Source organism: Streptomyces sp. NPDC002092, assembly GCF_053593775.1.
In genome coordinates this window covers 1-53,029 of record NZ_JBSFDG010000035.1, presented here as the reverse complement: position 1 = coordinate 53,029, position 53,029 = coordinate 1, and the positions used below count along the sequence as shown (strand labels likewise).

General features: G+C 71.3%; 53 protein-coding genes and 4 pseudogenes. 29 read left to right on the top strand and 28 right to left on the bottom strand.

Going from position 1 to position 53,029, the window contains the following annotated elements; genetic code table 11:
• Positions 1-653: maltotransferase domain-containing protein (locus ACWCRD_RS43330; protein ID WP_450971176.1), on the bottom strand; the 653-nt coding region annotated here is incomplete at its 3' end.
• Positions 654-741: 88 nt separating this feature from the next.
• Positions 742-1,041 (bottom strand): DUF5133 domain-containing protein, encoded by a 300-nt coding sequence (locus ACWCRD_RS43325; RefSeq protein ID WP_450971175.1) that lies wholly within the window; start codon positions 1,039-1,041, stop codon positions 742-744.
• A 319-nt stretch (positions 1,042-1,360) separates the two neighbouring features.
• Between ACWCRD_RS43325 and ACWCRD_RS43320 the strand changes: the two genes are divergently transcribed.
• Entirely contained in the window at positions 1,361-1,873 is a 513-nt protein-coding gene (locus tag ACWCRD_RS43320; RefSeq protein WP_450971174.1) for a pep a2, read from the top strand.
• Positions 1,870-4,014, top strand: a complete 2,145-nt coding sequence (glgX, locus tag ACWCRD_RS43315) for a glycogen debranching protein GlgX (RefSeq protein ID WP_450971173.1) — start codon at positions 1,870-1,872, stop codon at positions 4,012-4,014. Before ACWCRD_RS43320 ends, glgX begins: the two co-directional genes overlap by 4 nt.
• 24 nt (positions 4,015-4,038) lie before the next feature.
• Here the strand turns inward: glgX and ACWCRD_RS43310 are convergent, their stop codons facing one another.
• Complete coding sequence (locus ACWCRD_RS43310; RefSeq protein ID WP_450971172.1) at positions 4,039-4,842, bottom strand: VOC family protein; 804 nt, start codon at positions 4,840-4,842, stop codon at positions 4,039-4,041.
• 167 nt (positions 4,843-5,009) lie between these two features.
• Between ACWCRD_RS43310 and ACWCRD_RS43305 the strand changes: the two genes are divergently transcribed.
• On the top strand, positions 5,010-5,345 hold the full coding sequence (locus ACWCRD_RS43305; protein WP_450971171.1) for an ANTAR domain-containing protein: 336 nt from the start codon (positions 5,010-5,012) through the stop codon (positions 5,343-5,345).
• Between the two features lie 37 nt (positions 5,346-5,382).
• On the opposite strand, the gene ACWCRD_RS43300 is transcribed toward ACWCRD_RS43305, so the two are convergent.
• Complete coding sequence (locus ACWCRD_RS43300) at positions 5,383-6,177, bottom strand: SigB/SigF/SigG family RNA polymerase sigma factor (RefSeq protein ID WP_450971170.1); 795 nt, start codon at positions 6,175-6,177, stop codon at positions 5,383-5,385.
• A 236-nt stretch (positions 6,178-6,413) separates the two neighbouring features.
• Between ACWCRD_RS43300 and ACWCRD_RS43295 the strand changes: the two genes are divergently transcribed.
• The 4 genes from ACWCRD_RS43295 to ACWCRD_RS43280 all read left to right on the top strand — a co-directional run bounded on the left by ACWCRD_RS43295 (position 6,414) and on the right by ACWCRD_RS43280 (position 9,262).
• Positions 6,414-6,866, top strand: a complete 453-nt coding sequence (locus ACWCRD_RS43295; RefSeq protein ID WP_450971169.1) for a MarR family winged helix-turn-helix transcriptional regulator — start codon at positions 6,414-6,416, stop codon at positions 6,864-6,866.
• Positions 6,863-7,723 (top strand): ATP-binding cassette domain-containing protein, encoded by an 861-nt coding sequence (locus ACWCRD_RS43290; RefSeq protein WP_450971168.1) that lies wholly within the window; start codon positions 6,863-6,865, stop codon positions 7,721-7,723. The genes ACWCRD_RS43295 and ACWCRD_RS43290 overlap by 4 nt, the downstream gene beginning before the upstream one ends.
• Positions 7,683-8,543, top strand: a complete 861-nt coding sequence (locus ACWCRD_RS43285; RefSeq protein WP_450971167.1) for an ABC transporter permease — start codon at positions 7,683-7,685, stop codon at positions 8,541-8,543. Before ACWCRD_RS43290 ends, ACWCRD_RS43285 begins: the two co-directional genes overlap by 41 nt.
• A gap of 194 nt (positions 8,544-8,737) precedes the next feature.
• Positions 8,738-9,262: a hypothetical protein gene (locus ACWCRD_RS43280; protein ID WP_450971180.1), complete on the top strand. Its 525-nt coding sequence runs from the start codon at positions 8,738-8,740 to the stop codon at positions 9,260-9,262.
• Positions 9,263-9,286: 24 nt separating this feature from the next.
• Here the strand turns inward: ACWCRD_RS43280 and hemC are convergent, their stop codons facing one another.
• Positions 9,287-10,222, bottom strand: coding sequence for a hydroxymethylbilane synthase (gene hemC, locus ACWCRD_RS43275; RefSeq protein WP_450971166.1), 936 nt, complete (start codon positions 10,220-10,222; stop codon positions 9,287-9,289).
• Positions 10,223-10,284: 62 nt separating this feature from the next.
• Positions 10,285-11,484: an MFS transporter gene (locus tag ACWCRD_RS43270; protein WP_450971165.1), complete on the bottom strand. Its 1,200-nt coding sequence runs from the start codon at positions 11,482-11,484 to the stop codon at positions 10,285-10,287.
• Between the two features lie 120 nt (positions 11,485-11,604).
• On the opposite strand from ACWCRD_RS43270, the gene ACWCRD_RS43265 reads away from it, so the two are divergent.
• From ACWCRD_RS43265 to ACWCRD_RS43255, 3 genes are all read left to right on the top strand, one after another.
• Positions 11,605-12,594, top strand: coding sequence for a DUF5937 family protein (locus ACWCRD_RS43265; protein ID WP_450971164.1), 990 nt, complete (start codon positions 11,605-11,607; stop codon positions 12,592-12,594).
• A 119-nt stretch (positions 12,595-12,713) separates the two neighbouring features.
• Positions 12,714-13,604 (top strand): SDR family oxidoreductase, encoded by an 891-nt coding sequence (locus ACWCRD_RS43260; RefSeq protein ID WP_450971163.1) that lies wholly within the window; start codon positions 12,714-12,716, stop codon positions 13,602-13,604.
• Positions 13,605-13,679: 75 nt separating this feature from the next.
• The gene (locus tag ACWCRD_RS43255; protein ID WP_450971162.1) at positions 13,680-13,856 is read left to right on the top strand and encodes a hypothetical protein; all 177 of its coding nucleotides are present in this window, start codon (positions 13,680-13,682) and stop codon (positions 13,854-13,856) included.
• Positions 13,857-13,865: 9 nt separating this feature from the next.
• Here the strand turns inward: ACWCRD_RS43255 and ACWCRD_RS43250 are convergent, their stop codons facing one another.
• From ACWCRD_RS43250 to ACWCRD_RS43235, 4 genes are all read right to left on the bottom strand, one after another.
• Positions 13,866-14,597: a GAF domain-containing protein gene (locus ACWCRD_RS43250; RefSeq protein ID WP_450971161.1), complete on the bottom strand. Its 732-nt coding sequence runs from the start codon at positions 14,595-14,597 to the stop codon at positions 13,866-13,868.
• Positions 14,597-15,430, bottom strand: coding sequence for a GAF and ANTAR domain-containing protein (locus ACWCRD_RS43245; protein ID WP_450971160.1), 834 nt, complete (start codon positions 15,428-15,430; stop codon positions 14,597-14,599). Before ACWCRD_RS43245 ends, ACWCRD_RS43250 begins: the two co-directional genes overlap by 1 nt.
• A 175-nt stretch (positions 15,431-15,605) precedes the next feature.
• Complete coding sequence (locus ACWCRD_RS43240) at positions 15,606-16,733, bottom strand: FUSC family protein (protein ID WP_450971159.1); 1,128 nt, start codon at positions 16,731-16,733, stop codon at positions 15,606-15,608.
• 23 nt (positions 16,734-16,756) lie between these two features.
• Positions 16,757-16,990 (bottom strand): DUF6480 family protein, encoded by a 234-nt coding sequence (locus ACWCRD_RS43235; protein WP_450971158.1) that lies wholly within the window; start codon positions 16,988-16,990, stop codon positions 16,757-16,759.
• Between the two features lie 145 nt (positions 16,991-17,135).
• On the opposite strand from ACWCRD_RS43235, the gene ACWCRD_RS43230 reads away from it, so the two are divergent.
• The 4 genes from ACWCRD_RS43230 to ACWCRD_RS43215 all read left to right on the top strand — a co-directional run bounded on the left by ACWCRD_RS43230 (position 17,136) and on the right by ACWCRD_RS43215 (position 21,111).
• Complete coding sequence (locus tag ACWCRD_RS43230; protein ID WP_450971157.1) at positions 17,136-19,307, top strand: SpoIIE family protein phosphatase; 2,172 nt, start codon at positions 17,136-17,138, stop codon at positions 19,305-19,307.
• Positions 19,308-19,409: 102 nt separating this feature from the next.
• On the top strand, positions 19,410-20,111 hold the full coding sequence (locus ACWCRD_RS43225; protein ID WP_450971156.1) for a nucleotidyltransferase family protein: 702 nt from the start codon (positions 19,410-19,412) through the stop codon (positions 20,109-20,111).
• Positions 20,108-20,389: a hypothetical protein gene (locus tag ACWCRD_RS43220; protein ID WP_450971155.1), complete on the top strand. Its 282-nt coding sequence runs from the start codon at positions 20,108-20,110 to the stop codon at positions 20,387-20,389. The genes ACWCRD_RS43225 and ACWCRD_RS43220 overlap by 4 nt, the downstream gene beginning before the upstream one ends.
• Complete coding sequence (locus tag ACWCRD_RS43215; RefSeq protein ID WP_450971154.1) at positions 20,386-21,111, top strand: metallophosphoesterase family protein; 726 nt, start codon at positions 20,386-20,388, stop codon at positions 21,109-21,111. Before ACWCRD_RS43220 ends, ACWCRD_RS43215 begins: the two co-directional genes overlap by 4 nt.
• Before the next feature lie 55 nt (positions 21,112-21,166).
• Here the strand turns inward: ACWCRD_RS43215 and ACWCRD_RS43210 are convergent, their stop codons facing one another.
• Positions 21,167-22,693 carry an FAD-dependent oxidoreductase gene (locus ACWCRD_RS43210; RefSeq protein ID WP_450971153.1) on the bottom strand — a complete coding sequence of 509 codons (1,527 nt, stop codon included), beginning with the start codon at positions 22,691-22,693 and terminating at the stop codon, positions 21,167-21,169.
• A gap of 156 nt (positions 22,694-22,849) precedes the next feature.
• On the opposite strand from ACWCRD_RS43210, the gene ACWCRD_RS43205 reads away from it, so the two are divergent.
• Together ACWCRD_RS43205 and ACWCRD_RS43200 are read left to right on the top strand one after the other, a co-directional pair.
• A complete protein-coding gene (locus ACWCRD_RS43205) occupies positions 22,850-23,326 on the top strand; it encodes an SRPBCC family protein (RefSeq protein ID WP_450971152.1) in 477 nt (158 codons plus the stop codon).
• Between the two features lie 63 nt (positions 23,327-23,389).
• On the top strand, positions 23,390-23,869 hold the full coding sequence (locus tag ACWCRD_RS43200) for a flavin reductase family protein (protein ID WP_450971151.1): 480 nt from the start codon (positions 23,390-23,392) through the stop codon (positions 23,867-23,869).
• A 54-nt stretch (positions 23,870-23,923) separates the two neighbouring features.
• Here the strand turns inward: ACWCRD_RS43200 and ligD (ACWCRD_RS43195) are convergent, their stop codons facing one another.
• From ligD (ACWCRD_RS43195) to ACWCRD_RS43185, 3 genes and pseudogenes are all read right to left on the bottom strand, one after another.
• The gene (gene ligD / locus ACWCRD_RS43195; RefSeq protein WP_450971150.1) at positions 23,924-24,904 is read right to left on the bottom strand and encodes a non-homologous end-joining DNA ligase; all 981 of its coding nucleotides are present in this window, start codon (positions 24,902-24,904) and stop codon (positions 23,924-23,926) included.
• Positions 24,905-25,001: 97 nt separating this feature from the next.
• Positions 25,002-25,903, bottom strand: a pseudogene (locus tag ACWCRD_RS43190) (SDR family NAD(P)-dependent oxidoreductase).
• 55 nt (positions 25,904-25,958) lie between these two features.
• Positions 25,959-26,708, bottom strand: coding sequence for an SDR family oxidoreductase (locus tag ACWCRD_RS43185; RefSeq protein ID WP_450971149.1), 750 nt, complete (start codon positions 26,706-26,708; stop codon positions 25,959-25,961).
• Positions 26,709-26,825: 117 nt separating this feature from the next.
• Here ACWCRD_RS43185 and ACWCRD_RS43180 point away from each other — a divergent pair, with 117 nt between their 5' ends.
• On the top strand, positions 26,826-27,518 hold the full coding sequence (locus ACWCRD_RS43180) for a TetR/AcrR family transcriptional regulator (RefSeq protein ID WP_450971148.1): 693 nt from the start codon (positions 26,826-26,828) through the stop codon (positions 27,516-27,518).
• Between the two features lie 18 nt (positions 27,519-27,536).
• On the opposite strand, the gene ACWCRD_RS43175 is transcribed toward ACWCRD_RS43180, so the two are convergent.
• Positions 27,537-28,220 (bottom strand): response regulator transcription factor, encoded by a 684-nt coding sequence (locus ACWCRD_RS43175; protein WP_450971147.1) that lies wholly within the window; start codon positions 28,218-28,220, stop codon positions 27,537-27,539.
• 58 nt (positions 28,221-28,278) lie between these two features.
• Positions 28,279-28,557 (bottom strand): hypothetical protein, encoded by a 279-nt coding sequence (locus ACWCRD_RS43170; protein ID WP_450971146.1) that lies wholly within the window; start codon positions 28,555-28,557, stop codon positions 28,279-28,281.
• Between the two features lie 570 nt (positions 28,558-29,127).
• Here ACWCRD_RS43170 and ACWCRD_RS43165 point away from each other — a divergent pair.
• Positions 29,128-29,449, top strand: a pseudogene (locus tag ACWCRD_RS43165) (NAD(P)/FAD-dependent oxidoreductase); the annotation flags it as partial.
• A gap of 3 nt (positions 29,450-29,452) precedes the next feature.
• Here ACWCRD_RS43165 and ACWCRD_RS43160 read toward each other — a convergent pair.
• A complete protein-coding gene (locus ACWCRD_RS43160) occupies positions 29,453-30,223 on the bottom strand; it encodes a DUF3152 domain-containing protein (protein ID WP_450971145.1) in 771 nt (256 codons plus the stop codon).
• 227 nt (positions 30,224-30,450) lie between these two features.
• Here ACWCRD_RS43160 and ACWCRD_RS43155 point away from each other — a divergent pair, with 227 nt between their 5' ends.
• From ACWCRD_RS43155 to ACWCRD_RS43125, 7 genes are all read left to right on the top strand, one after another.
• Positions 30,451-31,131: a response regulator transcription factor gene (locus tag ACWCRD_RS43155; protein ID WP_450971144.1), complete on the top strand. Its 681-nt coding sequence runs from the start codon at positions 30,451-30,453 to the stop codon at positions 31,129-31,131.
• Positions 31,132-31,175: 44 nt separating this feature from the next.
• Positions 31,176-32,666: a sensor histidine kinase gene (locus ACWCRD_RS43150; RefSeq protein ID WP_450971179.1), complete on the top strand. Its 1,491-nt coding sequence runs from the start codon at positions 31,176-31,178 to the stop codon at positions 32,664-32,666.
• Positions 32,663-33,178: a GerMN domain-containing protein gene (locus ACWCRD_RS43145; protein ID WP_450971143.1), complete on the top strand. Its 516-nt coding sequence runs from the start codon at positions 32,663-32,665 to the stop codon at positions 33,176-33,178. The genes ACWCRD_RS43150 and ACWCRD_RS43145 overlap by 4 nt, the downstream gene beginning before the upstream one ends.
• Before the next feature lie 88 nt (positions 33,179-33,266).
• Positions 33,267-33,797: a MarR family winged helix-turn-helix transcriptional regulator gene (locus ACWCRD_RS43140; RefSeq protein WP_450971142.1), complete on the top strand. Its 531-nt coding sequence runs from the start codon at positions 33,267-33,269 to the stop codon at positions 33,795-33,797.
• Positions 33,798-34,038: 241 nt separating this feature from the next.
• Entirely contained in the window at positions 34,039-34,416 is a 378-nt protein-coding gene (locus tag ACWCRD_RS43135) for a DoxX family protein (protein ID WP_450971141.1), read from the top strand.
• Complete coding sequence (locus ACWCRD_RS43130) at positions 34,417-34,884, top strand: peroxiredoxin (RefSeq protein ID WP_450971140.1); 468 nt, start codon at positions 34,417-34,419, stop codon at positions 34,882-34,884.
• Positions 34,885-34,961: 77 nt separating this feature from the next.
• Positions 34,962-37,295 carry a SpoIIE family protein phosphatase gene (locus ACWCRD_RS43125; protein ID WP_450971139.1) on the top strand — a complete coding sequence of 778 codons (2,334 nt, stop codon included), beginning with the start codon at positions 34,962-34,964 and terminating at the stop codon, positions 37,293-37,295.
• Here ACWCRD_RS43125 and ACWCRD_RS43120 read toward each other — a convergent pair whose 3' ends face one another.
• The 4 genes and pseudogenes from ACWCRD_RS43120 to ACWCRD_RS43105 all read right to left on the bottom strand — a co-directional run bounded on the left by ACWCRD_RS43120 (position 37,296) and on the right by ACWCRD_RS43105 (position 40,031).
• Positions 37,296-37,730, bottom strand: coding sequence for a cupin domain-containing protein (locus ACWCRD_RS43120; RefSeq protein WP_450971138.1), 435 nt, complete (start codon positions 37,728-37,730; stop codon positions 37,296-37,298).
• Between the two features lie 129 nt (positions 37,731-37,859).
• Positions 37,860-38,870: a non-homologous end-joining DNA ligase gene (ligD, locus tag ACWCRD_RS43115; protein WP_450971178.1), complete on the bottom strand. Its 1,011-nt coding sequence runs from the start codon at positions 38,868-38,870 to the stop codon at positions 37,860-37,862.
• Between the two features lie 6 nt (positions 38,871-38,876).
• Positions 38,877-39,488 carry a DNA polymerase ligase N-terminal domain-containing protein gene (locus tag ACWCRD_RS43110; RefSeq protein ID WP_450971137.1) on the bottom strand — a complete coding sequence of 204 codons (612 nt, stop codon included), beginning with the start codon at positions 39,486-39,488 and terminating at the stop codon, positions 38,877-38,879.
• 55 nt (positions 39,489-39,543) lie between these two features.
• Positions 39,544-40,031: pseudogene (locus tag ACWCRD_RS43105) on the bottom strand (aldo/keto reductase).
• Positions 40,032-40,127: 96 nt separating this feature from the next.
• Between ACWCRD_RS43105 and ACWCRD_RS43100 the strand changes: the two are divergent.
• Complete coding sequence (locus tag ACWCRD_RS43100; RefSeq protein ID WP_450971136.1) at positions 40,128-41,192, top strand: LacI family DNA-binding transcriptional regulator; 1,065 nt, start codon at positions 40,128-40,130, stop codon at positions 41,190-41,192.
• On the opposite strand, the gene ACWCRD_RS43095 is transcribed toward ACWCRD_RS43100, so the two are convergent.
• Genes ACWCRD_RS43095 through ACWCRD_RS43080 form a run of 4 tightly spaced genes read right to left on the bottom strand, consistent with a single transcriptional unit; the run spans position 41,155 to position 45,756 of the window.
• Positions 41,155-42,531 (bottom strand): glycoside hydrolase family 32 protein, encoded by a 1,377-nt coding sequence (locus ACWCRD_RS43095; RefSeq protein WP_450971135.1) that lies wholly within the window; start codon positions 42,529-42,531, stop codon positions 41,155-41,157. The two genes, ACWCRD_RS43100 and ACWCRD_RS43095, sit on opposite strands and share 38 nt — an antisense overlap.
• Entirely contained in the window at positions 42,528-43,382 is an 855-nt protein-coding gene (locus ACWCRD_RS43090; RefSeq protein WP_450971134.1) for a carbohydrate ABC transporter permease, read from the bottom strand. The genes ACWCRD_RS43095 and ACWCRD_RS43090 overlap by 4 nt, the downstream gene beginning before the upstream one ends.
• Positions 43,383-43,396: 14 nt before the next feature.
• Entirely contained in the window at positions 43,397-44,350 is a 954-nt protein-coding gene (locus ACWCRD_RS43085) for a carbohydrate ABC transporter permease (RefSeq protein WP_450971133.1), read from the bottom strand.
• On the bottom strand, positions 44,347-45,756 hold the full coding sequence (locus ACWCRD_RS43080) for an extracellular solute-binding protein (protein WP_450971132.1): 1,410 nt from the start codon (positions 45,754-45,756) through the stop codon (positions 44,347-44,349). The genes ACWCRD_RS43085 and ACWCRD_RS43080 overlap by 4 nt, the downstream gene beginning before the upstream one ends.
• A 169-nt stretch (positions 45,757-45,925) precedes the next feature.
• Between ACWCRD_RS43080 and ACWCRD_RS43075 the strand changes: the two genes are divergently transcribed.
• The 3 genes from ACWCRD_RS43075 (at position 45,926) to ACWCRD_RS43065 (ending at position 49,427) form a co-directional block, all read left to right on the top strand.
• Positions 45,926-47,473 carry a glycoside hydrolase family 32 protein gene (locus tag ACWCRD_RS43075; protein ID WP_450971131.1) on the top strand — a complete coding sequence of 516 codons (1,548 nt, stop codon included), beginning with the start codon at positions 45,926-45,928 and terminating at the stop codon, positions 47,471-47,473.
• 84 nt (positions 47,474-47,557) lie between these two features.
• On the top strand, positions 47,558-48,109 hold the full coding sequence (locus tag ACWCRD_RS43070) for a HEAT repeat domain-containing protein (protein WP_450971130.1): 552 nt from the start codon (positions 47,558-47,560) through the stop codon (positions 48,107-48,109).
• 343 nt (positions 48,110-48,452) lie between these two features.
• Positions 48,453-49,427 (top strand): TauD/TfdA dioxygenase family protein, encoded by a 975-nt coding sequence (locus ACWCRD_RS43065; protein ID WP_450971129.1) that lies wholly within the window; start codon positions 48,453-48,455, stop codon positions 49,425-49,427.
• Between the two features lie 9 nt (positions 49,428-49,436).
• Here the strand turns inward: ACWCRD_RS43065 and ACWCRD_RS43060 are convergent, their stop codons facing one another.
• The 3 genes and pseudogenes from ACWCRD_RS43060 to ACWCRD_RS43050 form a co-directional block, all read right to left on the bottom strand.
• Positions 49,437-50,507: an LLM class flavin-dependent oxidoreductase gene (locus ACWCRD_RS43060; RefSeq protein ID WP_450971177.1), complete on the bottom strand. Its 1,071-nt coding sequence runs from the start codon at positions 50,505-50,507 to the stop codon at positions 49,437-49,439.
• Between the two features lie 99 nt (positions 50,508-50,606).
• Positions 50,607-52,112 (bottom strand): metallophosphoesterase family protein, encoded by a 1,506-nt coding sequence (locus ACWCRD_RS43055; protein ID WP_450971128.1) that lies wholly within the window; start codon positions 52,110-52,112, stop codon positions 50,607-50,609.
• 286 nt (positions 52,113-52,398) lie between these two features.
• Positions 52,399-52,938, bottom strand: a pseudogene (locus tag ACWCRD_RS43050) (MHYT domain-containing protein); the annotation flags it as partial.
• Positions 52,939-53,029: the final 91 nt, after the last annotated feature.

Genomic DNA, 53,029 nt, shown 5'->3' with positions numbered 1-53,029 from the left:
TGGGGCTGGTCCTGGGTGCCTTCGGAGCGGGGGAAGAACTCGTACCAGGCGCCGTGCAGGGCGCGTTCGCGTTCCACCAGCAGCGGCAGGGTCTGGGAGGCGGTGACGAACTCCCGCAGCGGATGGCGGGCCAGCACCGCGTCCACCTCCGGCGTCAACGCCGCCGCCAGACGGGTCGCGACCGGCAGCGAGTCGTCGCGCAAGGTCTCCGCCGCGGCCAGCACCGCGGCACGCCCCGGACCCTCGGGCACACCCGCGGCCAGCTTCTCGTGCAGGTCGCCGCCCTCCTCCAGCACCAGTCCGGTGTCGATGCCGGCCGGGATCTTGATGCGGGCGGTGCGCCGCCACGTGGCCACCGGGTCGCTCCAGGCCTCCACCCGGTACGTCCAGTGCCCTTCGCAGGTGGGTGTGACCTCGGCGCCCCAGCGGTCGGAGCCGGGGGCCAGTTCCCGCATCGGCGTCCACGGGCCGTGCTGGCCCTCCGGATCCGTCAGGACGACATTGGCGGCGACCGCGTCATGGCCCTCCCGGAACACGGTCGCGGTGACCTCGAACGTCTCCCCGACGACCGCCTTGGCCGGGCGCTTTCCGCACTCCACCGCCGGGTGGACGTCCCGCACCGGGATGCGGCCGATGGCCGGAATCGAACTCATGGGTCTCACCTCCGCCGTGCTGGAGACCGGGCCTTCTGCCCGGTCGAGGGATACAAACTGCGACACATGCGTTGAGCCGCAGGGGGATCTACCTCCCTGCGGCGAAATGCTGTTGTGCCTGCGGGGGCCCGCGCCGCTCGGCCGCACCCGTTCGGGGCCGATCGTTCTGCTCCCGGAGATAGGCGCCCAGGGTGGACCCCAGATAGCGCTCGGCGGCGTCCGCGGCCTCGCGGGCACAGCGCTTGCCCATCAGCACGCACAAGGTGTAGCCCGAGTCCTCGAAGGTGGCGCGCACCGCGCGGTCGGCGGGGGACGCGAGCATGACGCGTTCCCAGGCCCGGTACCGCCGCAGTTGCCGGGCCACTTCGGCTTTGGCCGGTAGCAGCATGACGCCTTCACTTTCTCCGGGGCTCGATCGCACGTCTCCCGACCGTCGGGCGGCGGCCGCGCGCGTGGGCACGCACGGCTCCGTTACGGGTCTCGAGGTCTTCACACATGGTGCACGGACGGCGACTCAGCGTCTTGTTGGATCTTCAACCATGTCTGGCGGGCGCCCCCCACCTCGGGTTCGCTCGTGTTGCACGAATGGTCTAGTTCGCCCACTCTTGAGGTGACTCAGAAGCGATCAACGCTCACGCTTCGCGTTCGGGGCTCGTCCCACAGGGGCGAGAAGGAGCGGGAGCTTCGCGGGTGAGGAGCCAACGAAGATGAAGACCGCAGTGCCCTGCTACTACCACCTCGATGTGGAAGTCAGCCCCGAACGGGTCGGACAGGTACGGCGCATCCTGGCCGCGCATCTCCGGCTCTGGGACCTCGAGACACTGGTCGAGCCCGTCTGCAGCGGCGCCGAACTGCTGCTGCAGGCCATCGACGAGCACGCCACGGACAAGAACACATCGGTCGAGATGTGGTGGAACGGACAGCATCTGATCACCGCCGTGGGGGAGAACGACTGCGACCTGCGTCCCGACCAGGACCTGCGGACCTGTCTGCAGCGGATCGCCGCGATGAGCGACGGCTGGGGCTGCTGCGCCACGGACACCGGCAGCAAGGTCATCTGGTTCTCGCAGCGGGCCCGGGCCGGCGAACGGGTGCCCCTGGTGCCCCTGGCGCCCGCGCCGAGCCTGCGAGAGGTGCTCCAGGTGCCTCGCGCGATGCCGGCCCTGGCTCTCGCCGGGCGGGTGCGCGAGGCGGACGGCATCCTGGAGGATGCCCGGTGACGGCGAAGCGCCGCCGCAAGCCAGGGGTGCCCGTCTGGAGCGGGCACCCCTACCCATTGGGTGCCTCCTACGACGGGAACGGCACCAACTTCGCGCTCTTCAGCGAGGTGGCCCAACGCGTCGAGCTCGTCCTCGTCGACGACGGCGGCGAACGCCGCGTCCCGGTGACCGAGGTCGACGGCTTCGTCTGGCACTGCTACCTGCCGGACATCGGGCCGGGACAGCGCTACGGCTACCGGGTGCACGGCCCGTGGCATCCGCAGCTGGGCCACCGCTGCAACCCGGCGAAACTCCTCCTCGACCCGTACACCAGGGCCGTCGACGGGCAGGTGGACAACCACGCCTCCCTCTTCGAGCGCGCCCCGCACGGCCGGTCCCGGTCGGACAGTGCCGGGCACACCATGCTCGGCGTGGTCACCGACCCGGCCTTCGACTGGGGTGACGACCGGCCGCCGCGCCAGCCGTACGCCGACAGTGTGATCTACGAGGCCCATGTACGGGGTCTGACCCGCACCCACCCGGACGTCCCGCCCGAACTCCGCGGCACCTACGCCGGACTCGCGCACCCCGCGGTCGTCGAGCACCTGACGAAGCTGGGCGTGACCGCGGTGGAGCTGATGCCGGTGCACCAGTACGTCCAGGACGGAGTGCTGCAGGGCCGCGGCCTGTCCAACTACTGGGGCTACAACACGATCGGCTTCTTCGCCCCGCACAACGCCTACGCCGCCCACGGCACCCGCGGCGGACAGGTCACCGAGTTCAAGTCGATGGTGAAGGCGCTGCACGCGGCGGGCCTCGAAGTCATCCTCGACGTCGTCTACAACCACACCGCCGAGGGCAACGAGAAGGGCCCCACGCTCTCCTTCCGCGGGATCGACAACGCCTCGTACTACCGTCTGGTGGACGGCGACTGGGGCCATTACTACGACACCACCGGCACGGGCAACAGCTTGCTGATGCGCCACCCCTACGTACTCCAACTGATCATGGACTCGCTGCGGTACTGGGTCACCGACATGCACGTCGACGGCTTCCGCTTCGACCTCGCGGCCACGCTGGCCCGGCAGTTCCACGAGGTGGACCGGCTGTCGGCGTTCTTCGACCTGATCCAGCAGGACCCGGTGATCAGCCGCGTCAAGCTGATCGCGGAGCCGTGGGACGTGGGGGAGGGCGGTTACCAGGTGGGGAACTTCCCGCCGCTGTGGTCGGAGTGGAACGGCAAGTACCGCGACGCCGTACGGGACTTCTGGCGCGGCGGTGAGCACACGCTCGGCGAGTTCGCCTCCCGGCTGACCGGCTCCGCGGACCTGTACGCGCACAGCCGGCGCCGCCCCCGGGCCAGCGTCAACTTCGTCACCGCCCACGACGGATTCACCCTGCGTGACCTGGTCTCGTACAACGACAAGCACAACGAGGCCAACGGGGAGGGCAACCGGGACGGGGAAAGCGCCAACCGGTCCTGGAACTGCGGCGTCGAGGGCGACACCGACGATCCGGGGGTGCTGGAGCTGCGCGCCCGCCAGCAGCGCAACTTCCTGGCCACCCTGCTGCTCTCGCAGGGCATCCCGATGATCGGTCACGGCGACGAACTCGGCCGCACCCAGCGCGGCAACAACAACGCCTACTGCCAGGACAACGAGGTCTCCTGGGTCGACTGGGAGCTGACCGAGGCGCAGCGGGACCTCGCCGAGTTCACCCGGTATGTCATCGCACTGCGTGCCGCCCACCCGGTGCTGCGCCGCCGCCGGTTCTTCCGCGGCGAGACCGCGACCCGGCCGCGCCGGCCGCTGCCGGACCTGGTGTGGCTGGCGCCGGACGCGCAGGAGATGACGGACGAGGACTGGCAGCGCTCCGATGCGCATTCCGTCGCCGTGTTCCTCAATGGTGACGCCATCGCCGAACCCGATCCGTGCGGCCGTCCCGTCGTGGACGACTCGTTCCTGCTCCTGCTGAACAGCTACTGGGAACCGGTGGAGTTCCGGCTGCCGGACGTCACGTACGGCGAACGCTGGACGACCGTGATCGACACCGCCGTCCCGCAGGGCGGACCCGACGAGACCGAGCACAAGGCCGGCTCCCGTATGTCCGTCGAGGCACGCAGTCTGGTCCTGCTCACCCGCCCCTCCCGCACGGCCCGCTGAGCCCTGGACGGCACTCGGCCGCGCTCAGCGCTCGCGGCGCGAGGTGACCGTGAACTGCGCGCCGTCGGCGTCGCGCAGCACGGCCTCGTCGCTGCCCTTCGACAGGACGCTGCCGCCGTGCACCTCGGCGGCCCGTACACAGGCCGCCACGTCCTCGACCGCGAAGTGGATCTGCCAGTGGGGCCGGATGGTGGGGTCGGGCGCCGCCCCCAGCGCCCCGGACTCGATGCGCGCCACGACGGCGCCCTGGCTGCGCAGCACCACCTCGCCGCCCTCGTACTGGACCTCGCAGCAGCCGGGCCGCTCGGATGCCCAGTCAAGGACCTCGCCATAGAAGATCGCGGCGTCGAAGGCGTCGCGAGTGTGCAGTCTGATGAAGGTCGGGGCCGCGTGCCGCCACTTCTCCCAGTCGGCGACCAGCATCCCCTCCCAGATCCCGAAGGTCGCCCCGTCCCGGTCGGCCAGCAGGGCCGCCCGTCCCGGCGGGAACGAGATCGGGCCGACCGCGGCCGTCCCGCCCCGCTCCTGGGCTCGCGCCGCGGCCTCGTCCGCACTGGGCACGGCGAAGTACGGCGTCCACGCCACCGCCATCTGCCACATGTCGGCGACGGCGGCGATCCCGGCCACGGGCGTGCCGTCCACCAGGGCCATCCGGAAGCGGTCGCCGAGCTTGGCGGAGCGCCACTCCCAGCCCAGCACGGCCCCGTAGAAGTCCTCGGTGGCGTCGACGTCGCGACTGGTCAGGCTCACCCAGCACGGCGCCCCGAACACGGAGGCCGAGGTGACGATGCGCGTCACGCCGCGCGGGCGTGAGGAGTCGTGGTTCATGGCAGTTGCGTCCTGGTCTCGTCGATCGGCAGCCACCGGTCTGGTACCAGTGTCCAACCGGAACCGCACGATGCGCCTGCCGAGTACCCCGTGAGGGGGGCCGAAACGGGGTGTCGTGGCGGTCCGCCACCGGTGGCAGCGGGCCGGGTGAGTGCCACTATGGAGAAGTGGCACAGGTACCGCATGAACCTGCGGACGAGACGGATCGCATCTTCGCGCTGCAGGAAGAAGTCGATCAGCTGAAGGAAGCCATCGTCTCGCACGCCGTCGTGGACCAGGCGATCGGGATGATGGTCGCGCTGGCCCGGGTGACGCCGGACCAGGGATGGGCAGTGCTGAAGGACGTCTCCCAGCACACGAACATCAAGCTCCGCAATGTCGCGGAACTCATTCTCATCTGGGGACGCCACGGGGGCCTGCCCCCGCAGCTCAAGGCCGAACTCGAGGACGCCCTGGACCGCTACGGCCCCACACAGATCCCCGAGGCCCCGCCGGAGTGGTGAGGCGAGGGGGCCCGCGTGCGGCCGAACGGCGCAACGCTCAGCGGCTCTCCGTGAGGAGCTCCGAACGGAGCTGATCGAAGCAGCCGCTGAGCAGCCGGGAGACATGCATCTGCGAGATGCCGAGCTGCTGGGCGATGCGGCTTTGTGTCATGCCTCCGAAGAAGCGGAGATACAGGATGGTGCGCTCGCGCTCCGGGAGCGCCTGCAGACAGGGCCTGACCGCCACGCGGTCGACGACGATGTCGTAGGCCGGGTCGGGGCCGCCGATCGCGTCCGTCAGGGCGTACCCGTCGGTGCCCGGCATCTCGGCGTCCAGCGACAGCGCGGTGAAGCACTCCAGGGCTTCCATCCCGGTGCGCACCTCGCCCTCGCTCAGGTGGGCGTGCCGGGCGATCTCGGCGACGGTCGGTCTGCGCCCGGGGGTCGTCTGGGACAGTTCCTTCGCGGCCTGCCGCACCCTGTTGCGCAGGTCCTGGACCCGGCGCGGCACATGCAGCGTCCACATGTGGTCGCGGAAGTGCCGCTTGATCTCGCCGGTGATGGTCGGCACCGCGTACGCCTCGAAGGCGTGGCCGCGGGCGGGGTCGTAGTGGTCGACGGCCTTGACCAGTCCGAGGGCCGCGACCTGGTACAGGTCCTCCAGGGATTCTCCGCGCCCCTTGAACCGGACGGCGATCCGCTCGGCCATCGGCAGCCAGGCCTGGACCAGTTGGTCCCGCAGCTGTCTGCGTTGCGGCCCTTCGGACAGCCGTGCGAGCCGGGCGAAGGCCTCGGCGGTGTCTGGGGCGTCGTCGTGCGGATGGGGTTTCGTGCTGGCGCTGGCGACACGCATGGTGCGCACCTCCGTGAGGCGGTGCATGGGGGACGGGCGCCGTGGGAGATGCGGCTCGGACCTGCGGAGACATCCTGGGCCCGACCGGCTCCCACGGACGTGCCTCCTGTCCGAAGCACTACGTACTGATGCCCGGAATCTGTTCATCACAAACAAATGCGGACATTTTGGGCGGCCGCCGTGCACTTGACCGTCCCTTGGGTTCATTACCTCTGCTACAGAGATAATCTGCTGATGTGGAAACCGAAACCTTCCCGGACGAGCTGATCGACGCCCTCATCGGCGTCCAGCGGCTCGTCCGGCGCCGCCTGCGCCCGCAGATCGCCCCGCAGCTGCGCGGCGCCGAGGTCGAACTGCTGCGCCTGGTCGTCACCCGCCCCGGCATCGGTATATCCGACGCCGCCAAGGAGCTGTACCTGAAGGGCAATTCGGTCTCGACGCTGGTCAACCAGCTCTCCCGGCAGGGCTATCTGCTCCGCGAGACCGACCCCGCCGACCGGCGCGCCGCCCGGCTGATGCCGACGCCCGCGGCCGAGGCCCGGCTCGCCGAATGGCGCAAACGGCGCGCCGAACTCGTACGCGGCGGGCTGTCCCGTCTCGACGACACGGACCGCGAGGCACTGCACACGGTGATCCCCGCCCTGCGCAGGCTGGCCGACACCCTGCACGAGGAGGCCGAAGAGACATGACGCGGAACGCCGACACCGGGCAGGCCGAGGCCGTCACCTGCACCGGACTCGCCTACGCCTTCGGTGAGACGAACGCGGTCGACGGACTGGAACTGTCGGTGGGCGAGGGCGAGGTCTTCGGCCTGCTCGGCCCCAACGGCGCCGGAAAGACGACCGCCATCCGCTGCATCACCACCCTGCTGCCGGTCCCCGCCGGAATGGTCTGCGTGTTCGGCCACGACGCGGCAAAGGACCGGATGGCCGTACGGCGTCTGCTGGGCTACGTTCCGCAGCAGTTGTCCGCCGACGCCGGACTCACCGGCCGTGAGAACGTCGCCCTGTTCGCCCGTGTCTTCGACGTGGCCCGTGCCGAACGCGCCGAGCGCGTCGGCCAGGCTCTGGCGGCCGTCGGTCTCACCGATGCCGCCGACCGGCTGGCCGGCACCTACTCCGGCGGCATGGTCCGCCGACTCGAACTCGCGCAGGCGCTGGTCAGCGCTCCCCGGCTGCTGATCCTCGACGAGCCGACCATCGGCCTGGACCCGATAGCCCGTACCGGAGTGTGGGACCACATCAACGCCGTGCGCGCCGCCACCGGCATGACCGTGCTGGTGACCACCCACTACATGGACGAGGCCGACCAGTACTGCGACCGGGTCGCCCTGATGCACCGAGGCCGCATCCGGGCCCTCGGCACCCCGGAGGAGCTCAGGGAAGGGCTCGGGGAGCGCCGGCGCGCCGCGGGTGCGGCGGCCACCGACCCGCTGCCCACCCTGGAGGACGTCTTCCGTGACGTCGCGGGCAGCGGACTCGACGACCAGGCAGGAGGTTTCCGCGATGTCCGAAGCACCCGCCGCACCGCGCACCGCGTCGGCTGACCCCACCCGCGCAACCGGCATCGACCTGTTGCTGAAGCCGCCCCGGCCGCGCGCGGGCTGGCGGCTGCTGCCCGCCCGCGTGTTCGCGATGTGCGCCGTCGAACTGCAGAAGCTGCGCCACGACCGCACCGAGCTGTACACCCGAGCCGTGCAGCCCGCCCTGTGGCTGCTGATCTTCGGTCAGACCTTCACCCGCATCAAGGCGATCCCCACCGGCGGCATCCCCTACGTGGACTACCTGGCACCCGGCATCATCGCCCAGTCCGCGATGTTCATCGCCATCTTCTACGGCATCCAGATCATCTGGGAGCGCGACGCCGGCATCCTGAACAAGCTGCTGGTCACGCCGACCCCCCGCTCGGCCCTGATCACCGGCAAGGCGTTCGCGGCCGGAGTGAAGTCCCTGATCCAGGCCGTCGTCGTCATCCTCATCGCAGCGGTGCTCGGAGTGGCGCTGACCTGGAACCCGCTGAAGCTGCTCGGCGTCGCAGCGATCGTGGTCCTCGGATCCGCGTTCTTCTCGTGCCTCTCGATGAGCATCGCCGGCATCGTCCTCAACCGCGACCGCCTCATGGGCTTCGGGCAGGCCATCACGATGCCGCTGTTCTTCGGCTCCAACGCCCTGTACCCCGTGTCCGTCATGCCCGGCTGGCTCCAGGCCGTCAGCAAGGTCAACCCGCTGAGCTACCAGGTGGACGCCCTGCGCGGCCTTCTCCTCGGCACCCATGCGCATGTGGCCCTCGACTTCGCGGTGCTGCTCGTGGCCGGGGCGCTCGGCATCGCCGCGGCCTCCTCGCTCCTCGGCCGGCTGGCCCGCTGACGACTGCCCGCGGAACGTGATGTGCCCCACGCACCCGTACACGTCCGTGGGGCGTGTTCCGACCGTTGTTCCTGCGCACGGCTTGATCAGTGATCAAAGGGGGTGAATGCGCTGGCCACAGCGCATTCTGCTCATTTGACAGTGCCCTGAGCGCACAGATAGGAAGCAGCTCTCTGAGGTCGATGAGGTGGACTGTGTACGAGCCGAACGTGGTCGGGGACTGGCAGGAGTACGACGAGCATGCCGGCCTGCGTGTCCGCGTCCACCGTCTGGAAGCCGCGGAGCCCCCACGCGGACGTGACGACGCGGCGGCCGGGCTGACGTACTTCAGCCTCCGGGTCACCGTCGAGAACCGCGGCAGCCGCTCCTTCGGCATCCACCTCGAGGACGGCCAGATCGACGTGCGCCTGGGCCCCGACGGGGAGGCCGCGTTCATCGACTGGCGCAACTCGCAGTTCATCGAGGGCTTCGACGTCTACCCGCTGCGCCGGGCCACCGCCGTGCTGTACGCGGCCGGCCCGGACACCTGCCTGAGCCAGGTCGACGTGCAGATCCAGCTGCGGGTCGAGGAGGAGTGGACCGACCGCCGGCTGTGGACGGGCGGCATCGGCCTGCACGAGGAGTCCGTCGGCGCCCACACGTGCGGAAGCCGGGACGGCGGCCTGGCGCACCAGGTCAGCAACTTCCTCCGCGACCAGGCCGAAGAGGGCACCGCCTGACCCCGGCCCCGTGCCGGAGCCCGCTCAGTGCGGGATGCCGTCGATGATCTCGCGGGCACCCTGACGCAGCAGCGCCACGGCCACCGACGTGCCCAGGGTGGCCGGGTCGAGCCGTCCGGCCCATTCGTGGGCGTTCAGTCGGGTCTTGCCGTCCGGGGTGAACACACACGCCCGCAACGACAGTTCGCCACTGGCCTCCACGCGCGCGTACCCGGCGATCGGGCTGTTGCAGTGGCCCTGCAGGACGTGCAGGAACATCCGCTCCGCGGTGGCCTCCTGGTGCGTGTGCGGGTCGCCGAGCGCACTGACCGCGTCGATGAGCTCGCGGTCGCCCTCACGGCACTGCAGGGCCAGGATGCCCGCGCCGATGGACGGCATCACCGTGTCCGGCGACAGCACCTCGCTGATCACGTCCTGGCGTCCGATGCGTTCGAGACCGGCCGCCGCCAGCAGCAGCGCGTCCGCCTCGCCGGCCGCCAGCTTCGCCAGCCGGCGGTTGGCGTTGCCGCGGAACGGCACGCACTCCAGGTGGGGGTGGGTGGCGGACAGCTGGGCCACCCGGCGCACCGCGGAGGTGCCGATGCGGGTGCCGGCCGGCAGCTCGTCCAGGGTGAGGCCGCCCGGGTGCACCAGGGCGTCACGGATGTCGTCCCGCTTCAGGAAAGCGGCGAACGTCGTGCCGGCCGGCAGCGGCCGGTCGGCGGGCACGTCCTTGAGGCAGTGCACGGCGAGATCGGCCTCGCCCGCCAGCAGCGCGGCATCCACCTCCTTGGTGAACGCCCCCTTGCCCTCCACCTGGGACAGGACGCCCATCCACTTGTCACCGGTCGTCTTCACCGGCACGACCTCGGTGCGCACGCCGGGATGCAGGACCGTCAACTCGGCGCGCACACGCTCCACTTGGGCCAGCGCCATGGGCGAGTCGCGGGAGACGATGCGGATCATTTCGGGGACGGACATGCGGCCACGATAGACCGTCGCCAGAGGCTCTTTCACCGCTACCGCCCCATTGGGGACCCGAATCACTCCGCAGGGACGACGGGCGCGCGCACAGCGGCCGACGACGCCCCGGGCTCCGTCCGGACCAGCAACGCGAGCGCCCCCGCGGTCAGTAGCCCGCCGGCCAGAAAGGCCCCGCGCACTCCGAGGACGGGCAGGAGAACGCCACCCAGCAGCGACCCGACGGCCACGCCCACGTTGAACGCGGCCGAGTTGACCGCCAGCGCCGACTCGGTACGGCCCGGCGCCACCCGCAGCACCTGGCTCTGCGTTGCCATGAAAACGGGCGCGACCGAGGCGCCGAGCAGCATGAACAACGCGACCGCCGCCATTTGACTGCTCCCGGCCGCACACAGGCCGAGCAGCGCCGCCGCCTGAGTCGCCACCGGCACGGTGAGCGTGGCGCGCGGGAAACGGTCGAGGAGCGGCCCGACGAGCGCGACACCGGCCAGGGCGGCCGCCCCGAACGCGAACAGCACGCCGCCCACCGAGTCCTTGCCGAATCCACTGACTTCGTAGAGGAAGGCGACGACATAGGTGAAGCCCGCGAACACCCCGGTCACCGACAGGGCGGTGGTCGCGACGACGACGAGAAACCTGCGCCGGTCCGGATCGGCACCGTAGGCCGCATGGCTCTCCTGGGGGCGGGAGGCCGGCAGCAGGGCGGCGATGACGACGAGTGACACCAGCGCGAGGGCAGCGAGCACGACGAACGGCGCCCGCCAGCCGCCGTGACCGCCCAGCCAGGTCCCGGCCGGCACGCCGAGCACCGTGGCCAGCGAACCCCCGACCGACAGCAGCCCCATGACCCGGCCGCGCCGTTCGGGCGGGAACAGACCGACCGCGACCGGCCCCATCACCACCCAGAACGATGCCTGCGCCGACGCGGTCACCACCCGCGCCGCCAGCAGCAGCCCGTAGGAGACACTCCCCAGCGCCGAAACCCAGCTGGCCGCGGCCAACAGCCCCAGGAGCCCCGTGAGCAGGTACCGGCGCGGCACGGAGCGGGTGATGCGCGCGGCCGGCAAAGACACCACGGCCACCGTCAGGCCGTATCCGGTGACCAGCGTGCCCACCGCGCCGAGCGGCACCCGAAGATCGGCCGCCATGAGCGACAGCAGCCCCACGGGAAGGTTCTCAGCGGTGTTGAAGGTGAACGCCGCCAGCATCAGCGCCGCGACGACGGCGGCCCGGCGCCGCGCCGCGGGACGTACGCCGCCCATCCAGGTCTCCTCCGGGGTGTCGGGAAACAGCCCGGCAAGCGTGCCCGGGGCGGCGGAGACCTTCTACTGTTTCGATCCGGACCGAATCGGATCCGCCGGGAACCGCTCACGGAGGCCGTCTTGCCGCTGACCCTGCACCTGGGCGCCGAGGATCTGACCCGCTGCCGGTTCGCGATCTCGCCGATGTGCCAGACCCACGAGGCCCTGCGCATGCTGCGCCGACCCGCCCGGCACGGCTACCACCACGCCTGGCTGCGCCGTCTTCGCCGTACGCTCGCCGGGCTCGACCTGTCGCCCCTGTGGCTGTTCGTGCCCCGCGCCGGCGGCTACACCCCGGACTTCCTGGGCGCACCTCCCGACGAGCCGTATCCCTCCATCGACGACGAACTGGCCCGGATGCGGGCCACCGACCCGGCGCTCGCCCACGCGGAGATGGTCCGCTCGCTCGCCGGCACACCGGGCCTCGCCGAGTCACCGCAGGGCCGCGCCGCACTCGACGACCCCGCCCGGGCCGTGCGCCGCCTTGCCGACCTCACCGAACTCGCCTGGCACGCCCTGATCGCTCCCGACTGGCCGCGCCACCGTGCCGTGCTGGCGGCCGACATCGCCCATCGCTCACGGCAGGCGGCGGACGGCGGCCTCGACGCGCTGCTCGCCGGCCTGCACCCCGGCATCGGCTGGGCCGGACACCGGCTCACCCTGCACATGTACGGCGACCACGCGGACGCCCAACGCCCCGACGGACGAGGCATCCTGCTGATGCCCAGCGTGTTCGTCTGGCCGGACGTGGTGAGCGGCTTCGCCCGGCCCTGGCAGCCCACGGTCATCTACCCGGCCCGAGGCATGGGCCGCCTGCACGCCACCCCGGCCCCGCATCCGCCCGCCGCCCTCGCCCGCCTCCTCGGTCACCGGCGCGCCGCGCTGCTGGCCGACTTGACGGTTCCGGCCTCCACCACGGAGCTCGCCGCGCGACACGGCCTGGCTCCCTCCACCGTGTCGTCCCACCTGGCGGCCCTGCGCACGGCGGGACTGCTCGATGCGCGACGACAGGGCTACTACGTGCTGTACGAGCGAACGGTGCTGGGGGACCGCCTGGCGGCAGGGGCGTAGGGCGATCCTGCCGGGTCCGGCGACGGCGCCCGAGCCATCCCGACCACCTCGGGCTTTTCGGCCGTAGCGCGACGGGAACCCGGTGGCCGTCCGGACCCGCCCAAGGTCAGGAGGCCGACGTGCCCGATTCGCAGCACACGCAGCAGGATCCGACGACCCAGCACCCGCGCCCCGAGTTCCCGGCGCAGGACCAGCCGCACCCGGGGTGGACCGGGCCCATGGACCCGCCGCCCGACCACGGGGAGAAGACCTATCGCGGCGCCGGCCGCCTGAAGGACCGCAGGACCGTCATCACCGGCGGCGACTCCGGCATCGGGCGTGCGGTCGCGCTGGCCTTCGCACGCGAGGGCGCCGATGTGCTCTTCACCTACTTGGAGGACGAGGCGGACGACGCACGCGAGACCTCCCGACTAGTCGAGGACGCCGGGCGCAAGGCGGTGGCCGTCGCCTGCGACATCCGGGAGGAGGACAACTGCCGGGCCCTGATCGAGCGGGCCGTCACGGAGTTCGGGCGCATCGACGTCCTGGTGAACAACGCGGCTTACCAGATGTCGCAGCCCGACGGCATCGAGGCGATCACGACCGAGCAGTTCGACCGGGTCATGCGCACCAACGTCTACGGCATGTTCTGGCTGACCAAGTTCGCCCTGCCGCACATGCCGAAGGGCGGCAGTGTCATCAACTCCACGTCGGTGCAGGCCTACAAGCCCAGCCCGCATCTGCTGGACTACGCGACGACCAAGGGCGCGATCGTGACCTTCACGCAGGGGCTGGCCCAGATGCTCGCCGAGCGCGGCATCCGCGTCAACGCCGTCGCGCCGGGCCCGGTGTGGACGCCTCTGATTCCCGCGACCCTGCCCGACACGGTGGAGTTCGGCAAACAGAGCCCGTTGGGGCGCCCGGCCCAGCCCGCCGAACTGGCCCCCGCCTACGTCTACCTGGCCTCCCAGGAGGCCGGCTTCGTCACGGCGGAGATCCTCAACGCGACCGGAGGCACCCCACTGCCCTAGCGGCCCCGTATGCGGTGCATGGGAGGCGCCGAGGCGGGAACCCGCCCGGCCGTCCGGAACGAGGGAGTGGGAAACATGCATCAGGAAGCGCATCGGCCGCCGCAGCGCATGTCCGCTGTCCGGGCCCATGACGGCAGCGGACACGACGCATCGGTGGTGGAGCGGTGGTCGCCGGTGGTGCGCAGCGTCATGACGGTGGCAGCCGCCGTCGTGGTCGTGGCCGCGCTGTGGGCGACGGCCGTGTCCCGCTGAGACGCTCTGTCAGCGAGGGTCGCTGAGCACGTCCGTCAAGGGCAGCGTGCGCTGTACGAGACCGTGGGCGACCTCGGTGAGCCGACGGCCGTTGCGGGTCGCCCAACTCCCCAGGGCGGAGCGGGCGTCGGGCAGGGAGAGGCCGCCGGACTCGGCGAGCATGCCGGTGGCGATGTCGACGGTGGCCTTGGCGGCAACGGCCCGTTGGACGCTGCTGCTGACATCGGTGGGACGCAGCGGATGCGGGCTCCAGTTGACGAGGGCGACCGTGGTCACATCGGCCAGTGCCTGAGCCAGGTGCAGATCGAGCGCGGACAGTCCGCCCGGGGTGGTCAGAAGAAGGTTCAGGGCCCCCACCGTCTGGTGATGCACGCGCATCGGCAGCGCATGCGCGGCCCGGAACCCGTGCTCTCGGGCGTACGGGGCGACATGCGGCCAGCGGTGGGCGCTCTCGCCGAGGTCCGGAGCGTCGATACGCTCGCTCTTGCGATAACAGTCCACACAGGGGCCTTCGTCGATCTGGAGCTGGAAGAAGTCCCTGAGAGCCGCACGCTGGTCGGTGACGGCCATCAGTCGCAGCTCGCCCCGCACTCCGGCGATCATGACCCCGACCGCGTCGGCGCCCACGAGATCCAGGCAGTTGAGAACCAGCCGATCGAGGAGCACGACGGGATCGACGTCGTCGGCAAGCGAGTCGGCCAGCCCCACGAGCGCCTCGGCGAGCTGCTGTTCCCGGTTCATCACCGATCGCCCTCCCGTCCCTCGTCACCGGCGTCCCGCCGGCCGGCGTCCTCGCCGCCGCCCTCGGTCTCGGACCCGAGCCGAAGCGTGCGTACGAGGACATCACGCGCCACCTCGGTCACCGTCCGACCTTGGGCGAATGCCCGCGCACGCATCCGGTCCAGAGCCTGTTCGGCGCCCAGATTCAGCTGCACCATCACCATGCCGACCGCTTGGTAGACCTCACTGTGGTCGGACTCGGAAGCCTCCATCCACGACGCTACTCCCTCTTCGCTCGCTCGTTCGCCCGAGTCGTGTCCTGCAGAAAGGTTCACGAGGGCGAAGGTGACGGCATCCCGCGCCCACAGCGCGACCCGCAGGTCGCGCGACGACAGCGCGCCGGGCGTGCGGCGATACAGGTCGAGCGTGCCGATCGTCGCCCCCTCCAGTCCGAGCGGCAGCGAGAACACCGCCTGCACGCCCAGCCCGACGGCCTCGTGGGCGAAGACGGGCCAGCGCACGGCGTCCGGCTCCTCGGTCAGGTCGTCCGCCAGCACCGCCGCGGCGCGTTCGATCGCGGACTGGCAAGGGCCGTCCCCGAGCGTGTACTGCGTCTCCGCCAGCCGGGCCGCCGTCGAGTCGCTGGCACACCACATGGCACGCACCGTCGGGCCGCTCGCGATCGACACCGATGCGCCGGTGACGGGCAGAAGCTCCACGCAGGCCCGGCACAGCGCCTGGGGGACGTCGTCGGGCCTGAGGCCCTTGGCCGCGGCCGCCAGCAGCTCGGTGACCCGTGCGCGTTCCTCGGTCTCGGACGGCTCACTGTCACCGCCGGCTCCGTCAACAGGCATGATCCACCAGTACTCCAACCGATGGCACCGGTGAGAACCAACACTGCCCGGGTGTCACCGGGACGTACTCGGCCCGCGGGGCTGAGGCACACACCCTCGCCGTACAGTGCCCGGGTCTCGATGTCGTGCCCAACGAGTGCCCTTGCCCCCTTGCGCAAAACGGCACGCCGCCGCTTCAGACGTGGCCCGGGGGAGCCTTCTGCCGTGCCGACGCCTCCAGGTTTCCGGCCAGCCGCTGGGCCTGCAGGAGGAGGGCGCCGTAGGCCGAGGCTTCCTCGGGCTCGCCGCGGACCAGGTCCGGCAGCTGCCGGCGCAGGCCGTCCATCGCGGCGCGCATCTCCCGGACGGCCTGCCGCAGAGTGTCTTCCCGGCCCTGGCCTGCTCCGCCGTCCGCGGAGAGCCGCACGATCCGGGCCGCCTGGGCCAGGAAGGCGGCGTAGCCGCGGATCAGGGGCAGCCGGGACCAGTGCGCCTGCCGGTCCCGGGCGGCCGCCTCGTGCAGTGTGCGGGTGAGTTCCGTCGTGTGCACGGCGGCGTGGTCCAGCACGGCCGTAGCGTCCTCGTAGTCCTTGCTCGGCCGTGACGAGGCGAGGGTGCGGCGGCGTACGTTGCCCCACAGGCTCTCCCGGCTCCAGCCGACGGCCGACCGGCACTGCGTGACGAGGTGCTGAAGGTGCAGGGCCTGCCGATGCCACGCCTGCGTCTCGTCGACGCCCCACTGCCCGTCGACGAGACGGCCGCCCGCCGTTTCGAGGAGCCTGCCCGTCTCCTGTGCGGCCTCATGGATCATGGCGTGCGCATCGCGCAGGTAGACGGGTGGCCGGATCAGTGCGTTGACGGTGATGCCGACCGCCGCTCCGAACACGGCCTCGCCGATCCGGGCGGCGCACCCGGTCAGGCTGACCTGGGTGTCGGTGAGGACGAAGAGTGCGCCGGTGGCCGTGTACATCCCCTGCCGTCCGAGCCGCGACCACGAACTGAGGAGCACCACCAGGGGGAGGACGAGACCCATGGCGCCCATCCTGTTGTGCATCAGCAGCACCAGCAGCGTGGCCATGACGGTTCCCGAGGCGATCGCCGCCAGCTGCTGCAGGGCATGGGCGACGGACTGGTAGACCGTCGACTCGACGAGCAGGATCGCGACCCAGGGCGCCACGAAGGCCATGGGGGCGTGCAGCCACCAGCCCACCACCGCCCAGGACGCCCAGGCGGCGAAGGCGGCCTTCAGTGCCTGCGCGGCGAGGTCCCGTTCTCTGCACGGTTGTTTCCATGCGCGTTGTACGGCCCGTGCTGCGTCCCGCATCTTCCTGGACAACGTGAGAACGATCAAAGGATGAGGGCGAGGGCGAAGGCGAGGAAGAACGCGGCCACGAGCACGGTCACCACCAGGATCATCGCCAGCGGCCCCTTGGACCAGCCCTTGGTGGGGTTGTGCACTTCGCGCGGACCGGACTCGGGCAGGCTGCTCTCCGCAGGAGGCGTCTCACCCGGGGGCACACCGCCTCCGGGTTCCAGCCCCGTCGTACGTTCGGGCTCGCAATCAGGGTTTGTGAAAGTCACGGCATCCGAGTCCCCCGGCACTGATCGGATATCACCAGAACGGGATGATCGGGCTCTCCGTGCCCGACCCCGCACCCGCCGCCCGCCGTCCCCTGCTTTGGGCGGATCCACCTGGGAACTCGTCGGATGTTCGACAGGAGGTGCTGTGACCCAGAGCGAAGCTACGGCGGATGTCGCACCCGAGTCGGTCGACACGGCGCTGCTGGACGTGGTCCGGGACTGCGGGGCGTCCAGGGGCCTGCTGTACGTCCTGCCTCGCAACAGTGACGCCCTGTGGCTGGTGGCCTTGACGGGGGCGCCGCGTGAAATGGCCGTTCCGTGGACCCGGGTGGGCGTGGCGGACTCCATTCCGGTGGCGGACGCCGTGCGGTCCGGTCGCCTGGTGTGGATCAGCGACATGGAGGACATGGCCCGACGCTACCCGCGCACCTCACTCGTTCTGCCGTACGCCTTCGCACTGGCGGCCGCGCCCCTCGGCGCCCGGGGTTCGGTCGTGGGCGGGCTGGTACTGCTGTGGCCGGCCGCTCATCCGCCGCGGCTCAGTGGCGTCGAGCGCGCGGTCATCGATGCCGGCTGCCGGCGACTGGGCCGGCTGCTGCACGACGCGGCGGATCGCGACGCCCTGCCCCCGCCGGGTGAACCGCGGATCCTGCCCCACCCCTCCCGCGCCCGTGCTCTGCGCGCCGAGGGCAGCGAACAGGCGGCGTTCATCGCCCGGCTGCCGGGCGGTGCCTGCGCCCTGGACGACACCGGCCGGTTCACCTTCGTCACCCCCGAGGCGGCACGCCTGCTGGGCGCCGACGCCGAGAGCCTGCTGGGCGCCCTGCCCTGGGAAGCGCTGCCCTGGATGGACGTCCCCGAGATCGAGGACTCCTACCGTTCGACGCTGGTGAGCGAACGGCCCACCGCCTTCACCGCAGTGCGCCCCCCGGACACCCGGCTGGCCTTCGCGCTCTACCCGGACGCGTCCGGCATCAGCGTGCGGATCACCCGCAGCGACCCCCGCGACGAGCTGTCGCCGAGCCCGGCGAGCTCCCGGAGTGCCCCCGCCCACCCGGCCGGTACGGCCGAACCCGCCGCACGCGGACCGAGCCGGGCCGGCTCGCTGTACCACCTGATGCACATGGCCGCCACGCTCACCGAGGCCCTCGGCGTCCAGGACGTGGTGGACCAGGCCGCCGACCAGCTCATGCCCGCGCTCGGCGCCACGGCCATGGCCGTCATGGCTCCACGGGGCGGCAGACTGAGGATCCTCGGCCACCGCGGCTACGACGCCGAACTCATGGCACGCTTCGACCACATGCCCCTGAACGCCGACACGCCCGCCGTGCGCGTGATGGAGACCGGCAGTCCACACTTCTTCCGGGACTTCGACGAACTGAGGCGGTCGTATCCCGAAGCCGTCCATTTCGACGACAAGACGTCCTGGGCGTTTCTCCCTCTGATCGCCTCCGGCCGGGCCGTCGGCTCGCTCGTCCTCGCCTACGACCGCCCCCGGCACTTCCCGCCCACCGAGCGGGCGGTGATCACCGCGCTGGCCGGCCTCGTCGGCCAGGCCCTCGAACGGGGCCGCCTCTACGACACCCAGTTCGCCGTGGCCCATCAGCTCCAGGCCGCGCTGCTGCCCCGGCATCTGCCCTCCCTGCCCGGGCAGCGGGTCACCGCCCGCTATCGGCCGGCCGGCCACGGCGTGCAGGTGGGCGGTGACTTCTACGACCTGATCCGTCTGAACGACACCACCGTCGCCGCTGCGATCGGTGATGTCCAGGGACACGACATCGACGCGGCGGCCCTGATGGGCCAGGTCCGCACCGCCGTGCACAGCCAGGCGGCGGCAGGGGCCTCCCCGGGGGACGTCCTCGGGCGGACCAACCGTCTTCTCGTCGGCCTGGACCCCGGCCGGTTCGCCAGTTGCCTCTACGCCCACCTGGATCTCGGCCGCCACGGCCTGTGCCTGGCCAGTGCCGGCCACCCGCCTGCCGTGCTGCGCCATGCCGACGGCCGCACCGAGGTCCTCAGTCCGCCGCCCGGCCTGCTCCTCGGCATCGACGACCGGGCCGACTACCTGGCCGCCGAGTTCCCCCTGCACCCCGGCTGCGTCCTCGTCCTGTACACGGACGGACTCATCGAACGGCCCGGCGTCGATCTGGACGACGCCATCAGCACGCTCGCCGAACTCATCGCACGCACCGATCCCGAAGACCCCGACGCCATGGCCGACACCCTCGTCCGTCACGCCCCCGACCCCGCCGACGACGTGGCCCTGCTCATCGTCCGTCTCAACGGGGCCACGCCCGACCAGGCCGGGGACGACTGAAACCGTGTCGCCCCGGCGGCCCGGGGGTACCCGGACGTACACACGGGCGGGTGCGGACAGCTCCGCTCGTGCCCGACGCCGGGAATCGCGAAGGGAGCGCCCATGGTGCACGACGCGCACGGCGCGGCCCGCGCCGACGACTCGGGCCCCACCGGCCTGCGCCTCGCCCCGGGGGAGTCTTCGCCCGCCCCGGGGCCGGAAGACGACCTGCCGCGTGACCGTACCCAGGCGATCCTGGAGGCGACCAAACAGGTTGCCGCTCTCCTCAAGCAGAAGGAGCACAGATTCGCCCTGGCCGGAAGCGTGGCGGCCTACGCCCACGGCGTCAGTGGAAGGCTGCAGCACGACGTCGACTTCTGCGTCCTTCGCGAGGACGCCGAGGCAGTGGCGGCCACGTTGCGCGAGGGGGGTCTCACCGTCCACCATGCTCCGGAGGACTGGCTGCTGAAGGCGCGCTGCCTCGGCCAGAGCGTCGACATCATCTTCGAAATGTCCGACCACCCCGTCACCCCCGAACTGCTCGAACGCGCCCGGGAGTTGCCCGTCGACTCGGTCCGCATGCCGGTGCTGTCGCCGACGGACATGCTGGTGAGCCTGCTCAAGGCCTTCTCGGAGCACCACTGCGACTTCGGGGCCGTGCTTCCGATCGCCCGCTCCCTGCGGGAGAAGGTCGACTGGCAGGAGGTACGGCGAACCTGCGGCGACCGGCCCATGCCCGCGGCCTTCCTGTTCCTCCTGGAGCGCCTGGACGTCATCGATGCCGAGCCGGGGCAGCGAGCCGAATCCTCGAAGGAACAGCCATGAGCGAGCACACGGTCCAGTCCTCCTCCGGTGCCCCGGCCGGCCTCGACTACCGGGTCGCCCACCTGACCGAACGGTTCGCGGCCGGTCTGCCCGGCGAACTGGGTGTACGGGCCGAACTGCGCGGCGAGGCCGTCCTGCTCACCGGCACGGTCCCCTCGGCCCGGTGCCGTGAGGACATCATGCGCATCGCCCGCGAGGCCTTCCCGGACGTGCCGGTGCACTGCGACATCGTCACGGCGCGAACGACCCCGCCCGACGATGCGGAGGACCTCGCATGACCCGGGTGGCAGCCGTCGGGGACATCCACCTGGGCGCGGAGAGCCACGGTGTGCTCCGCCCCGCGTTCGAGACGCTGCCCGAGTGCGCGGATCTTCTGCTGCTGGCCGGCGACCTCACCCGCCACGGCACACCGGAGGAGGCTCTGGTCGTCGCCAAGGAGGTCGAGGACCTGGCGGTGCCGGTCGTCGCGGTCCTCGGCAACCACGACCATCACGGCGGATGCCCGGACCAGGTGGCGGCCGTCCTCGAGGATTCCGGCGTACGGGTCCTGGAAGGGCGGTCCACCGTGGTGACCAGCGGCAACACCCGTGTCGGGATCGCGGGGACCAAAGGGTTCGGGGGCGGGTTCGCGGGCAGATGCGCGGGAGAGTTCGGTGAGCCCGTCATGAAGGAGTTCGTCAGGTACTCCCGCAGGTGCGCCGAAGGCCTGCGGACCGGACTGCGGGAACTGGCCCGGGCGGAGTGCGACGTGCGGATCGCACTGACCCATTTCTCGCCCGTACCGGACACCCTGGCAGGTGAGCCGCTGGAGATCTATCCGTTCCTCGGCAGCTATCTGCTGGCCGAGGCGATCGACGACGAGGGCGCCGACCTCGCCGTCCACGGACATGCCCATTCCGGCACCGAACACGGGATGACCAGCGGCGGAGTGCAGGTGCGGAACGTGGCACAGCCGGTCATCGGGCGGGCGTTTCACGTCTACAACCTTCCGGCGCGGTAAGCGATCCGGTCGGCGGACCACGCGTGAGCCGCTGGGCATACGGCAGGCGGTCGTCTCAGATGTCGCGCTGCTTCAACGGCCGTACGGCCGGGCCCTGCAAAATCTGTCCGTCCGGGGCGAAGCGGGAGCCGTGGCAGGGGCATTCCCAGGCCTGTTCCGCGCGGTTGAACGCCACGAGGCAGCCCATGTGGGTGCAGCGGGCCGACACCGCCTGCAGTTCACCCTTCTCGTCACGGTGCACGGCGCACTGCCGCCCTCCCACCCGCACCACGGCACCGCCGCCCGGCGGGATGTCCGCCGTCGAAGGCCCCGTCATCGCCGGCAGCCGGTCGCCGACGAAGTGGCGCGCGACCTGCGCCTGATGCTTCAGGAACGAGGCTCCCTCGCGGACCACGGAGAGCAGACGGCGCGGATCGTAGAGGCCGGCCCAGGCGATCTCGCGGCCATTGACGAGGTCGCTGAGCAGACGGCCCGCCATGATGCCGCCGCTCAGCCCCCAGCCGCCGAACCCGGTGGCCACGTAGGTGTGACGGCTGCCCAGCCAGAGGGGTCCGACGAGCGGCACGGAGTCGGTGGCGTCATTGTCCTGCGTGGCCCAACGGTGGCTGATCGTGAACCCCGGGAAATGGCCTCCGGCCCAGGCGGAGAGCCGTGCGAAGCGCTCCTCGACATCAGCGGTGCCGGGCGTGAAGTGCTCACCGGTGACGATCAGCAGGCGTTTCCCGTCACTCAAGGGCGCGCTGCGCACGGACCGGGTGTTCTGCTCCGGCGTGATGTACATGCCGCGGGGCGCCCGGTCCTCGTCGATGGTTCCGGCGACGACCAGCTCGCGGCGCGGGGAGAGCCGGGTGAAGAGCAGGGCACGGTCGAAGACCGGGTAGTGGGTGGCGACCACGACCTCGTCCGCCCGCACCGACACCCCCGCGTCCGTCGCCAGGACGCAGGGCTCGCCCTCCGTGAGGCCCACGACGCGTGTGTGCTCGTGGACGGCACCGCCTCGGCGACGCAGGTCCCCGGCGAGAGCCAGCAGGTATTTGCGGGGGTGGAACTGGACCTGTTCCGTCACCCGGACCGCACCGGCGACGCTGAAGGGCAGCTCGGTCTCGGTCACGAACTCGGCCGCCAGGCCCGCCTCCCGCGCCGCGTCCGCCTCCGCCCGCAGCTTTCCCAGCAGCCCGGGCTGCTCGCCGTAGGTGTAGGCCGCGGCCTCTTCCCAGTCGCAGTCGATGCCCAGTTCGTCGACGATGTCGGCGGCGTGCCGGATGGCGGCGCTCTGCGACTCCGCATACAGGTGCGCCCCCGTCGGGCCGCGGGTGCGGCGCAGATGGTCGTAGGTCAGCGTGTGCAGCGCGGTCAGCTTGGCGGTCGTGTGACCCGTGACCCCGGCGGCGAGGCGGCCCGCCTCCAGTACGGCCACCTTGCGCCCCTGCTGGACCAGTTCCCACGCCGTACTCAGGCCCGCCATGCCGCCGCCGACCACGGCGACGTCGACGGCGATGTCGCCGGACGGCGGGGGAGCGGGTGCACCGGGCGGCGCCGTCTCGAGCCAGTACGATCCGTGGATTTCCGTCTCAGCGGTCATGACCGCCGAGTTCCCGCAGCGGTGCCCCGGACACACATACGGGGTTCACAGCCACGAGCGCTGACTGACGCCTTTGCTGGGTACCCGGTGCCACGCACACGCGCAGGAGGCCGGTCGCCCGGCGCGGTCGGCCCCGGAGCAGGCAAGGAGGCATCGATGGGCAAGGTCAAGGAAGCAGTGGACGTGGAGGTTCCGCTGCACATGGCGTACAACCAGTGGACTCAGTTCGAGGAGTTCCCGAACTTCATGGAGGGCGTCGACGAGGTCAGGCAGCTCGACGACCGGCACAACCACTGGACCACCAGCATCGGCGGGGTGCGGCGCGAGTTCGACACCGAGATCGTCGACCAGCTGCCGGACGACCGGATCACCTGGCGGTCCGTCGGCGGCGACACGCAACAGAGGGGATCGGTCCGGTTCGAGCGACTGGACGACTCGCACACCCGCGTGGAACTGGTGATGGAGGTCGAACCCAGCGGGGTCGCCGAGCAGAGCGCGGACGCGCTGGGCCTGATCGACCGGCGGGTGAAGGGGGACCTTCGCCGCTTCAAGGACTACGTGGAGAGCGAGGGCGGCGCCACCGGCGGCTGGCGTGGCCGCATCCGGCCCGAGGACCCCGGCACACCGCTGTGACGGTCGGCTGCGGAGTCCCACGAGGGCTCGCGGTTCGCTGACGAGGCTGAGGAGCGAGGGGACATGACAGACCTGGACGCGTTCATGGGTCGGCTGAGTCCCGACATGTGTGTCGTCACGGCCGCGGCGGGCGCGCAGCGGTCGGGCTGCCTGGTCTCCTTCTCCTCCCAGTGCTCCATGCGGCCGGTGCGGTTCGTGGTGTGGATCTCCAGGGCCAACCACACCTACGCGGTGGCCCGTGCCGCGGACCGCCTGGCCGTCCATCTGCTGACCCGTGAACAGCACGAGCTGGCAGCCCTGTTCGGCGGGGAGACGGGTGACCGGACCGACAAGTTCGCGCGTGTGCCCTGGACGCGCGGTCCCGGCGGCTCGGTCGTCCTGGAGGACGCCGCCGCCTGGTTCGTGGGCAGCGTCGAACAGCGCGTCGACGGCGGCGACCACGTCGGCTTCGTCCTCGCCCCCGAGGACTGGGGGAGCCGCGCGGACGGACCCCTGCTGCGGCTCGACGACGCCCGGGACATCAGCCCCGGCCACCCCGTATGACGGCGTGTCCACCGTAGGTTCAGCATCTCGTGACGGTGTGTCAGGTGGCAGGGTTCAGACCCGGTCGTCCGGGATGTCGGCCGATGCATCCTCGGGCGCGAGGTCGGGCCTCAGCCGCAGCCAGGACGGCTGGCGCAGCATTCCCGCCCGGGTACGGGTGCTGTAGCGGACCTCGCCCACCAGCCGGGGCACCACCCAGTGGGCCCGCGAGACCGACGGCACGGGATCGAAGGGGCACACGTCGGTCGCGGCGGCCCCCAGCAGCGCGGCGAGCTGCGACCGCTCGGCCTCGCTCCAGCCGGTGCCCACACTCCCGACGTACCGGAGGCGTCCCGCGGCCCGCTGCCCCACCAGAACGGCGCCGGGCAGCCCCGACAGCCGTCCCTTGCCGGGCAGCCAGCCGCCCACCACGACGTCCTCGCTGCGCATGTTGCGGATCTTGATCCAGGCCCGGGAGCGCACCCCGGGCTCGTACGCCGAGTCCAGCCGCTTGCAGACCAGGCCTTCCAGACCATGCTCACGGGTAGCCTGCAAGGCCTGTTCACCGTGGCCGACCAGCGCGGCCGGGGTGGACCAGTACGGCCCGTGAAGCCCCAGCCGCTCCAACTGCTCGCGCCGCCGGGCATAGGGGAGTGCCGTGAGATCTTGGCCGCCCAGGTGCATCACGTCGAACAGGATGAGGTGCACGGGCGCCTTCACTGCCTGCCGCGCCGCCCTGGCGGGTGCGTGCGCCAGCCCCATGCGGGGTTGCAGCAACTGGAAGTCGGCTCGGCCCTGTTCGTCCAGTGCCAGCACCTCCCCGTCGAGCACGGCAGGAGTCGCGCCGAGCGCCTCGCCCAGCGGTTGCAGCTCGGGATATGCGGCGGTGATGTCCTCCCCGGACCGTGCCCGCAGCAGGATGCTGCGGTCCCCTTCGAGGTAGGCGACCACGCGCTGGCCGTCCTGCTTGGTCTCGTAGGCCCAGCGGGAGTCCTGCCCGGCGGGTGGCAGGGAACCGGGCGTGGCGAGCATGGGCGGGATCAGGGGGAGTGTCACGGGGTGAGTTGTCGACGGTGTGGTCCGCCGCCATTCTCCCCGCCGCCCGGTTTCCCCTGAACGGCGCTGCCTGCGGGCCTGTTGCGAACGGCGCTGCCTACAGGCTGCTCGTCGGCGTCAGCAGGTCGTCGAGGCCCACTCTGCGGAAGAACTCGGCGCGCACGCGGTCGGCCACGGCGGAGACGACCTCGCTGCCGTCGCGGCTCGGATCCACGTTAACCCGCAACGGCCGCCTGCCGGGCGGCAGTTCAACGGTCCGCACGACGGCCTCGGCCACCTCGGTGACGTCGGCGTCCGGCGGTATCAGCCCGGCCAGTCGCACGTTCACGTCGTCCATGAGCGCCTTGTAGCGGGCGTCGTAGGCGGCGGCCCGGTCGGCGTCGGCCGGTGAGCCGGCGTGGGCGAAGTGGTTCGTGCCCGAGGTGAAGGCGCCCGGCACGACGATCGAGGTGTCGATCCCGAACCGTATGAGCTCGGCGGCATAGCTCATCGCGAGGGCGTCCATGGCGGCCTTCGCCGCGAAGTAGGGGGCGAGGAAGGGCGGGCAGCCGCCGCGCGTGCTGGAGGAGCCGATCCACACGAGGTGCCCCTGGCCCTGCGCGCGCAGCCGGGGCAGGGCCGCCCGGTTGACGCGCTGGGTGCCGAGCACGTTGGTGTCGTAGACATCCGCCAGCTGCTCGGGGGTGAGGCCTCGGCCGGGCCGAGCACCATGTGCCCGGCGTTGTGGACGAAGACGTCGAGGCGGCCCTGTTCTTCGACGACCCGGGCGACGGCCGCATCCGCGCTGTCCTGCCGGGTCACGTCCAGTTCCACGGCGTGCAGGGCGACTCCGTGCTCAGCCGCGTGGCCGGCCAGATCGGCGGCTGCTTGAGCGTTGCGGCTGGCGAGGGCGCGCATGCCCGCGTAGACCGTGTGCCCGCGCCGGGCGAGCGCGCGGACGGTGTGGGCGCCGAAACCGCTGGAGGCGCCGGTGACGAGAATGACCTTGCTGTCACTCACGACTGTTCCTTTCCAGCTCTCGAACTCTGAGCTTCTCGAAGGACGGCGAGGGCCGTCAGATGATGCCGCCGTTGGCCCGCACCACCTGTCCGTTGATCCAGCGGCCCTCGGGGCCTGCCAGGAAGGACACGACGCCCGCGATGTCCTGCGGCGTCCCCAGGCGTTCCAGCGGCGGCTGTGCGGCCAGACGGGCGATCGTCTCCTCGTCCTTGCCGTCGAGGAAGAGCTCGGTGGCGGTGGGCCCGGGCGCCACCGCGTTCACGGTCACGTCACGGCCGCGCAGCTCCCGGGCGAGTATCAGCGTCAGCGCCTCGACCGCCCCCTTGCTCGCGGCGTAGGCGCCGTACCCGGGGAAGGCGAGACCCACCACCGAGGTGGAGAAGTTGACGAGCGCCCCACCCGGGCGCAGGCGGCGGGCCGCCTGCTGGTCGACGACGAACGTGCCGCGGATGTTGGTGTGGTAAAGGGCGTCGAGCTCATCGAGGTCGAGTTCGGCGACGGGGGAGAGGGGCATCCGTCCGGCCGCGTGCACGACCACGTCGATGCCGCCGTAGGTGGCCTCCGCCAGGTCGAACAGGGCGGCGACCGCCGTCTCGTCGCCGACGTCCGCGCGGGCGGCGTACGCCGAGCCACCTGCGGCCTCGATGGTCTGTACGACGTCGTCGGCCGCGTCCTTGTTGCCCGCGTATCCGACGACGACTGCGAAGCCGTCGGCGGCGAGCCGCTCGGCGACCTGACGGCCGATGCCGCGAGATCCGCCGGTCACGATCGCGACGCACCGGTCCATGGGGGGCTGAGTGGTCATGGTTGCACCCTTCGCTTGTAGCGATGCTACGCCGTACTCGTATCGACGATAACACAGCTTCGTAGCGCCGGTATGTGAAATTTCGTATCGACGCTACGGATGGCGTACCGTGGACCCATGGATGCGAGGGAAAAGATCCTGGAAGCGGCCACGGACCTGCTGGCCAAGGCGCCGGTCGCCGATGTCTCGACGCGTGCGGTGTGCGAGGCGGCCGGAGTGGGGGCGCCGATGCTCTACCGGATATTCGGCGACAAGGCCGGGCTGCTGGCCGCCGTGGTCGACCGGGGATTCGAGCAATATCTTGCCTCCAAGCGGGCGGCGCGGCCCAGCGACGACCCGGTCGCCGACCTCAGGAGCGGCTGGGACAACCACATGCGCTTCGCGCTGGAGCACCCCAACCACTACCGCCTGATGTACTCGCCCGAGCTGACGGTCCCGCCCGCGGCAGCCCAGGAGGCGCACGAGCTGCTGCACGGCATCCTCGAACGCTGCGCCGCCGCGGGCCGGCTCACCGTCCCGCCCGCCCTCGCCACACAGATGATCATGTCCGCCAATGTGGGGGCGGCCCTGTCGATGCTGACCAGGCCCGAGCAGTACCCGGACCCGCAGTTCTCCGAGCGGCTGCGCGACAGCGTGCTGGACTCGCTGACCCGTCCGGCCGGCACGGCCGAGCCGGCCGGACGGGACAGCGCCGTCCCGGTCGCCGCCACCACGCTCGCGGCCCGCTTGCGGGCCGCCCAGTCCCCGGTCTTCACACCGGCGGAGTCGGCTCTGCTGGAACAGTGGCTGGACAAACTCTCCGCAGGCTGAGCGCGCAGCCCGCGGTGCTCAGCGCTGCGCGGGCCGCGATGCCTGTGCGAGCCCGGACCGGTAGGCGATGAGGACGAGTTGGGTGCGGTCACGGGCGCCCAGCTTCGTCATCGCGCGGTGCACATGGGTGCGTACCGTCAGCGGACTGACGAAGAGCTTCTCGCCGATCTCCTCGTTGGAGTGGCCCTCCGCCACCCAGGCCGTCACCTCGCGCTCGCGGGCGGTGAGCGCACTGAGATCCTCGGACGCCGTCGGCGGGGCACCCTGTGCCGGGGCGGACAGGAAGCGCGTGATCAGCACACGCGTGGCGAGCGGGGAGAGCAGTGAATCGCCCGCGGCCACGGTCCGGATGCCGTCGAGCAGCGCGTCCGCGGTCACGTCCTTGCCGAGGAACCCGCTCGCGCCGGCCTGCAGCGCCTGGGCGACGTACTCGTCGATCTCGAAGGTGGTGAGGATCAGGACGCGCGTGCCCGACAGTTCGGGGTCGGTGCAGATCCGGGAGGTGGCGGCCAGGCCGTCGGTGCCGGGCATGCGGATGTCCATCAGGACGAGGTCGGGGCGGTGCACGCGCGCGAGGGCGACGGCTTCGGCGGCGTCGGTGGCCTCGGCGACCACCTCCATGTCGTCACAGGAGTCGATCAGGATCCGGAACGTGGCCCGCAGGAGGGCCTGGTCGTCGGCGAGCAGCACGCGGATGGTCATGGTTTCCGTTCTTGTCGTCTCATGGTCCCCGTTCCGTGGGTCACGGGGGTTCTGGGCGTCAGGGAGCGGTGGGGTACTGGGGCGGCCGGGTGATGACCGCGAAACCGCCGGCCAGGCGGAGACCGGTTCGGAGGGCGCCGCCGACGGGCTGGGCACACTCGCGCATGCCGATCGGCCCGAGGTGGCGTCCCGGGCCGGGGGCCGCGGCGTTCGGCCGGTGCGTGCCGGGCAAGCGGATCTCGCTGCCCAGGCGGAAGGCGGCGACCAGGAACTCAGCCGTCATGGTGTCGACGGTGTGCGCATGTTCGCCCGCGTATCGCTGCCAAGGGATGCTCATCGCGTCTCTCCGGTCGGTCCTGGAAGCCATGGTGGGCGATGCTCGCCGGGAACGACGGGCGAGGACCGCCCGTGTCCTCGCCCCGGGCGACCCTCTCGAAGGAAGGGCACGAGGTCAGACGCGGACGGACTCCTGTACGACGCCCTCGGCCGCGGGCGGATCGTGCAGGCCCTTGCGGGTGAGGGTCTGGTTTCCGGGGTGGTGCCGCCTCACCGACCGGGAACAGGAACGCGATGGGTTGCTTGCGTCAGGCAAGCGCATGGATTACTTGAGTTAGGCAAGCAGAACCGTAGGGTGGGTGACATGCCTCCCTCGTCCCCCAACGGCACCATCGGAGGGCGGAGGCGCTGGCGCGGGCCATGGAGCAGCGCTTCGACCTCGTGGTCCTCGATGCCACGCTGCCCGATCTGGCGGCCCTCGGCCGGGAGCGCCGCCCGCGGGCCGCCCACCGCCCGCCGGTCCTGTTCCTGACCGCGTACGACACAAGGAGCGGATCGGCCGCTACGTCTGGGGCGACTTCCGCGGCGGCAACGCGATCGGGCAACTCGTCTCCGCACCGGGCGGCCGGCGCCCGTGTTCGGCACCTCGATGCGGATCGAGCACCGCACCAACGCCGCCGAACAGGGCATGGCCGCCGCCCGCAATCCGCTGCGTCCCGCCGCCCGTAAACCGTTCACCCCGGTGCCGTACTTCTGGTCCGACCAGTACGACCGTCGTCGACGGGGACTTGGCCGAGGGCAGGTTCGTGGCCGCCTATCGCGCCGGCGAGCGGGTGAGCGGTGCGCTTGCGGTGGGCATGCCGCCCAGGGCCCTCCGGCCGTGGCGGCAGGCGATCGCTGCCGGAGTCTGGGTCGAGGCCGTGCGTACCGGCGCGACCGTGCCGGGGGTCTGAAATTCAGGGGGCGGCGGGGCCGGTGAGGTACCGTCCCCGCTCGTCGTACGGCCAGACATTGGGCACACAGCCGTGCATGCCCTTGATCTGCTGCATCATCGCCGGGGCCGGCTGCCCCGGGCCGGGGCAGGTGACGTGGCCGTGTCCGAGGAAGTGGCCGACCTCATGGTTGATGATCAGCGCGTGGTAGGCGGTGACGTCCTTGGCGTAGACGGGGGTGGCGAGCAGCCAGCGTTCGAGGTTGACCATCACCTTGTGGTTGACGCTGCAGTTGTACCTGCCCTCGGTGTCCAGACCCCCCTCGGCGACGCACGTCTTGTCCACGGTCCCCGGAGTCGCGATCCGTACGACGAAGTCGGTGGTGCCGCCGGAGACCCGCTGGAACGCCGAGTGGCCGTCGGCGGTCCAGCCGCGCCGGTCGGCGAGTATGCGCTCCACCTCCTTGGCGACGGCGGCAGCGGACACATCGATGTTCTTCTCGACCTCGACCCGGTAGCGCAGCGTCGTGCCGGTCCCGGCCTTGGCGCTCCCACCGGCCGCGGTGACGAACGTGTCCGGCCCGGTGGCCGGGATCTTCGGGGCGGGCGGGGCGGAGGGGCTGTGGGACGGGCTGGGCGACGTCGTGACGGGGCGGGGTGAACGCGAGGGATCGGAGCCCGGCTCCGCGTGTGCGGTGGGTCTGGGCCGGTCGTGGTGCGCGTCGGCGGACGTCCAGCCCACGGCCGCGAAACCGGTGACGCTCAGGACGGTCAGCGCGGCCAGACCTCCCCACACCTTCGTCCTCGACCGGCGAGTGGCGGCGTGCGAGACACGGCCCCGACGACGGCGACTGGGCGAGCGAGTTGCTTTGTGCGCGGTCATGGTCGTTCAGGTTGTGATCGATATGTGATCGGATCTGGCCCGAACGATAACGAAAAGGTAACGCCCGGGCGGCTGTGGGCGCATATGATCATCCCGTAACAGAGGCCCGGCGGGCCGGGGGAGATGCCGATACTGAGCCCATGCCGCGAGTTCTGCTGATCGAAGACGACCGTGCCGTGCGGGAGGGCGTCGCCCTTGCCCTGCGCCGTCAGGGGCACGAGGTCGCCACCGCAGTGACGGGGGAGGAGGGGCTGGAGCTGGTGCGTTCCTTCCGGCCCGATGTCGTGGTGCTGGACCTGATGCTGCCGGGTATGCCCGGCCTGGACGTGTGCCGTGCGCTGCGCGCTCTCGACCAGACGCTGCCGATCATCATGGCCACCGCGCGGGGCGACGATGAGGACATCGTCGTAGGGCTGGAGGCCGGAGCCGACGACTACGTGGTCAAGCCCGTGCAGGCCAGGGTGCTGGAGGCGCGCATCCGAGCCGTGCTGCGCCGGGCGGCCGGCGCACCCGGCGACGGCGGCATACCCAAGCTCGACAGCTACGGGGACCTGACCGTCGACCGGGCCGGCTTCTCGGTGACCCTGAAGGGTGCGCCGGTGGCGCTCGCCGCCTCCGAACTGCGGCTCCTGATGACCCTGTCCGCCTCACCCGGCCAGGTGTTCAGCCGGCAGCAACTCCTCGAAGCGGTCTGGGAACACAGCTACCACGCCGACGCGCGCCTGGTGGACGCCTGCGTCAAACGGCTGCGCGCCAAGATGGGCGAACCCCGCTACATCGAGACGGTGCGCGGCTTCGGCTACCGGTTCGCCTCGCTGTGACGCGCACGCCGACGGCCCGACGCGGCTTCGCGAAGCGCTTCAGGGTGCCCCAACTGCGCGGTCTGCGCACCCGGTTGGTCGTCGCGTTCGCGCTCGTGGCCGCGCTCACCGCGGCGACCACCGGCGCCCTGAGCTTCCGCGAGGCGCGCACAGGGCTGCTCCAGCAGAGCCAGGACACGGTGATCGCGCAACTGCGCGCCCAGGCGAACCGGCTCGCCCCCGAGGTCGTCGCGCCGCCGGACGAGACCGAACTGCGGCGGTTCGCGGCCGCCATGGCCGCAACCGATCCCTCCGGGACCTGGCGCGTCATGGCCACCTACCGCAATCTGAGCGCGACCTCCCTCACGGGCGACCGGTTCGAGGAACTCACACCGGCTCTGCGCAAGGCGGTGGACACCCGACTGGCCACCGTCTTCCAGAGAGTGAACAGCGGCGACCACACCGCACTCGTCGTCGGCATGTCCGTCACCTTTGCCGGAGGCGTGGGCGACTCGGGCCTGCAGGTCTTCCTGATCGTGGCGCAGACCAAGGAACAGGCGTACGTCGACGCCCTGGTCACCGCCATCGAACGGGCCACCGTGCCCGCCCTGGTGCTGGCCGTGCTGCTGGCCCTGCTCGCCGCGCGCGGGGTGCTCAGGCCGGTGCGGGCGCTGCGCGGCGCCACCCGCAGCATCGCCGAGGGGCGGCTGGACACCCGGCTCGCCGTGGACGGCGCAGACGAACTCGCCGATCTGTCGCACACGTTCAACGAGACCGCCGCCGCTCTCGAGGCGTCGGTGGCCGAGCTGCGCGGTATGGAGGCCCGGGCCCGCCGGTTCGCCGCGGACGTCTCGCACGAACTGCGCACCCCGCTGGCCGCGATGTCCGCGGTCACCGACGTCCTCGACGAGGACGCCGCCCGCCTCGACCCGGACACCGCCACCGCGGTCCGGCTGATCAGTGAGGAGACCGTGAAGTTGGCCCGTCTGGTGGACGATCTGATGGAGATCTCCCGCTTCGACGCGGGCGCGGCGGTGCTGCACCTGGACGAGATCGACCTCGCCGAATCGCTGCGGCGCACCCTCGCCGCCCGCGGCTGGACCGACCTGGTGGGCACCGAGTTGCCGCCGCCCGACGCACTGCGCGGGCGCGTCGACCCCCGCCGCCTCGACGTCGTCGTGGCGAACCTGGTGGGCAATGCCCTGCGGCACGGCGCCCGCCCCGTCCTGTTGCGGCTGACCGATGCGGACCGGCCCGCGGCGGGGCGACGGGCGGTCATCGAGGTACTGGACAGCGGGCCGGGCATCCCCGACGCCGTGCTGCCCCATGTCTTCGAGCGGTTCTACAAGTCCGACGCCGCCCGCACCCGCACCGAGGGCAGCGGCCTGGGCCTGGCCATCACCGCCGAGAACGTCCGTGTGCACGGCGGCAGCGTGAGCGCCGCGAACCGGCCGGAGGGCGGCGCCGTCTTCACCGTCGAACTCCCGCTGCACAACGAGCGGTCGGCTCAGGATCAGGCGGACGGCGACGCGTCGGCAGAAGGGAGCAGGCCATGAGAGCCGCACGCAGATCCGCATTCCTGATGTGGCTTTTGATGCTGGGCGCGCTCACCTCCTGCGGCATTCCCACGACCGGCGTGGTGGAGGCGGGCGGACCCGCCAGCGGGGTCGCGCCGACGCTGCAGGTCTACTTCGTGGCCGGCGGCACCCTGCGGGGCGTGGACCGCAGCCTTGCCGGGCCGGTCGATGTCGAGTCGGCCGTACGGGTGCTGTTGAAGGGGCCGACCCGGGCGGAACAGGCCGATGGCCTGTACACGGTGCTGCCGCCCGAGGCGTCCATGATGTCCCGGGTGACGGTGACGTCACGCGACGGCCGCGTGACCATCCGGCTGTCCGCCGTTCCGGGGGACTCGGGCGACCTCGCCGCGGCGCAGCTCATCTGCACGACCGTCGCGGCACAACGCGTCATCACCCCGGGTGCCGACCCACAGCCGGTGACCGTCACCGGCCCGGGTGGACTCGACATCCGGGGAGCGGGAACCCAATGCCCCGGCGGGCCGGGTGCGTAGTGCAGTCCGCGTCGTGCGGCCGCAGGACGCAGGGGAGACGCCCGCAGCGGATTACTTGAGTTACGCAACAAGAGGTAAAGTGGACCGCATGCCCACTCCACCGCCCCCCGAGATCCCCGACGCCCCCGCCTCGGACGAAGTGATCGAGATCGAGCGGGCGCTCACCCGCATCACCTACCTGAGCACGCGCGCCAGGCAGCACGACCGGCTGATGGCCCTGGCCGGTGTGCCGCTGGACCGTGCGGCCGTGGCACTGCTGCGGCAGGTCGCCGATTCCGAGCCGCTCCGCCCGGGGGAGCTGGCCGCCCGGCTGGGAGTGGAGGCGTCCCACGTCACCCGGACGGTGCAGCAGCTGCAGAGGTCCGGCTATGTCACCCGCGTACCGGACCCCGACGACCGACGCGCCCAGCGCATCGAGCTCACCGAGGCCGGGCAGCAGGCCATCGACCGTATCCGTGAGGCCGGTTCGCGGGGCATGCAGGCGGCCCTGTCCCACTGGGAGCCGGAGGAACTGCGGCAACTGGCCACCCTCTTCCACCGCATGGTCGACGACTTCCTCGCCGCCGCCGTGGAGGTGGAGGCGCAGGAGCAGCCGGCCGCGTCGGCGGGTACCGCCTGATCCGGCGCCCCCTCACGCGGAGGCCGCGCGGGGGCGCCGCCGCACGGCCGCCGACTCCACCGCCGCAGCGTGCTCCCGCAGACCGCGCAGCGGAAGCCCCCGTCATGACCGTCGCCCACCACCGCACCCCGGGCAGCGCTAGCGTCGCACGCCCGGCCCGGCTTCCGGGCTGGGCCCGGCCGCCGGAACCACCCTTCTACCCTCGGGTAACATCCGGCAGCAGGTCATCAGAGGAGGAACCGTGTCACGGTCCGAACGCTCGCCCCTGCTGCTCGCCGGCCTGCTGGCCGCCGCGGGTGTCGCCCACTTCGCCTCGCCGCACAAGTTCGACGAGACCATCCCCGAGGCCCTGCCGGGCAGGCCCAGGACATGGACGTACGCCAGCGGTGCTGCCGAGCTGGCCCTTGCGGCGGGCATCGCACTGCCCCGCACCCGCAAGCCCGCGGCCCTCGCCGCCGCCGCGTTCTTCGTCGGTGTGTTCCCCGCCAACGTGAAGATGGCCCTCGACTGGCGGCACCGCCCCGCCCCGCAGAAGGCCGCGGCCATCGGACGGCTGCCGCTGCAGGTGCCCCTCGTGCTGTGGGCGCGCAGCGTCGCGAAGAACGGGGAGGGCCGCTAGGTGAGCGAGCCTGTGAACGTCGGCGACAAGATCGACGACTTCGAACTGCCGGACGAGACCGGCACCACCCGCACCCTGTCCGAGCTGCTCGCCGACGGGCCGATCGTGCTGTTCTTCTATCCCGCCGCCCTCACCCCGGGCTGCACGGCGGAGGCCTGCCACTTCCGTGACCTGGCCGCCGAGTTCGCGGCCGCCGGTGCGCGGCCCGTGGGCATCAGCGGTGACTCCGTCGAGAAGCAGCAGGAGTTCACCGGCCGCCACAGCCTCGGCATGCCGCTGCTGTCCGACGCGGACGGCACCATCCGCGAGCGGTTCGGCGTCAAGCGCGGCTTCAGCCTGGCCCCCACCAAGCGGGTCACCTTCGTCATAGCGGAGGACCGCACCGTCCTGGAGATCGTCCGCAGCGAGCTGCGGATGAACACCCACGCCGACCGGGCCCTCGCCGCCCTGCGCGACCGGCAGAAGTGACGGCAACCGAAACGGAGGGCCCGTCCGGCCCTCCGTTTCGGTTGAAGCGGTGCGGCAAAGGAACCATCCTGAACTATATGGAGCACGCCCCCGCTGCGGCGATCGTCGATGCCCGGGGCATCGTGACCGGGTGGAGCGAAGGTGCCCGGCGGCTGACCGGATACCCGGCCGAGGAGGCCGTGGGCCGCCCAGTGCAGGAACTGCTCGCCGAGGAGCCGCCGGCCGCGGCCGTGGCGGCGCTGACCGGCACGGTCGTACTGCGCCACCACGACGGTTCACCCGTCCCCCTCGTGCTCGCCGCGACCGCTGTGCTCGGCGAGGACGGCGGACCGGACGGCTACGTGATCACAGCCGAGCCACCTGGCGAGTCGACCCCGGCCGGCCACGCCTTCGAACAGGCCTCCGTGTCGATGTCCGTGTTCGACACCCGCCAGCGCTATCTGCGCGTCAACGCAGTGGCCTGCCGGGTGATGGGCGTACCGGAGGAAGCCCTCCTGGGGCGTTTCTTCTCGGACACCGTGGAGGACGCCGTGCACAGCCGCGGCTTCCTGGCCCATCTGCGCCAGGTGGCCGACACCGGCCGGCCGGCCCGGTACGAGAGCTACACCGGTGCCCCCGCCCTCAACCGGGACCATGCCTGGATCACTGAGATGTGGCCCGTGCGGGACGCCTCCGGTGAGGTGAGCGCGGTCGCCCTGGCCTCGTTCGACAGCAGCGACCAGTACTGGGCCCGGGAGCGGCTGGCGCTGCTGAACGAGGCGGCGGCCTCCATCGGCACGACACTGGACGTGGTGCGCACGGCCGAGGAGCTCATCGAACTGCTGGTGCCGCACTACGCCGACTTCGCCAGCGTCGACCTGCTCGACTGGGTCCTCGGCGCGGAGGAGCACCCCTCGTTGCCGGACACGGACGTCGTGCTGCGCCGCGTCGCCCACGGCTCGGTCACCGAGGGCACGCCCGAGGCCGCCGTGCATGTGGGCGACACCGACTTCTACCCGTCGTTCTCGCCGCCCGCGAAGGCACTGAGAACCGGGCGGGCCGTCCTCAGCCATGCGGGCGAGCCGGAATTCATGCGCTGGGTCGCCGAGCGCAACGCCCGGGCCCCCGCGGGCCGCCCCCACCGCGGGGGTGTGCACTCGATGCTCGCGGTGCCGCTGCGGGCCCGCGGCACCACCCTGGGCGTCGCGGTCGCCGTCCGCATCGCCAATCCGGACGACTACGGCGGCGACGACGCCGTTCTCGCCGAGGAACTCGCCAGCCGCGCCGCCGTCTGCATCGACAACGCCCGCCGCTTCTGCCGCGAACGCACCACCGCACTGGCCCTGCAGAACAGCCTGCTGCCCAGAGGGCTGCCCGGACAGGCGGCGGTGGAGGTGGCCCACCGCTACCTGCCCTCCGACTCCCTGGTCGGCATCGGCGGCGACTGGTTCGACGTGATCCCGCTGTCCGGCAGCCGCGTCGCCCTGGTCGTCGGCGACGTGGTGGGACACGGCATCGCCTCCTCGGCGACCATGGGACGCCTCTGCACGGCCGTACGCACCCTCGCGGACGTGGACCTGCCGCCCGACGAACTCCTCACCCACCTCGACGACCTGGTCACCCATCTGGCGTCGGACGACACCGGCGACGAGGTCGCGGAGCTCGGTGCCACCTGCCTCTACGCCGTCTACGACCCCGTCTCGCGCCGCCTGGACCTTGCCGCAGCCGGCCATCCGCCGCCCGCCCTGCTGCTGCCCGACGGCACAGTGAGCCTCGTTCCCATGACGGCCGGACCCCCGCTCGGCGTCGGCGGTCTGCCCTTCGAGTCGACGGAGCTGGAACTGCCCGAGGGCTCCGTCGTCGCCCTGTACACGGACGGCCTGATCGAGGACCGCGACCGCGACGTCGACCACGCGCAGGCCGAACTGTGCCGTGCGCTGGCCGCCCGCGCCGACACCCTCGACACGCTGTGCGACACGGTCCTCAAGGCGGTGCTGCCGGAGGAGCCCAGCGACGACGTGGCGCTGCTGCTGGCCCGCACCCGGGCGCTGGGCGAGGACAGGGTCGCCACCTGGGACATCACCCCCGATCCGGCACACGTGGCCGCCGCCCGGCAGGCGGCCACCGAGCAACTCACCGCCTGGGGCCTGGACGAGGCCGCCTTCGTCACCGAACTGGTCGTGAGCGAACTGGTCACCAACGCGATCCGGTACGGGGCGGCCCCCGTCCAGCTGCGGCTGATCCGCGACCGCAGCCTCATCTGCGAGGTCTCCGACGGCAGTTCCACCTCACCGCATCTGCGCCGCGCCCACGCCTTCGACGAGGGCGGCCGCGGACTGCTGCTGGTCGCCCAGCTCACCCAGCGCTGGGGCAGCCGCCAGACGGGCCGGGGCAAGACCATCTGGGCCGAGCAGACCCTACCCCCGGTGTGATCACTGGAAGGGGCAGCCCGGGTTCGGCACGTCCTCCGAGTACGGCGAGCCGTGCGGCAGGATGTACAGCACGTCGAGGACCAGAGGGGTGTCGCCCTCGTTGCGGCCGAGGTGGACGTCGCCCGGCCCGCCGGGCTCGCGGACGGTGGTGCCGGTCTTGTACACGCCGTCCTCGGCACAGTCCGAGTGGTAGTGGCTGAGCGTGCCCTGCCGGACGAAGCCGTAGACCGGGCCGTCGTGGTAGTGCCAGCCGGTGGCCTGCCCGGGCGGGACGGTGATCTCCCGTATGACGTAGTCGGTGTTCCCGACGGTGGTGGTGCTGATCAGCTTGGCGGTCACTCCCGGTCCGGGAGGGGTGGCGCCGGCGGAGCCGCAGGTCAGGACGGTGCCGGCGACGACAGCGCCGACGACGGCGGTACGGAGCGCGTTACGCATGCGGAAAGGCCTCCCGGGACGAGGGACGAAGATCGAGTACCGCCGTGAACATAGAGGCCTGGGCGGCCTGTTGGGGCCGGAACGAGTCAATCCGCCCCGGAACTCCTCGTGTTGGCCATGCCCGCTCTCTCAGGTGGCCGGCCGCTCCCGTACGACGTCCTCCGGTTTCCTGTCGTCCCGCAGACCCAGGAACCGCGGATGGCGCAGCATCCCGTCCCGTGTCCACTCGGTGAAGTCGATCTGCGCGACCAGCGCGGGCCGCACCCACCGGGCGCCCGCCTCACGCACCCTGCCCTCGAACGGCGCGTCGGCGGTGCGCAGTTCGTCGAGCCGCTGGCGCAGCGAGAGCAGGGTGGCGCGGTCGAAGCCGGTGCCGACCTTGCCCGCGTACCGCAGCTTCCCGCGCTCCTGGTAGCCGAGGAGCAACGCCCCGAGGCCGACCCGGCTGCCCGCCGGTTCGGTGAACCCGCCGACGACGAACTCCTGCCCCTGGGAGCACTTGAGCTTCAGCCAGTCCGTCGATCGGCGCGGCTGGTAGTCACCGTCGGCCCGCTTGGCGACCAGGCCTTCCCAGCCGTGGGCGCAGGAGACGGCCAGCAGGTCGGCGCCGCCCTCGTTGCGGTGGGAGGTCAGCCGCAGCGGAGCGCGGTAGGTCAGGGCGCGGCGCAACAGGGACTTCCGGGTCCTGAGCGGCAGCCGGGTGAGATCGGCCCCCTCCAGCCCGAGCAGATCGAACACGTAGTACGTCACCGCGACCCCGCTCGCCTCGATGTCCGCTCGGCGCGTCAGGCCCATGCGCTGCTGGAGCCGGGCGAAGTCGGTGCGGCCCCGGGTGAAGGCGACGACCTCCCCGTCCACGGTGAAGTCCGTGCAGGACTGAGCGGCCAGCACCGCCACGATCTCCGGATACGTGTCGTTCAGGCGACGCCCCGTCCGCGACAACAGCGTGACCCGCCCGCCGTCCCGCACCGCCAGCAGCCGTACGCCGTCCAGCTTCCGTTCGAAGATCCACCCGCTGTCGAAGTCCCGCCGGTCACTGAGCGTCGCGAGCATCGGCCGGGCGGCCAGCTCCACGCCAGGACGCCCCGTGCGCAGCAGCCCCCGCTCCTCGTCGGGGAGCGAGTCCAGCAGGCCGGACACCACCGCTCAGCGCTCCCCGGCGGCCGCCGCGACCTGGGCGAGCGTACGGCCACTGCTGACCGAGCGGGCCCGGCGCGGATCAGGCGTCCCGTGCCCGCGGGCCCCTCCACCCGCCTTCACCAGCAGCCAGGCCTCCTCGGTGTCCCCGTCCTTCCCGCCGCGGAAGCGGGTGAGGGCGTACTCGCCGTGCAGTTTCGACCCCTTGAGGCGGAAGCGGGCATGCCCGCGCTCCAGCGACTCCTCGAAGTCGACGGGCCGCCCCTTGCGGTCGTGGCTGAGGGGCTCGTAGCTGCCGTGGTCCCACACGATCACGGTCCCGCCGCCGTACTCGCCCTGGGGAATGACGCCCTCGAACTCCTCGTACTCCAGCGGATGGTCCTCGGTGGGCACGGCGAGCCGCTTGTCCTGCGGATCGCCGGAGGGGCCCTTGGGGATCGACCACGACTTCAGTACGTCGCCGACCTGCAGCCGGAAGTCGAAGTGCATGGTGCTGGCGTCATGGATCTGCACCACGAACCGGGGCTCGGGACCCGAGGCGGCCGACCGCCCCTGCGGTTCCTTGGTCCGCCCGAAATCGCGCTTGCCGCGATACTCCCGCAGCCGGTCCTGCTCACCCACCTCCGGCTCCTTTCGTGCGCCCTGCCTCCTGGGCCCCGGGTACCCCGCGGGCGGTTCAGAACTCCTCGTGCACCTCGGGGTCGCCGCCGAGACGCCGGCGCGTCCGGTCGGCGATCGCGTCCAGCTGGGCGGGTTCGAGTTCGAAGCCGAACACGTCGAGGTTCGCCCGCTGCCGCTCGGGGTTCGAGGACTTCGGGATGGGCACCGCGCCCAGCTGGGTGTGCCAGCGCAGGACCACCTGGCCGGGCGTCACGCCGAGGGCTTCGGCGATGCCGATGACGACGGGGTCGTCGAGCAGGCCCTTGCCGCGGCCGAGGGGGGTCCAGCTCTCGGTGCGGATGCCCTTGGCGGTGTGGAAGGCGCGCAGCTCCTCCTGCGGGAAGAACGGATGGAGTTCGATCTGGTTGACGGACGGCAGCACCCCAGTCCGAGGGCCTCGGACACGGCCCGTTCCGCCTCCGCGTCGGACATCGGCCAGGTGCCCAGGCCGAGAGCGGGGAGAGTCGTGCCGTCGTTGAGCGTGTGCGTGGGGACGGTGATCACCGCGGGACCTTTCCTCGACTGTGCCGTACCCCCAGCGTCACGGATAGGGTGAGCTGTGATCAACCGGACGGGTGGGGGATGAAGGCAGCGCACGGGATGGGCAGCACCGAGGACAAGGGGCAGGGGGGATCCGGACGGCCCACGTCACGCGACGTCGCCCGGCTCGCCGGTGTGTCGCACACCGCCGTCTCCTTCGTCTTCAACGGCCGCGCCGAAGGCAACCTCTCGCCCGCCACCCAGGAGCGCATCCGCCAGGCCGCCGCCCAGCTCGGCTACCGCCCCGACCCCGTCGCCCGCGGCCTGCGCCGCCGCCGTACCGCCGTGATCGGCCTGATCACCGACGAGATCGCCTCCTCGCCCTTCGCGGGCCGGCTGCTGCGCGGCGCCATGGAGACCGCCTGGGGAAGCGAGCACCTCGTGCTGACCGTCGACTCCGGCGGCGACCGCGCCAAGGAGGACGCGGCCGTCGCCGAACTCCTCGACCGCCGCGTCGACGGCATCATCTACGCCGCCATGTCGCTGCGCCGGGTCCGCGTCCCCGAGGGCCTGCACCGCACCCACTCCGTCCTCGCCAACTGCCTGCCCGAGGACGACTCCCTGCCCGCCGTCATCCCCGCCGAACGCGCCGGGGGCCGTACGGCGGCCCGGCTGCTGCTGGAGGAAGGCCACCGCAAGGTCGCCATGATCGGCGGCCAGGACGACATCGCGTCGACGGAGCGGCTGCGCGGATTCCGGGACGCGCTGCGCGCGGAGGGGATCACCGTGCCCAAGGAGTGGGTCGTGCGCAGCGGCGGCGAGATCTCCGGCGGGTACGAGGGCGCGCTGCGCATCCTTGACGGTGCTTCGGCCGACCGGCACCCGACCGGCGTCTTCTGCTACAACGACCGGGTCGCGGCGGGCGTCCTGCACGCCGCGACCCGCCTCGGCATCGCCGTCCCCGGCGACCTCTCCGTGGTCGGCTACGACGACCAGGAGCACATGGCAGCCTTCCTCGCCCCGCCCCTGACCACGGTCGCGCTGCCGCACCGGGCCATGGGCGAGGCGGCGGCCAGGTTGCTGCTGGACGCCATCGACACCGGCCGGACACCACCCGCCACCGTGCGGCGCCTGGCCTGCCCGGTGATCACTCGGGCGTCGGTGGGGCCAGTTCCCACCCCGTGACGGCTTCCGCGTTCCCCGCTACGACCAGCTCGCGCACATCGCCCGCACCCGGATACACCCGCTCGGTGACGGTGACCCGGTCGTCGACGAACAGCTCGAAGAGAGAACCGTCGACGAGTACCCGTACCTGCCGTGCGGGTGCCCGCACCACGATCGGTGCCGACCCGTCGGGCCGGGTACGTGGCCAGTCGCCGCGATCCAGCGTCACAGTGCCTTCGTCCGGGTCCAGCAGGACCGTGAGCCGCGCGCCGGAGGCCGACCGCAGCAGGCCCACGGTGGTGCGCCCGCGTGCAGTGACGGTGAGGTCGTACGACGGAGGGAGCGCCACCTGGGCGGGGGCCGTGACGAACGGCTCGGCCGCGCGCAGGAGTTGGAGCTCCGGCGCTGGTGCGACCCGCAGCGCGCCGTCCGGATGGACATCCACCACGCGCGGCGCGGTGAGCACCCCGGCCCAGCCCGCGTGCTCGACCTCGCCCTGCGCGCGGGCCTCCCAGGACCAGCCCCACATCAGGGCCCGGTCCGGCTCCTGGAGCACGGCAGGCGCGTAGAAGTCCCGTCCGTGGTCGAGCCGTCCGCCGGCCCGCGTCTCGAAGCGCAACTCCCCTTTGCCACAGGGGTGCAGACGGCCCGTCAGGTAGCCCGTGGTGCACGGGTCGCCGTCCCACAGCGACAGTACGAGCACCCACTCGCCACTCGCCGTCGCGTACAACTGCGGGCACTCCCAGCCGACCGCCTTGTCGCCGAAGGCCTCCGTGGCGACGGGGTCGTTGCCGTCGAGGAGCACCCCTGCGAAGCGCCAGCCGAGCAGGTCGTCGCAGTCGTACAGCAGAACCGACGGGGTCCCGTCGGCATGCCCTGCCCCGACCAGCGCCCACCGGCGCCCGCCGTGGCGGAACACGAACGGATCGCGGAACATCACCACGTCCAGACCGGCGGGCGGGCCCGTCACCACGGGTGTCGGCAGCGGCTTCCAGTCGGTCAGCGTCTCGTCGTCCGGCACGACCGCCCGCGCCAGACAGATGGTGCCAAGTCCGGTGTGGTGGCGGTCGATGCCGGTGTACACGGCGGTCGGCACCCCGTCGTCGTCGACCACGCAGCCGGACCAGCAGCCCGCCTCGTCCGGGCCGCCGGGCGTGGGGGCGAGCGCGACCGGATGGTGCTCCCAGTGCGCGAGATCGGCGCTGGAGGCGTGACCCCAGTGGACGTTCGCGTGCACGGGCGCGTCGGGGTTGTGCTGGTAGAAGAGGTGGTAGCGGTCCCGCCAGCGGAACGGCCCGTTCGGGTCGTTGATCCAGCCTGTGGGCGGACGGACCCTGAAGCGCGGGGCGTCGTTGCTCAACGATTGACTCCTGCGGACGTGATGCCCTCGCGCAGAGGGCGCTGGCCGACGACGAACACGGCGAGGGCGGGGATCATGGACAGGACGACACCGGCGAGGACCACCGAGATGGAGCCGGTGCCCAGGTTGCCCTGGAGGGAGACCAGGCCCAGCGGCAGCGTGTAGTTCTGCCCGGAGGTCTCCAGGATCAGCGGCCGGAAGAACTCGTTCCAGTGGTAGTTGAAGGCCAGCACGCCGACGATGGCGAGGCCGGGCGCGGCCAGCGGCGCGTACACGGAGCGGAAGACCCGCCAGGGCCCGGCACCGTCCAGCATGGCCGCCTCGCCCAGGTCCTTGGGCATGCCCAGGAAGTACTGGCGCATCAGGAAGGTGCCGAACGCCGTGGGGAAGGCCGGAATGATCAGACCGAGCAGGGTGTCGGTCAGGCCCATCGACTTCAGCACCAGGAACACCGGCACGATGGTGACCTGCAGCGGCACCATCATCGTCGCAAGGACCAGCCCGAACAGGGGCTTCTTGAAACGGAATTCGAGGCGTGCGAACGCGTACCCGGCAAGGCCCGCCGTGATCATCTGGCCGACCGCGATCAGCGCGGTCACCAGCGTCGAGTTCAGGGCGAGCAGCCACACGTCGATCTGGTCGAACACCCCGCGGTAGGCCTCGGCCGTCGGATGCGTCGGGATGATCTTCGGGGGCAGGTCGAAGGACTGGGCCGGGGTGCGCAGCGAGGTCGAAACGGTCCAGATGACCGGGCCGAGGGTCAGCAGCGCACACACCGCGAGGGCGGCGATCCGTGCCCACGGCCCGAGGGAGTACCGGGCGCGGCTCAGGGACAGGGTTGCTTGGCTCATGGAGGTCACCCGGCTCACTGGTAGTGGACGAAACGCCGGCTGAGCCGGAACTGCAGAGCGGTCACCGCCATGATCAGCACGAACAGCAGCACGCCCACCGCGGACGCCTCACCGAAGCGCAGCTGCTCGAACGCGGTCTCGTAGATGACCATCACGACGGTGCGCGTGGAGTCGCCGGGCCCGCCGTTGGTCAGCACATACGGCTGCTCGAAGACCTGCAGCGCGTTGATGACACCGACCACGGTCGCCACCAGCAGCGTCGGCGACAGCAGCGGCAGCGTCACATGCAGGTGCTTGCGCAGACCGGTGGCACCGTCCAGGGAGGCTGCCTCGTGGACCTCCTTGGGGATGTTGTTCAGACCGCCGATGAACAGCAGGAACGAGAAGCCGAACTGCTGCCACACATAGACGATGATCACGGTCGCGAGCGCCGCGTGCTCGGAGGTCAGCCAGGGCACCGGCGAGATCCCGACCAGTCCGATCAGCCAGTTCACCACCCCGAAGTCCTGGTTGAACAGGTACTTCATCACCACGGAGATCGACGCGGCGGACAGCACCAGCGGGAAGAAGAACGCCGAGCGGAACACCGAGCGCAGCCACCCCGGCATCCGCCCGTTCAGGGTCAGTGCCAGCGCGAGGGCGATCAGGAGCTGCGCGGCGACCGCGAAGACCATGAACACGAGCGTGTTGAGGAAGGAGACCCGCACGGTCGCGTCGGTGAAGACCTCGCGGTAGTTGGCCATCCCCGCGAAGCTCGGCGAGTCGATCACGTTCCAGTGGAACAGGCTCAGCACCACCGAGCCGACGATCGGCACGACCGTGAACACGACGATGCCGACGATCGTGGGCGCGAGGAAGAGGGCGGCGAGCAGCCGGGTGCCGCGGGTGCGCAGGGGCGAGGGCCGCGACACGTCGACGGCCGGCGTGGCGGCCCGCGGCCGCACGGCGGGGACCTGGGTGTTCGTCATGCGTCACGCTCCATGGCCTTCTCCAGGTCGCCCTGCATCCGGCGCAGCGCGGGGCGCACCGAGCGCGGGGAGGCAAGGGCGGTGCCGGTGTGCTTGAGCAGCACCTCCGTCACCTCGGCGACCTGCGGCGGGGCCGGGATCGGCCCGGTGTCGGGGAACTTGTCGAGGGTGTCGTAGAAGACCTGCCAGTGCTCCGGGCCGGTCTCCCGGTAGCGGGCGGCCGTCAGCATGGACCGGCGCGCCGGGGTCGTCTGGTTGGTGTCGAACAGCTGCATGAGGGTGTCCCGGCGGGCGGCGTACTTGATGAACTCCCAGGCCTCGTCCTGCTTCTTGGAGGTACGCAGCAGCGCATAGCCCGCCGCGCCGAACTGGTGGCGCTGGGTGCGCCAGCGCGGGAAGTACTGCACATCGAAGCCGTCCGCCTGCATCCCGGCCAGATGCAGGCCGCCGGCCCAGAAGCCGCCCGCCGGGGTGACGCCGACCCGGCCGGTGGAGAACACGCCGACGAGGTTCTGGCCGTTGCCGCCCTCGGGGCGGGTGCACAGGCCCTCCTGGATGAGCGAGGCGAGATAGTCGTACGCCTCCTCCACGCGTCCGGCGGTGGCCTGCGGGCTCGTCCAGCGGAAGCCGCCGCCGCGGCCCTGCCGCTGGGCGGCGGGATAGAAGGAGTCCCACAGCCAGGCGCCGCCCGGTGCCTTGGACTCCGTGAGCAGATTGGTGCCGCCCGCGAAGAGCCAGGGCACCACGCCGCCCCAGAGCCGGTTGGTCCAGAAGTACGGCGTGAACTGCGAGCCGCTCGACTTCTTCATGGCCCGCAGCAGCGCGGTGAAGTCGTCGCGCGTCCAGTCGGGCGCCGGGAAGTCCGCGCCCGCCCTCTGGAGCACCTGCCGGTTCAGATACATGTCGGCCGCGTTGAACTCCACGGGCAGCTGGTAGAGGTGCCCCTCGTACATCATCGACTCCACCAGCGAGGGGTGGACGTCGGCGAAGTACTCCTTGAGTTCGGCCGCGTCCCGCTGCACCCAGCGGTCCAGCGGGACCCCGAGGCGCTGCGCGAACAGCTGTACGCCCTCCGTGGCGACGTAGACGAGGTCGGGCGCGGTGCCCGCGGCGATCTGGGTGAGGATCTTCGCGAAGAAGTCCGACCAGTCGACGGCCTGTACGGCGTTGATCCGCAGCTTGATGTCGGGGTGCACTTTCCGGAAGCCCTCGGTGAGGGTGCGGATGGCCTCCGGGCCGTAGGCGGGGCCGAGGGTGGCGACGACGAGGGAGCCGTCGTCGCGGCCGGGGATGTCGGCTCCGGTGAGCCGGTCCCAGCTCGCGGCGGTGCCTGCCAGCGCGGCGGCCCCCGCGCCGTAGGCCCCGTACCGCAGGAGGGTGCGGCGGGTGACGTGCGAGTCGGTCATCCAACATGCCTAACTCGTGTTAGATCAGGGTTGATGCCCCAGATGATGGAAAGCCCGCGGCGGGCCTGTCAAGAGTCGTGCACCCCTTGACCTTTAACGAGTTAGGCCGCAAAGTCCTGCACCACATGAGCCGCCGTTGTCCACTCGACGACGAGAGGAACGAAGAGTGATGCGTGGGATGTCCCGGAGAGCCCTGCTGACCGGCACCACTGCCGGGGGAGCCGCCGTGCTGCTTCCTGCAGCGCGGGCCACCGCCAAACCCAAGGCGACCAAGGCGGGTTGCGCGAGCTATCGCGCCGCCTACCACTTCACGGTCCCCGACGCCTGGAAGAACGACCCCCAGCGCCCGGTCTGGATCGACGGCGAGTACCACTACTACTACCTCTACAACGCCGACTACCCGACCGGCCCCGTCGGCACGGCCTGGCGCCTGGCCACCAGCACCGACCTGGTGTCCTTCACCGACCGCGGTGTCGCCGTGCCGAAGGACACCACCGCGAACGGCGACGTCTGGTCCGGCTCGGCGGTCGTGGACACGGACAACACGGCAGGGTTCGGAGCCGGCGCGGTGATCGTCATCGCCACCATGTCGCCCGGCGGCGGAACCGACCACCAGGAGCAGTTCCTGTACTACTCCACCGACGGCGGCCGCACCTTCACCAACCACGGCACCGACCCGGTCCTGCCCAACCCCGGCGTCGCCGACTTCCGCGATCCCAAGGTGATCCGCGACGAGGACCGCGGCCGCTGGGTGATGGCCCTCGCCGAGGGCACCAAGGTGGGCTTCTACCACTCCGCCGACCTCAGGTCCTGGACGTACGCCGGCGGATTCATCAAGGACGGGATCGGCACGCTGGAATGTCCCGACCTGTTCCGCATCACCGCCGAGGACGGCACGGTGAAGTGGGTGCTGGGCGTCAGCGCCAACGGCAAGGGCTCGGGGCTGCCCAACACGTACGCCTACTGGACGGGCGCCTTCGACGGCAGCGCCTTCACCGCCGACGCCGCCGACCCGCAGTGGCTCGACCACGGCTGGGACTGGTACGGCGCCGTCACCTTCGAGAAGCGGAACACCGACGGCACGCTGGATCCCGGCGGACGCTATGCGATCGGCTGGCTGAACAACTGGGACTACGCGAACACCACACCCACCATCGACTGCGACGGCTTCAACGGCACCGACTCGATCGTCCGCGAGCTCACCCTGAAGCGGGACTCCGCCGGCACCTACTACCTGGCCTCCCGGCCCGTCGCCGCCCTCGACGCGTACGTCTCCCGCACGGTGAACCTGGGCGACGTGACGGTCGACGGCACCAAGATCCTCGACTACGCGGGCATCTCCTACGAACTCACCACCGAGATCACCTGGAACCAACTCACCGGCGCAGGAATCCAGTTGCGTCGCTCACCCGACGGCGGACGCCACATCGACGCCGGGATCTACAACGACTACGCCTTCCTCAACCGCCGCAACACCGTCAACCCGGACGCCTCCGGCAAGTGGCAGGAGAGCCACACCCCGTTCAGCCGTTCCGCGGGCACGGTGAAGCTGCGCATCCTCGTGGACCGGACGTCCGTGGAGATGTACGTCGACGACGGCCGGTACGTGCACTCCAGCGAGGTGTTCCCGTATCTGGTCGACACCGGTCTGGCGCTGTTCGCGATCGACGGGACGGCGGTGTTCCGGAACACGGTCGTACGGGAGTTCAGCGTGTGAGGACGACCGCCTCGCGCCGCGGAAAACCCTGTGGAGCCATCGCGGCCGGACGCGCAGACTCGACGAGGGAGGAAGGAGGACGACATGCCGACAGTCGAAACCGTCGCCCTCGTCGACGCACTGGGCAGTGAGCCACGGCGGCCGGGCGCCTTTCGTGAACTCCTGCGGCGCGGAGCGGAAGCCGTGCCCGACATCCGCCGAGGCCTGAGGCATCCGCTTCCCCGGGTGCGGGAGGAATGCTGCAGGCTGCTGGACCAACTGCTGGTACCCGAGGCGGTGGACGAGCTGACCGACATGCTCGACGATCCGGACGCCCGGGTACGGGTGGCGGCGCTCCACGCCCTGTCCTGCGAGCGGTGCAAGCCGGACGCGGACGCCTGCCGCCCCGACCGTGCCATGCTCCAGCCGCGCGCCATCCGGATCCTGCACCACGACCCGGACCCCCACGTCAGGGCCATGGCCACCGAACTCGTGGGGCTGTGGGTGCACACTGCCCCGCAAGCCGCCGCCGCCCTGGTGCGCGCCCGGGACGAGGACCCCGCGCCGGCGGTGCGCAAGAAGGCCGGCTGGTACACGCCCGGCGGCACCGTCCACCGCCGGACGGCGCCGAAGCCGGCGCGCAGGTCCCGGGCATGATCCACCGGAGGTTTCACGTGTCCGGCAGTGGGAGGGGCGGGGTGGCCTCGCCTGGCGAGTCGGGTGGCGTCGTGGTGGCGGCGTCGGCGTGCGTCGAGGTGTGGGGTGGGGGTGCGGGGTGGCTGTTGCGTTGCAAGGTGGGGTGGTGTGTGTCTGGCGGTGCCGTCCATCGCCGGACGGTGCCGAAGACCGCGCGTGCATTCCGGGCCTGATCCACCGGAGGTTTCCCAGCCTCCCCGATGCGCGCGGAGGAGCGGGCACAGGACGTTTGTCGTATTCCCTGCGAAGATCGGATACGGCGACCGGCCGAGCCGAGTCGGTCCGGGCGATCGGCGGAGTGCGCATGACGACTGAGCGGGATGCGGTGACGGGCGTCGAAAGGGCCGCGGGCATCGAGGTGAAACCGGTGGCCGGGCACATCGGGGCCGAGATCACGGGCGTCGACCTGGCCGGCGACCTGGACGACGCCGTGGTCGCCGCGATCCGGGCGGCGGTGCTGCGCTGGAAGGTGGTGTTCTTCCGCGGGCAGCGGCTGGACCACTCCGGGCACGTGGGGTTCGCGCGTAGGTTCGGCGAGCCCGTCGTGCTGCGCAAGCGGGGCAGTGCCTCGCCGGCCGACTTCCCCGAGGTGGAGACCACCGCCGACCGGCTGGAGCTGGGCGGGAAGTTCGGCATGGAGCACGAGGAGTGGCTGCAGCGCCGCCGGCACACCCTGCTGCGCGGGTGGCACTGCGACCACGGCGCCCGCATCGACCCGCCGGCCGCGACGATCCTGCGCGCCGAGGCCGTCCCGCCGTACGGAGGCGATACCACGTGGTCGAACCTGGCGGCCGCGTACGCCGGACTGTCCGGCCCGGTACGGGAGTTCGTGGACGGGCTGCGGGCCGAGCACCGGCTCGGCGTCGGCTACCAGCCGAGGCCCGGCGACGACGCCTACCTGCGGCACCTGCTGGACCATCAGGTCGCCTCCGTGCACCCGCTCGTGCGCGTGCACCCGGAGACGGGGGAGCGGGTGCTGTTCGTCAACGGCTACTACCTCGAGCAGATCACCGACGTCTCCCGTCCGGAGAGCCGGGCACTCCTTGACATGCTGCTGGAGCAGGCGGTGCGGCCCGAGTACACGGTGCGGTTCCGCTGGGAGCCGGGCAGCGTGGCCTTCTGGGACAACAGGGCCACCATCCACCTCGCTCCCAGCGACAACGCGCACCTCGGCTTCCCCCGGATCATGCACCGGGTGATGCTGACAGGCGACGTCCCGGTCGGTGTGGACGGCAAGCCGTCGCGGCCGCTTGTCGGGACCGAGCCCGGCCGCTGGTGACGCAGGGCCTCAGGCGGCGGGCTGCCAGCCGAGGGCAGGGCCGAGCCTCGTGGCCATGTCGGTGAGGATCTGCACATAGTCCTCGTGCTCGAAGGTGAACGGCAGCGCGAACGCCACCTCGTCCACCTCGCGGAACGCCGCATGGGCGTGGAGGCGTTCGGCGATCTCCTCGGAGCTGCCGACGATGTCCGGCGCGAACATCAGTCGCGCCGGACCCTGCGGCGAGGCCGTGCGAGGGGTGCGCTTGGCCGCGAACTCCTCGTACTTCGCGCGCTGTTCGGGCGAGGCGGAGTCGGTGGGGATGACGACCAGGCCCTGGGAGACGCGGGCGTCGTCGCCGTCGGGGTGATGGGCGCGGAAGGCGCGGATGTGGGACAGCTGGACCTCCGCGAAGTCCAGGTCCGCCTCCCCGGCCCCTCCCCGCGGGCTCTCCGCCTTGACGACACTGCTGGTGAGGAAGTTCATGTCGTGCTCGCCGGCCCAGCGCGCCGAACTCAGGCTCCCGCCGCCGTACCACAGGCGACGGCCCAGGCCGGAGGAGTGCGGCTGCACCCGGTCCGAGCTGTATTCGATGTGCGGCTGCCGCCGCGTGGCCTCGAAGCCTTCGACCCCGCTGAAGTCCGTGGCGCTCTTGCCGCGCACGAAGTCCAGCAGCCGCCGCACCCGCTCGTAGGAGAAGTCCTCGGCCTCCGCCGTGTCCGGATACAACGCCTCCTTGACCTGGTCGTAGTGCATCGGCGGACCGACGCTGACACCGGGGTTGATGCGGCCCCCGGACAGGATGTCGACCGTCGCCAGGTCCTCGGCCAGCCGCAACGGGTTCTCCCAGCCCAGCGGGATGACCGCGGTGCCGAGCTCGATACGGCTGGTGCGCTGCGAGGCCGCCGCCATGACGGCGACGGGGGACGAGATGCCGTACTGGAGATGCCGGTGGCGCAGCCACGCGCTGTCGAAGCCGAGCCGCTCGCCCAGCTCGATGATCTCCAGCGTCGACTCGTGGCCGCGGCGCGGATCCGCCTCGTCGAACAGGCCGATGGTCAGGAAACCGAGCTTGCGCAGGGGGCGTGAGGTCGGCGGCACGGGCTCCTCCATGGTTGTTTGATGTATCAAGTACTACGGCGGTGCCAACCAGGCGGGCGCGGGAACTGTTCCCCGTGCGCGGGTCAAGATCAGGTCATCTCAGGTCAGCGGAATGGTGACCTCGTCCTCGACGGGCGGTTCGATCTCCTGCGCGCGGTTGCCGGTGGCCGCGTAGCAGCGCAGGTGGATCGCCTCCGGGGTGACGTCCAGGCGCAGGAACTGCTTGAAGAACGGCGGGCTGTACGTCGCCGAACTCGGCGAGAACAGCTGCGTGTAGATCTTGCGCACCGGGAGGCGGAAGCGTGACGTGCGGTCGGGGCGGCCGCCGGCGCCCAGCAGACTGGCCACGATGCGGATACGGCGGGTGACACGCACCGGTCCGCCCGGGGTACGGGTCGGCGGGATGCCGAGCCGCTCCGCGATCACGGCCATCGCCTCGTCCTCGGTGAGGGTGAAGAAGCGGCGCAGGTGCAGGCGACGCCCGTAGAGCCTGCTGTAGAAGGCGAGGGAGTCACCGCGCAGCGGATAGCAGCGGAAGTCCTCCTCGGTGACGTCCGCGATGCCGATGCGGGGGATGGTGTGCGTGGCGTGCATGAACGCCCCGCCGCCGCCCGAGACGACGTACTGGATGGTGCGGCCGTCCACCTGGACCGGGTAGCGCTGGTAGTTGTGGATGTCGCCGCCGATCGCCGCGACATAGTGGTGCTCGGGATCGCGGACGATGTCGTCGACGGTGCCGTGGCCGCCTTCGATGGTGCAGGGGTGGTGTTCGCCGTCGACGTACAGGGGCGAACCGGTGATGAGGATCTTGGGGCGGGTGCCCTGGGAGACCTCGCGCAGCCAGGCGCCCTGTTCGGCGTCGATCGTGCCGAGCAGGCCGGTGTCGATGCCTATGATCCGCAGGGGTCCGGCATCGATGGCCCAGTACGGTCCCGGCTGCACGGCCTGTTGGGCGTCCGCGGAGCGCAACTGGCGTGCCTCGTCCAGGTGTTGACCGTCAGTGGGGCGCGGCCGGTGCCACAGGAGCGAGCGTATCCAGGCCCGGCTCAGGGGGCGCGGTGCGGGCTCGGGGGCGAGGGGCGGGGCGTCCGCGCAGAAGACGCGCATGAAGGCGCCGAGGTCCTCGTACCAGTCGTGGTTGCCGGGTATCGCGTAGATCGGCGCCTGGTAGTCCTGGTAGGGGCGGAAGAACTTCGTGGCGTAGTCGTCCGCGCTGCCCACCGGGTAGATCACGTCGCTGGCGATGACGGCGAAGTCCGTGCCCTGGCCCACCTTCAGGAACCCCGGTACGACGGCGTACTGGGGATCGTCGCCCTCGCCGGTGTCACCGATGACCATGAAGGAGAACCGGTCCGCGTCCGTGCGCCGGATCACCTTGTCGGCGGGCGCACCGGCCGCCTCGCGCTGTGCCACCCATCTGCTGCGGGTACGGCCCATGGGGTCCCCGAACCAGGATGCCAGTACGCCGTTGCGGGCGGCCCACAGCGTCCTGGGACTGAGCCAGGAGAGCTTCTCGACGTGCTGCGGCATCAGCCGCTTGTAGTCACCGCGTTCTGTGGTGCCCCAGCCGGCGCCCTGGGCGGTATCGCGTGAAGAGTCAGACACGCGTGAACCGTAACAACGATCAAGTGGCGGACGGGAAGAGGGTGTCGGCCTTCGGCGCGCCGGACCGGGCGTCCGTGCGCACATCATGGCCGCGCGTGCCACGGGACGGCGCTTCGCGGTAACTCGCCGGGGAACTACGGCCGTCGGATCGCCGAAGCTGCCAAGCGGCCGGCCTGCTGGGCGGCTTGTCCTCCGATCCCGGTAGTTCGGTGCGCCTCGAACCGCCGTCGCGGGTGCCGTCCAGTGAACCAGGCCGCGCCCTCAGCCCGCGGCACCCGGCGGCAGTTCACCACTCGCGGCTGGGGGGCGGTGCCCACTGCGGCGCGGGCGGGGTGGCGACCCCGTACTGATCCAGCCGGGGCCGTGCGGGAGCGACCCTTCCGCCGAACGGGGCCATGCCGTGCTGAGGTGCGGGCTCTGCCGCCTCGTCGGCGACGGAGGATCGCCGCGCCGGGGCCGACCTGTTCCACTCGCCGTCGCCCAGCACCAGAAGCGGGTCGAACATGACCACCACACCGGCCAGCAGCAGGAAGACGGTCGGCCCCAGGAGCATGGGCAGCAGTAAGGAGGAGGGCGAATCGCCCGTCCAGGTCCCGCTTCTGTCGCCGTGCACATGGACGCTGACGGCAGCCATGGCCGTGTAGTGCATGCCGGAGACCGCAACCCCCATGACGAGACTGGCCCCGAGACTCGTCATGAAACCCCGGACGGTGACAGCCGCCCACAGTGCGGCGGTCGCGGCGACGATCGCGACGGCGACGGACAGGGCGACGGTGAGCGGGTCGTACCGGAAGTCCCCGTTCACCTCCACCGCCGCCATGCCTAGTGAGCCGGTCCGGAGATCCTGTCGCAGTAGCGGCAGATGCGGTCAATGATCTGGTCTGCGGTCTTGCTCCACTTGAAGGGCCGGGCCTGTT

Bases quoted from the DNA above. Each gene is read 5' to 3' on its own strand.
- ACWCRD_RS43290 (WP_450971168.1), top strand. From the start codon at position 6,863: ATGACGCGGAACGCCGACACCGGGCAGGCCGAGGCCGTCACCTGCACC.
- ACWCRD_RS43175 (WP_450971147.1), bottom strand. From the start codon at position 28,220: ATGACCATCCGCGTGCTGCTCGCCGACGACCAGGCCCTCCTGCGGGCC.
- ACWCRD_RS43200 (WP_450971151.1), top strand. From the start codon at position 23,390: ATGACAGACCTGGACGCGTTCATGGGTCGGCTGAGTCCCGACATGTGT.
- ACWCRD_RS43155 (WP_450971144.1), top strand. From the start codon at position 30,451: ATGCCGCGAGTTCTGCTGATCGAAGACGACCGTGCCGTGCGGGAGGGC.
- ACWCRD_RS43075 (WP_450971131.1), top strand. From the start codon at position 45,926: ATGCGTGGGATGTCCCGGAGAGCCCTGCTGACCGGCACCACTGCCGGG.
- ACWCRD_RS43125 (WP_450971139.1), top strand. From the start codon at position 34,962: ATGGAGCACGCCCCCGCTGCGGCGATCGTCGATGCCCGGGGCATCGTG.
- ACWCRD_RS43240 (WP_450971159.1), bottom strand. From the start codon at position 16,733: ATGCGGGACGCAGCACGGGCCGTACAACGCGCATGGAAACAACCGTGC.
- ACWCRD_RS43320 (WP_450971174.1), top strand. From the start codon at position 1,361: ATGAAGACCGCAGTGCCCTGCTACTACCACCTCGATGTGGAAGTCAGC.
- ACWCRD_RS43210 (WP_450971153.1), bottom strand. From the start codon at position 22,693: ATGACCGCTGAGACGGAAATCCACGGATCGTACTGGCTCGAGACGGCG.
- ACWCRD_RS43120 (WP_450971138.1), bottom strand. From the start codon at position 37,730: ATGCGTAACGCGCTCCGTACCGCCGTCGTCGGCGCTGTCGTCGCCGGC.
- ACWCRD_RS43085 (WP_450971133.1), bottom strand. From the start codon at position 44,350: ATGACGAACACCCAGGTCCCCGCCGTGCGGCCGCGGGCCGCCACGCCG.
- ACWCRD_RS43250 (WP_450971161.1), bottom strand. From the start codon at position 14,597: ATGAACCGGGAACAGCAGCTCGCCGAGGCGCTCGTGGGGCTGGCCGAC.
- ACWCRD_RS43065 (WP_450971129.1), top strand. From the start codon at position 48,453: ATGACGACTGAGCGGGATGCGGTGACGGGCGTCGAAAGGGCCGCGGGC.
- ACWCRD_RS43185 (WP_450971149.1), bottom strand. From the start codon at position 26,708: ATGACCACTCAGCCCCCCATGGACCGGTGCGTCGCGATCGTGACCGGC.
- ACWCRD_RS43070 (WP_450971130.1), top strand. From the start codon at position 47,558: ATGCCGACAGTCGAAACCGTCGCCCTCGTCGACGCACTGGGCAGTGAG.
- ACWCRD_RS43170 (WP_450971146.1), bottom strand. From the start codon at position 28,557: ATGAGCATCCCTTGGCAGCGATACGCGGGCGAACATGCGCACACCGTC.
- ACWCRD_RS43100 (WP_450971136.1), top strand. From the start codon at position 40,128: ATGGGCAGCACCGAGGACAAGGGGCAGGGGGGATCCGGACGGCCCACG.
- ACWCRD_RS43205 (WP_450971152.1), top strand. From the start codon at position 22,850: ATGGGCAAGGTCAAGGAAGCAGTGGACGTGGAGGTTCCGCTGCACATG.
- ACWCRD_RS43220 (WP_450971155.1), top strand. From the start codon at position 20,108: ATGAGCGAGCACACGGTCCAGTCCTCCTCCGGTGCCCCGGCCGGCCTC.
- hemC (WP_450971166.1), bottom strand. From the start codon at position 10,222: ATGTCCGTCCCCGAAATGATCCGCATCGTCTCCCGCGACTCGCCCATG.
- ACWCRD_RS43310 (WP_450971172.1), bottom strand. From the start codon at position 4,842: ATGAACCACGACTCCTCACGCCCGCGCGGCGTGACGCGCATCGTCACC.
- ACWCRD_RS43255 (WP_450971162.1), top strand. From the start codon at position 13,680: ATGCATCAGGAAGCGCATCGGCCGCCGCAGCGCATGTCCGCTGTCCGG.
- ACWCRD_RS43245 (WP_450971160.1), bottom strand. From the start codon at position 15,430: ATGCCTGTTGACGGAGCCGGCGGTGACAGTGAGCCGTCCGAGACCGAG.
- ACWCRD_RS43285 (WP_450971167.1), top strand. From the start codon at position 7,683: ATGTCCGAAGCACCCGCCGCACCGCGCACCGCGTCGGCTGACCCCACC.
- ACWCRD_RS43270 (WP_450971165.1), bottom strand. From the start codon at position 11,484: ATGGGCGGCGTACGTCCCGCGGCGCGGCGCCGGGCCGCCGTCGTCGCG.
- ACWCRD_RS43225 (WP_450971156.1), top strand. From the start codon at position 19,410: ATGGTGCACGACGCGCACGGCGCGGCCCGCGCCGACGACTCGGGCCCC.
- ACWCRD_RS43090 (WP_450971134.1), bottom strand. From the start codon at position 43,382: ATGAGCCAAGCAACCCTGTCCCTGAGCCGCGCCCGGTACTCCCTCGGG.
- ACWCRD_RS43180 (WP_450971148.1), top strand. From the start codon at position 26,826: ATGGATGCGAGGGAAAAGATCCTGGAAGCGGCCACGGACCTGCTGGCC.
- ACWCRD_RS43145 (WP_450971143.1), top strand. From the start codon at position 32,663: ATGAGAGCCGCACGCAGATCCGCATTCCTGATGTGGCTTTTGATGCTG.
- ACWCRD_RS43325 (WP_450971175.1), bottom strand. From the start codon at position 1,041: ATGCTGCTACCGGCCAAAGCCGAAGTGGCCCGGCAACTGCGGCGGTAC.
- ACWCRD_RS43300 (WP_450971170.1), bottom strand. From the start codon at position 6,177: ATGCGTGTCGCCAGCGCCAGCACGAAACCCCATCCGCACGACGACGCC.
- ACWCRD_RS43080 (WP_450971132.1), bottom strand. From the start codon at position 45,756: ATGACCGACTCGCACGTCACCCGCCGCACCCTCCTGCGGTACGGGGCC.
- ACWCRD_RS43140 (WP_450971142.1), top strand. From the start codon at position 33,267: ATGCCCACTCCACCGCCCCCCGAGATCCCCGACGCCCCCGCCTCGGAC.
- ACWCRD_RS43215 (WP_450971154.1), top strand. From the start codon at position 20,386: ATGACCCGGGTGGCAGCCGTCGGGGACATCCACCTGGGCGCGGAGAGC.